General features: G+C 46.9%; 42 protein-coding genes, 10 tRNA genes, 6 rRNA genes and 1 riboswitch (2 of these 59 only partly in view). Of the genes, 43 read left to right on the top strand and 15 right to left on the bottom strand.

Annotated elements, in window-relative coordinates; all coding sequences use genetic code 11:
* A protein-coding gene (gene nfuA / locus INR79_RS17210) for a Fe-S biogenesis protein NfuA (RefSeq protein WP_004404517.1) crosses the window boundary here: on the bottom strand, positions 1-514 show its 5' portion. 74 nt of this gene lie to the left of the window's left edge; the window shows 514 of its 588 coding nt (coding positions 1-514); its start codon is at positions 512-514; its stop codon lies beyond the left edge, outside the window.
* 90 nt (positions 515-604) lie between these two features.
* Complete coding sequence (locus tag INR79_RS17205; protein ID WP_223095256.1) at positions 605-1,315, bottom strand: ComF family protein; 711 nt, start codon at positions 1,313-1,315, stop codon at positions 605-607.
* 76 nt (positions 1,316-1,391) lie between these two features.
* On the opposite strand from INR79_RS17205, the gene bioH reads away from it, so the two are divergent.
* Both bioH and INR79_RS17195 read left to right on the top strand, forming a co-directional pair.
* On the top strand, positions 1,392-2,156 hold the full coding sequence (gene bioH / locus INR79_RS17200) for a pimeloyl-ACP methyl ester esterase BioH (protein ID WP_223095254.1): 765 nt from the start codon (positions 1,392-1,394) through the stop codon (positions 2,154-2,156).
* 140 nt (positions 2,157-2,296) lie between these two features.
* Positions 2,297-2,761, top strand: a complete 465-nt coding sequence (locus tag INR79_RS17195; protein WP_004404522.1) for a hypothetical protein — start codon at positions 2,297-2,299, stop codon at positions 2,759-2,761.
* Positions 2,762-2,817: 56 nt separating this feature from the next.
* On the opposite strand, the gene plsB is transcribed toward INR79_RS17195, so the two are convergent.
* Positions 2,818-5,241, bottom strand: coding sequence for a glycerol-3-phosphate 1-O-acyltransferase PlsB (gene plsB, locus INR79_RS17190; RefSeq protein ID WP_223095253.1), 2,424 nt, complete (start codon positions 5,239-5,241; stop codon positions 2,818-2,820).
* Between the two features lie 329 nt (positions 5,242-5,570).
* Here plsB and lexA point away from each other — a divergent pair, with 329 nt between their 5' ends.
* The 3 genes from lexA to dinF all read left to right on the top strand — a co-directional run bounded on the left by lexA (position 5,571) and on the right by dinF (position 8,466).
* Positions 5,571-6,188, top strand: a complete 618-nt coding sequence (gene lexA, locus INR79_RS17185; protein WP_004404532.1) for a transcriptional repressor LexA — start codon at positions 5,571-5,573, stop codon at positions 6,186-6,188.
* Between the two features lie 63 nt (positions 6,189-6,251).
* Positions 6,252-7,067, top strand: coding sequence for a class I SAM-dependent methyltransferase (locus INR79_RS17180; RefSeq protein ID WP_223095251.1), 816 nt, complete (start codon positions 6,252-6,254; stop codon positions 7,065-7,067).
* A gap of 43 nt (positions 7,068-7,110) precedes the next feature.
* Positions 7,111-8,466, top strand: a complete 1,356-nt coding sequence (gene dinF / locus INR79_RS17175; protein ID WP_223095249.1) for an MATE family efflux transporter DinF — start codon at positions 7,111-7,113, stop codon at positions 8,464-8,466.
* A gap of 45 nt (positions 8,467-8,511) precedes the next feature.
* Here the strand turns inward: dinF and sthA are convergent, their stop codons facing one another.
* Positions 8,512-9,909 (bottom strand): Si-specific NAD(P)(+) transhydrogenase, encoded by a 1,398-nt coding sequence (sthA, locus tag INR79_RS17170; protein ID WP_004404537.1) that lies wholly within the window; start codon positions 9,907-9,909, stop codon positions 8,512-8,514.
* A 298-nt stretch (positions 9,910-10,207) separates the two neighbouring features.
* On the opposite strand from sthA, the gene fabR reads away from it, so the two are divergent.
* Both fabR and INR79_RS17160 read left to right on the top strand, forming a co-directional pair.
* Positions 10,208-10,834 (top strand): HTH-type transcriptional repressor FabR, encoded by a 627-nt coding sequence (gene fabR, locus INR79_RS17165; RefSeq protein ID WP_022551820.1) that lies wholly within the window; start codon positions 10,208-10,210, stop codon positions 10,832-10,834.
* 4 nt (positions 10,835-10,838) lie between these two features.
* Positions 10,839-11,210, top strand: a complete 372-nt coding sequence (locus INR79_RS17160; RefSeq protein WP_004404541.1) for a YijD family membrane protein — start codon at positions 10,839-10,841, stop codon at positions 11,208-11,210.
* Positions 11,211-11,256: 46 nt separating this feature from the next.
* Here the strand turns inward: INR79_RS17160 and trmA are convergent, their stop codons facing one another.
* On the bottom strand, positions 11,257-12,366 hold the full coding sequence (gene trmA / locus INR79_RS17155) for a tRNA (uridine(54)-C5)-methyltransferase TrmA (protein WP_223095247.1): 1,110 nt from the start codon (positions 12,364-12,366) through the stop codon (positions 11,257-11,259).
* A gap of 202 nt (positions 12,367-12,568) precedes the next feature.
* Positions 12,569-12,776: riboswitch (cobalamin riboswitch) on the top strand.
* Between the two features lie 65 nt (positions 12,777-12,841).
* Between trmA and btuB the strand changes: the two genes are divergently transcribed.
* Genes btuB through murI form a run of 3 tightly spaced genes read left to right on the top strand, consistent with a single transcriptional unit; the run spans position 12,842 to position 16,240 of the window.
* Complete coding sequence (gene btuB / locus INR79_RS17150) at positions 12,842-14,680, top strand: TonB-dependent vitamin B12 receptor (RefSeq protein WP_022603181.1); 1,839 nt, start codon at positions 12,842-12,844, stop codon at positions 14,678-14,680.
* A 34-nt stretch (positions 14,681-14,714) separates the two neighbouring features.
* Entirely contained in the window at positions 14,715-15,401 is a 687-nt protein-coding gene (locus INR79_RS17145) for an adenine nucleotide alpha hydrolase (RefSeq protein WP_223095245.1), read from the top strand.
* A gap of 41 nt (positions 15,402-15,442) precedes the next feature.
* Positions 15,443-16,240, top strand: coding sequence for a glutamate racemase (gene murI / locus INR79_RS17140; RefSeq protein WP_410482887.1), 798 nt, complete (start codon positions 15,443-15,445; stop codon positions 16,238-16,240).
* Here the strand turns inward: murI and INR79_RS17135 are convergent.
* Positions 16,212-16,655, bottom strand: a complete 444-nt coding sequence (locus tag INR79_RS17135) for an RNA recognition motif domain-containing protein (protein ID WP_223095243.1) — start codon at positions 16,653-16,655, stop codon at positions 16,212-16,214. The two genes, murI and INR79_RS17135, sit on opposite strands and share 29 nt — an antisense overlap.
* 608 nt (positions 16,656-17,263) lie before the next feature.
* Between INR79_RS17135 and INR79_RS17130 the strand changes: the two genes are divergently transcribed.
* The 12 genes from INR79_RS17130 to INR79_RS17075 all read left to right on the top strand — a co-directional run bounded on the left by INR79_RS17130 (position 17,264) and on the right by INR79_RS17075 (position 28,313).
* A 16S ribosomal RNA gene (locus INR79_RS17130) occupies positions 17,264-18,815 on the top strand.
* 88 nt (positions 18,816-18,903) lie between these two features.
* A tRNA-Glu gene (locus tag INR79_RS17125) sits at positions 18,904-18,979 on the top strand.
* A 326-nt stretch (positions 18,980-19,305) separates the two neighbouring features.
* A 23S ribosomal RNA gene (locus INR79_RS17120) occupies positions 19,306-22,191 on the top strand.
* Positions 22,192-22,284: 93 nt separating this feature from the next.
* Positions 22,285-22,400, top strand: a 5S ribosomal RNA gene (gene rrf / locus INR79_RS17115).
* Positions 22,401-22,714: 314 nt separating this feature from the next.
* Positions 22,715-24,266: ribosomal RNA gene (locus INR79_RS17110) — 16S ribosomal RNA — on the top strand.
* 88 nt (positions 24,267-24,354) lie between these two features.
* Positions 24,355-24,430, top strand: a tRNA-Glu gene (locus tag INR79_RS17105).
* A 2-nt stretch (positions 24,431-24,432) separates the two neighbouring features.
* Positions 24,433-24,508, top strand: a tRNA-Lys gene (locus tag INR79_RS17100).
* A gap of 30 nt (positions 24,509-24,538) precedes the next feature.
* Positions 24,539-24,614: transfer RNA gene (locus INR79_RS17095), tRNA-Ala, on the top strand.
* Between the two features lie 34 nt (positions 24,615-24,648).
* Positions 24,649-24,724: transfer RNA gene (locus INR79_RS17090), tRNA-Val, on the top strand.
* A 327-nt stretch (positions 24,725-25,051) separates the two neighbouring features.
* Positions 25,052-27,937 (top strand): 23S ribosomal RNA (locus INR79_RS17085).
* A gap of 94 nt (positions 27,938-28,031) precedes the next feature.
* Positions 28,032-28,147: ribosomal RNA gene (gene rrf, locus INR79_RS17080) — 5S ribosomal RNA — on the top strand.
* Together the 16S, 23S and 5S rRNA genes with 6 tRNA genes alongside form the textbook arrangement of a ribosomal RNA operon.
* A 75-nt stretch (positions 28,148-28,222) precedes the next feature.
* A tRNA-Ser gene (locus tag INR79_RS17075) sits at positions 28,223-28,313 on the top strand.
* Between the two features lie 158 nt (positions 28,314-28,471).
* On the opposite strand, the gene pssA is transcribed toward INR79_RS17075, so the two are convergent.
* The gene (gene pssA / locus INR79_RS17070; protein WP_004402129.1) at positions 28,472-29,812 is read right to left on the bottom strand and encodes a CDP-diacylglycerol--serine O-phosphatidyltransferase; all 1,341 of its coding nucleotides are present in this window, start codon (positions 29,810-29,812) and stop codon (positions 28,472-28,474) included.
* A 101-nt stretch (positions 29,813-29,913) separates the two neighbouring features.
* Positions 29,914-30,339: a GNAT family N-acetyltransferase gene (locus INR79_RS17065; protein WP_223095241.1), complete on the bottom strand. Its 426-nt coding sequence runs from the start codon at positions 30,337-30,339 to the stop codon at positions 29,914-29,916.
* Between the two features lie 66 nt (positions 30,340-30,405).
* Here INR79_RS17065 and murB point away from each other — a divergent pair, with 66 nt between their 5' ends.
* Together murB and birA are read left to right on the top strand one after the other, a co-directional pair.
* Positions 30,406-31,458, top strand: coding sequence for a UDP-N-acetylmuramate dehydrogenase (murB, locus tag INR79_RS17060; RefSeq protein ID WP_223097050.1), 1,053 nt, complete (start codon positions 30,406-30,408; stop codon positions 31,456-31,458).
* Positions 31,448-32,410: a bifunctional biotin--[acetyl-CoA-carboxylase] ligase/biotin operon repressor BirA gene (gene birA / locus INR79_RS17055; RefSeq protein WP_022592381.1), complete on the top strand. Its 963-nt coding sequence runs from the start codon at positions 31,448-31,450 to the stop codon at positions 32,408-32,410. Before murB ends, birA begins: the two co-directional genes overlap by 11 nt.
* Before the next feature lies 1 nt (position 32,411).
* Here birA and coaA read toward each other — a convergent pair whose 3' ends face one another.
* On the bottom strand, positions 32,412-33,335 hold the full coding sequence (coaA, locus tag INR79_RS17050) for a type I pantothenate kinase (protein ID WP_223095240.1): 924 nt from the start codon (positions 33,333-33,335) through the stop codon (positions 32,412-32,414).
* A 211-nt stretch (positions 33,336-33,546) separates the two neighbouring features.
* Between coaA and INR79_RS17045 the strand changes: the two genes are divergently transcribed.
* From INR79_RS17045 to rpoC, 13 genes are all read left to right on the top strand, one after another.
* Positions 33,547-33,622: transfer RNA gene (locus INR79_RS17045), tRNA-Thr, on the top strand.
* 43 nt (positions 33,623-33,665) lie between these two features.
* Positions 33,666-33,750, top strand: a tRNA-Tyr gene (locus tag INR79_RS17040).
* Between the two features lie 35 nt (positions 33,751-33,785).
* Positions 33,786-33,860 (top strand) — tRNA-Gly (locus INR79_RS17035).
* Between the two features lie 13 nt (positions 33,861-33,873).
* Positions 33,874-33,949 (top strand) — tRNA-Thr (locus INR79_RS17030).
* A gap of 94 nt (positions 33,950-34,043) precedes the next feature.
* Complete coding sequence (gene tuf / locus INR79_RS17025) at positions 34,044-35,228, top strand: elongation factor Tu (RefSeq protein WP_022551812.1); 1,185 nt, start codon at positions 34,044-34,046, stop codon at positions 35,226-35,228.
* 224 nt (positions 35,229-35,452) lie between these two features.
* Positions 35,453-35,854, top strand: coding sequence for a preprotein translocase subunit SecE (gene secE, locus INR79_RS17020; protein WP_004402071.1), 402 nt, complete (start codon positions 35,453-35,455; stop codon positions 35,852-35,854).
* Between the two features lie 12 nt (positions 35,855-35,866).
* Entirely contained in the window at positions 35,867-36,415 is a 549-nt protein-coding gene (nusG, locus tag INR79_RS17015) for a transcription termination/antitermination protein NusG (protein WP_004402070.1), read from the top strand.
* A 142-nt stretch (positions 36,416-36,557) separates the two neighbouring features.
* Entirely contained in the window at positions 36,558-36,986 is a 429-nt protein-coding gene (gene rplK / locus INR79_RS17010) for a 50S ribosomal protein L11 (RefSeq protein ID WP_004402069.1), read from the top strand.
* 4 nt (positions 36,987-36,990) lie between these two features.
* Positions 36,991-37,695 (top strand): 50S ribosomal protein L1, encoded by a 705-nt coding sequence (rplA, locus tag INR79_RS17005; protein ID WP_004402068.1) that lies wholly within the window; start codon positions 36,991-36,993, stop codon positions 37,693-37,695.
* A gap of 268 nt (positions 37,696-37,963) precedes the next feature.
* A complete protein-coding gene (rplJ, locus tag INR79_RS17000; RefSeq protein ID WP_004402067.1) occupies positions 37,964-38,455 on the top strand; it encodes a 50S ribosomal protein L10 in 492 nt (163 codons plus the stop codon).
* Positions 38,456-38,512: 57 nt separating this feature from the next.
* Entirely contained in the window at positions 38,513-38,881 is a 369-nt protein-coding gene (gene rplL / locus INR79_RS16995; RefSeq protein WP_004402066.1) for a 50S ribosomal protein L7/L12, read from the top strand.
* A gap of 249 nt (positions 38,882-39,130) precedes the next feature.
* Positions 39,131-43,159, top strand: coding sequence for a DNA-directed RNA polymerase subunit beta (rpoB, locus tag INR79_RS16990; RefSeq protein ID WP_004402065.1), 4,029 nt, complete (start codon positions 39,131-39,133; stop codon positions 43,157-43,159).
* Positions 43,160-43,232: 73 nt separating this feature from the next.
* Positions 43,233-47,429 (top strand): DNA-directed RNA polymerase subunit beta', encoded by a 4,197-nt coding sequence (gene rpoC, locus INR79_RS16985; protein WP_022551811.1) that lies wholly within the window; start codon positions 43,233-43,235, stop codon positions 47,427-47,429.
* 240 nt (positions 47,430-47,669) lie between these two features.
* On the opposite strand, the gene INR79_RS16980 is transcribed toward rpoC, so the two are convergent.
* Complete coding sequence (locus INR79_RS16980) at positions 47,670-48,161, bottom strand: Rsd/AlgQ family anti-sigma factor (RefSeq protein WP_038142123.1); 492 nt, start codon at positions 48,159-48,161, stop codon at positions 47,670-47,672.
* A 182-nt stretch (positions 48,162-48,343) separates the two neighbouring features.
* On the opposite strand from INR79_RS16980, the gene nudC reads away from it, so the two are divergent.
* Both nudC and hemE read left to right on the top strand, forming a co-directional pair.
* Positions 48,344-49,099 carry an NAD(+) diphosphatase gene (gene nudC, locus INR79_RS16975; protein WP_200766505.1) on the top strand — a complete coding sequence of 252 codons (756 nt, stop codon included), beginning with the start codon at positions 48,344-48,346 and terminating at the stop codon, positions 49,097-49,099.
* A 261-nt stretch (positions 49,100-49,360) separates the two neighbouring features.
* Positions 49,361-50,428 carry a uroporphyrinogen decarboxylase gene (gene hemE / locus INR79_RS16970; protein WP_200766506.1) on the top strand — a complete coding sequence of 356 codons (1,068 nt, stop codon included), beginning with the start codon at positions 49,361-49,363 and terminating at the stop codon, positions 50,426-50,428.
* Positions 50,429-50,638: 210 nt separating this feature from the next.
* On the opposite strand, the gene INR79_RS16965 is transcribed toward hemE, so the two are convergent.
* A complete protein-coding gene (locus tag INR79_RS16965) occupies positions 50,639-51,217 on the bottom strand; it encodes a uracil-DNA glycosylase family protein (RefSeq protein WP_223095238.1) in 579 nt (192 codons plus the stop codon).
* Complete coding sequence (locus INR79_RS16960; RefSeq protein ID WP_223095236.1) at positions 51,217-52,143, bottom strand: D-2-hydroxyacid dehydrogenase; 927 nt, start codon at positions 52,141-52,143, stop codon at positions 51,217-51,219. The genes INR79_RS16965 and INR79_RS16960 overlap by 1 nt, the downstream gene beginning before the upstream one ends.
* A gap of 70 nt (positions 52,144-52,213) precedes the next feature.
* Between INR79_RS16960 and INR79_RS16955 the strand changes: the two genes are divergently transcribed.
* Entirely contained in the window at positions 52,214-52,801 is a 588-nt protein-coding gene (locus INR79_RS16955; protein WP_223095234.1) for a YjaG family protein, read from the top strand.
* A gap of 50 nt (positions 52,802-52,851) precedes the next feature.
* On the opposite strand, the gene INR79_RS16950 is transcribed toward INR79_RS16955, so the two are convergent.
* Complete coding sequence (locus INR79_RS16950; RefSeq protein WP_004402056.1) at positions 52,852-53,178, bottom strand: hypothetical protein; 327 nt, start codon at positions 53,176-53,178, stop codon at positions 52,852-52,854.
* 127 nt (positions 53,179-53,305) lie between these two features.
* Between INR79_RS16950 and INR79_RS16945 the strand changes: the two genes are divergently transcribed.
* The gene (locus INR79_RS16945) at positions 53,306-54,196 is read left to right on the top strand and encodes a LysR family transcriptional regulator (RefSeq protein WP_223095232.1); all 891 of its coding nucleotides are present in this window, start codon (positions 53,306-53,308) and stop codon (positions 54,194-54,196) included.
* 27 nt (positions 54,197-54,223) lie between these two features.
* Here the strand turns inward: INR79_RS16945 and INR79_RS16940 are convergent, their stop codons facing one another.
* Positions 54,224-55,315 carry a CNNM domain-containing protein gene (locus INR79_RS16940; protein WP_022590803.1) on the bottom strand — a complete coding sequence of 364 codons (1,092 nt, stop codon included), beginning with the start codon at positions 55,313-55,315 and terminating at the stop codon, positions 54,224-54,226.
* A gap of 262 nt (positions 55,316-55,577) precedes the next feature.
* On the opposite strand from INR79_RS16940, the gene hupA reads away from it, so the two are divergent.
* Positions 55,578-55,850 (top strand): nucleoid-associated protein HU-alpha, encoded by a 273-nt coding sequence (hupA, locus tag INR79_RS16935; protein ID WP_004402053.1) that lies wholly within the window; start codon positions 55,578-55,580, stop codon positions 55,848-55,850.
* 39 nt (positions 55,851-55,889) lie between these two features.
* Entirely contained in the window at positions 55,890-56,588 is a 699-nt protein-coding gene (locus INR79_RS16930) for a DUF1481 domain-containing protein (RefSeq protein WP_022590802.1), read from the top strand.
* 63 nt (positions 56,589-56,651) lie between these two features.
* Here the strand turns inward: INR79_RS16930 and purD are convergent, their stop codons facing one another.
* Positions 56,652-57,671, bottom strand: partial view of a phosphoribosylamine--glycine ligase gene (purD, locus tag INR79_RS16925; RefSeq protein ID WP_022597897.1) — the 3' portion only. The gene runs 270 nt beyond the window's last position; the window shows 1,020 of its 1,290 coding nt (coding positions 271-1,290); its start codon lies beyond the right edge, outside the window; the stop codon is at positions 56,652-56,654.

Genomic DNA, 57,671 nt, shown 5'->3' with positions numbered 1-57,671 from the left:
CCAGAAGCTCTTTCTCGATACCTTCCTTAAGCGTTACGTCGACCATTGAACAGCCGTTACAACCGCCACCAAACTGAACCAATGCAATACCATCGTCAGTAATTTCAATTAGGCTGACGTGACCACCGTGACCAGCAAGCTGAGGGTTAACCTGAGTTTGAATCGCGTATTCAACACGCTCCATCAGAGGGGCATCATCAGACACTTTACGCATTTTTGCGTTAGGTGCTTTCAGAGTCAGTTGCGAGCCCATTTTATCAGTGACAAAGTCGATTTCTGCATCTTCAAGGAAAGGCATACTCAGCTCGTCGACAAACGCAGAGAAATATTCATATTCCAGCTCAGTGTCGCTGGCTTCTACGGCTTCTGGTGGGCAATAAGACACGCCACATTCTGCGTTTTGAGTGCCTGGGTTGACCACGAAAACACGAATGTTCGTACCTTCTGGCTGCTGTTCCAGCAATTTCGCAAAGTGAGACTGTGCATTTTCTGTAATAGTAATTGTATTCGACACGACCAATACCCAAGTAATTTAGTAAACTATTTGACCATTTTACCCCCGTGAGTAAATCGATCCAGCTTTTTAAGTCATAACTTATTTTAGCTATTTCGGCTCAGGGGTTCGGCATATGCAGTAAATATCGATGGTTTCTACGCCAACATCAAGCAGTAAATTACACATTTGTCGGATAGTGCTGCCCGTTGTCACCACATCGTCGACGATTGCTACGCGCTTTGCAGCTGGAGGCGCAATTAACCGAAAAGCACCATAAAGGTTTCTATGCCTCGCCTTTTTATCCTGACCGAGTTGAGGTGCAGTATATTTCACCCGCTTGAACAGATTCGGATTAAATCGTTCGGGCATATTAAGATGCTGACACAATGCTCTTGCCAGATGGTCACTCTGGTTGTAGCCGCGTATCAGTTCTCTGCGCCAGTGAAGCGGGACAGAAGTAATCACATCGGCAGGCTCTGCAATTTTCTGCGCAAGTAAGTAGCTGAGGTCAGGGGCTAGACGAAACTGATGCTGAAATTTCAGGCTGTGGATATAATGCGAAAGCGGTGGACGATAGTCGTTTACACAATACAGACGGCGCCAGGGAGGCGGGTTGCTTAAGCACTCACCACAGAATTCAACAGGTTCCAAAGTCGGTAGCCCGCAGCATTGGCAACGGCAAGGATCGCTCATGCTGTTCAGGCAATGTCTGCACCATCGTGTTTCTGGTGTGGGCTCTTCAATGTTCAGACCACATAGCGGGCATTGCAGATTAAAATAACGGTGTAATTTGAGCTTTAGCCAGCTGGAAATCACCATAACGTATTCAAATAGTTAAAGTTAATGGGCATGGTATCCCATTAAATGTTCGAAAAACGGTTTAAGAGAGAAAAGCATGACGACGTCGTTGTATTGGCAGTCTTTCGGGCAAGGACCCGACTTGGTTTTGTTACATGGATGGGGAATGAACGGCGCTGTCTGGCAGCAAACGGCTGAAAACCTGTCTGAACATTTTTCTGTACATGTGGTTGATTTACCCGGATACGGGCACAGCAATGCGGTATCAGCGTTGAATTTAGAATCTATAGTTGAAGAAGTGCTGAAAGACGCGCCGAAACAAGCGATTTGGCTCGGATGGTCATTAGGTGGCTTGGTTGCAACTCACGCTGCTCTGAATCACAAAGAACGCGTATCTAAGTTAGTGACCGTTGCAAGTTCACCAAAGTTTGCGGCAGCAAAACCCTGGCGTGGCATACAGCCAAATGTGTTAACCATGTTTACACAGCAGTTGGTAGAAGATTTCCAGTTAACGGTAGAACGTTTTATGGCGCTTCAGGCAATGGGCAGCCCCTCTGCTCGTCAGGATGTAAAACAGCTAAAACACGCTGTTTTGTCGCGCCCGTTACCGAATCAAGAAGTGTTGCTTGCTGGCTTAGACATTCTTGCTGACGTGGATTTGAGGGAGCAGCTTACAAACATCGATATCCCCTTTCTGCGAGTTTATGGTCGCCTGGACGGACTGGTACCAATCAAGGTTTCGAAAGACATGGCACACTGGTCTCCCGCTAGTATTTCTCATACGTTCGAGCAGTCATCGCACGCTCCATTTATGACAGAGCTCGATGAGTTTTGCGAAAAGATCACCGAGTTCTGTAAATAAATTGAGCAACCTGCCGTTAAAGTGATTAGCAGGCTAAACTGTATACAGTTTAGTCTTGTGATTGCCCGTATGGGCGGAACGCCACAACACCATGACTTTATGGTAGTTGTGGCAATCATTACCTTTGTGGGAGGTTTGTTATGTTAGTCAACCCGACCAGTGCCAGCGTTCCGCTGATTGCCCCGTCGGTCAATATACAAACCGAACAAGTTGCACGCGACAACAAGGTCAGGGAACCCGTGGCTCCGCCAGCGGAACTGAACAAGTCGAGTGCGGAACGAAGGGCAACGCTAGAGGAGAAGCGTCGAAGACGTGCGGCTTGGAATGCGGAAGACCACCCAGACTATGAGCTGGATTCTGACGCAGAGACCGAGTATCACGAAGAGCCAGTCGACAAGCTTGAGCGGTTGTTTGATTTGATCGCACTGCAAACATACAGTGCCCGACAAGGAAAGGGATACACCATTCGTTTCCGGCTGCCAGCCAGCGTGCTGAACGCAGCGATTAATGAAGGGAAAATGGCCAAGCGCCGTACCATCATTAAATACCATTATGGGCACTCCGTAGCGCCTCATACGCCATCGGAAGTGATTGCGGTGACTTAAATCGCTAACAAAAAAAGACCACCCTTGGGTGGTCTTTTTCTATCTGAGAAATGCCATTAACCTTCTGACTGACGGCTTTCCTGAATGGTCAGTTTGACTTCGGTTGGCAGCAACTTCGACAAGGTGCAAGCCAGCTCCTTTGTTTTGGACAGGTCGCACTGACCATCTAAATCCAGATATTCCTGATCTTTTAGGGTACTGAATAGTGCCGCAAACACCCCTTTATCAAAAAACTCAGGCGCATTGATACCATGCAGTCGACCAAGGCGCTGAGCGACTTGCTGGCTGCGTTGCTCCAGCTCTGCTCTGCCTAACTCAGGGGCATCTGCCAGTTGAGTAATGGCAATGGAGTAGCGCTGCAACGTTTCCTGAATTGTACGAGCGTACAAAATCAGTGACTGAATGCGCTTCTGGCTAATGGACACAGTATCGCCATCCAGATACACAATCTCCTGTCTCGCGAACTCAGCAACGGTTTTTTCCACAACGTCAGCGATGTCGTCTTCACCGTAATGTAAGAAAAGCTCTTTCTTTAAGAACGGATATAAGGTCGTGACGATTTCCGTCAATTTGGACACCGACAAGCTTTCGTGCTGAACCACCGACTGAGCGATCAGTGATGGAATGGCGAACAGGTGAATGATGTTATTGCGGTAATAGGTCATCAAAATTGATTGCTGGCGATCCAGCGACACGATATCGCCCATGGTATCGGGCTCTATCACAAACTTGTCCAGCCCGACGGCATGCTTCACTAGCGCTTCAGCATCCGTATCGGGTGTGGTGCTAGTGCTGGAATAAGGCACCTGTCGCAGAAGTGCTAAATAGCTGTCTATCTGCAGAACAAGTGTGTCGTGTGACAGTGCACGCTGGCGAGAAGCCAGCAAAGCCAGAGCACACAGAGTCAAAGCATTGGTCGCTGCTGCATCGTTGATGTGCGTCATCATCTTTTCAGCCAGCTGATTCACGACTGGTGTCATCCACTGAGGTTTCGGACTATCTACCGGGTCGATGTCGTTTGTCCATTCAGGCACGTGCTCATTCAGATACTGATTGAGCGGAATGGGTTCACCAAAATTCACATAACCCCGACCAAAATTGCGAAGCTTACGCAGAGTTTTAAGAACCAGACCCGCATTCTCTTTCTCTTTGCGTTTACCTCGAAGCTCTTTGGCATAGGTCGAGACTTCCATTACGTGCTCATAACCGATGTATACAGGAACCAGAGTCACAGGGCGGTTCAAACCTCGGAGCATAGCTTGAATAGTCATTGCCAGCATGCCGGTTTTCGCCTGAAGTAAGCGACCGGTACGAGAGCGACCACCTTCACTGAAATATTCCACTGAGTAACCTTTGGCAAACAGTTCTGCCAGATATTCACGGAAGATAGTGGAGTAAAGCTTATTGCCTTTAAAGCTGCGACGAATAAAGAACGCACCACCACGACGGAAAATCGGTCCTGCAGGGAAGAAATTCAGATTGATGCCAGCGGCAATATGAGGTGGCACCATTCCTTCCTGATAAAGAACATAAGACAGCAACAGATAGTCCATATGGCTGCGGTGACAGGGCACGTAAACAATCTCGTGACCATCCTGGGCGAGTTTTCGCACCGTTGATGCATTGTTGATGTTCAAGCCTTGATAAAGCTTATTCCACAACCACCCCAAAAAGCGATCACCTTTCTTTATTAAGGAGTAAGAGAAGTCCGCAGCCACTTCATCCATGATGGTTCTGGCTTCTTTTTCAGCCTTCTCAATGGTGATGCCTTTGCTCTTGGCTTCATCCTCGACGGCTTTCTTTATCGCTTCTGAGCGCAACAACCGTTGAAACAGAGCCTGACGCTCAGGCAAGTTTGGTCCTGAAGCAGCGAGTTTCTGACGAGAAAAGTGAATGCGGGCAACGCGCGTTAATTTATGCGCAATTTCTTTGTCGGTGCCGTGACTGTCTGCCATGAATCGAAGAGACACAACGGGGCTGAATCGGACTAGACAATCGCGACCAGAAAGCAAAAGTGCTTTTGCTTTCTGTGGGCCATTCATACTTTCCAGATAAGGCTTCTGACGGTCTTCTTTACCGGGTTTTCTTCCCCACATCACACTGACAGGAATTACCTGAACATCCAAATCGCTGTCATCGGTGTGCAGTTTTAGCAGTTCCGTAAACAGGTCAACCGACTCTGATGGCGCGTCATGATCATCCTGAATCAAGGTTGGGCGTGATGAGGTAAACACAAACCGACCAAATGGCTGACCATTTATCTCCAGCGCAGATAGCGGATCTGGGAGTCCGAGTTCAATGGCGTATCGCTGAAATGTCAGCAAGTCGACGTTGGAGCGAAATGGGAGTGCGTAAACAATGGGCTTAGTGATATCAATGCCCAAATCTTCCACTGGATTTGATGGGATGGTCGTGCCTTTCACCAATACGGAAAGCGGCAGTTTCATCAAAGTTCGAGAAAGCGTTTGTCCAGAAGACATAGTGAATGTTTGCCTCAGCATGTGTGTGACGGTGGTTATGTGTTTAAAACATGACCACCTGAATAATTGCGCAGCAAGGATAGCAGAAACTGGTCTAACCTTTTATCCCATTTTTGTAATATCTCATCTGCATAACGGTGGATCCCGCTTTTAATACCCATTGCACAAGTGGTGATTGTAAAGATGCCAATTCAGAAAAGTGTAGTGGATAAAATGGCATGAGAAGTGAAGGTAAAAAGACAAATCCGTTAAAAAATAAACAATTGTCTTTGAAATCGTTCAGTTACTGGATATACTCACAGTTAACTGTATAAAAAGACAGGTGAGACATGAAGCCACTAACGCCGCGCCAACAACAAGTCTTCGATCTGATTAAAGATAAGATTGATGCATCAGGTATGCCCCCGACTCGTGCTGAAATCGCACGTGAACTGGGGTTTCGTTCTGCAAATGCCGCTGAAGAACACCTTAAAGCGCTTGCCAGAAAAGAAGCCATCGAGATCATTCCCGGCGCTTCACGAGGCATCCGAATTCTGCTTGAAGATGATCCGGAAGAAGAAGGTTTGCCTTTGATCGGTCAGGTTGCGGCAGGTGAGCCTATCCTGGCACAAGAGCACGTAGAAACGCATTACCAGGTCGACCCTGCGATGTTTAAGCCTCAAGCGGATTTCTTACTTCGTGTTAACGGGATGAGTATGAAGGACATCGGCATCATGGATGGCGATTTGCTGGCTGTTCATAAAACTCAAGATGTACGCGATGGTCAGGTTGTCGTGGCTCGTGTCGATGAAGACGTAACGGTGAAACGCCTTGAACGTAAAGGATCAACCGTTCTTCTGCACGCTGAGAATGAAGAGTTTGAACCGATCAAAGTGGATCTGACTGCTCAGCACCTGGCAATAGAAGGAATTGCTGTTGGCGTCATCAGAAATGCAGATTGGATGTAATTAAATTTTGCATTATTAAATGATAGTCATTATCATCTAGCTATTATTGTAGGGAAGATGATAATGACTCAGCCACATTTCAAGCGACCTAAATCGCACTATCGCATACCAGCGAATCTGCTTCAGCCAATGTGGCTGCGAAGCAGAGAGAGCTTAGTTGACGATGGTTTGGTTTATGATCCTATTGCTGCCAGTGCATGCCAGCGATGTGAGCTTGCGCCTGAATGTTTGGCTGGAGATGTCGATCAGAAGCAGTTACTAAACGCAACACTCACACAGTTGTGTGATGAACGAGTGAAAAACTTCTTAATCGACAACCCAGAAGCGTGGGTACTGAACGTAGGTGCTGGCTTGGATACCCGCTTTTATCGTTTAGACAACGGTCGATGCCACTGGCTTGAGCTGGACATCAGTGAAAACCTGTTATGGCGTCAAAAACTCTTTCACCCTAGCGAACGTTATCAACTGAGATGCGGCAGTGTTGTTGATACCAATTGGTTAGGCGATTTACCTGTCCCCGATTCCTCTCCTGTATTGATTGTTTGTGAGCACGCTTTGCTTGATTGCGAAGAAGAGCAAGTCGCTAAGTTTTTTCAAACCTTAGGTCGACGTTTTATACATGCCCAAGCGTGTATTGTTGTGGCGGGCGATCTTGCCAACTCACATTGGGGGAAAAAGCTGGGCGGTGGTGGCTACAAGCACGCCATAAGACAGCCGAAGGAAAAACTCTTGAGCTGGCTCCCTTGGTATCAATGGGCAACCGTTCATTCTCCAATGGATAAAAACTGTAGCCGCTGGAAACGCTGGCAGCGTTTGTTGTCAAAAATGTCCTTCTTCAAACACCGAATGACACCGGTCTTACTCCACATGCGATGGTGATTGATTAATCAACCACTAACCGCTAACCTCGTCGGCATAAACGATGAGGTCATCTGTGTTTAAATCCCAACTTTCATTCTTATCTAATTGGTCACTGCACAGACAAGTGCTCTGGCTTGCTATTCCAATGGTGCTCTCCAACATCACTATCCCATTATTAGGGCTGGTGGATGCGGCGGTGATCGGTCACCTCGAACACGCCTGGTATTTAGGTGGCGTCGCACTAGGTAGCACGATGATCAGTGTTGCTTTCTGGTTGCTTGGCTTTTTGCGAATGGCGACTACCGGGTTAACCGCCCAGGCGAGTGGAGCGAAAAACGGGGAAGAGCTTTGCCGAGTGCTGATGCAGGGGCTGACGATGGCAGGGCTGTTTGCATTTGGCTTTCTGCTCCTGTATCCGTGGATTTCTGATTGGGTATTTACTTTCAGTGATGCCAGCGAACAAGTGAAGCATTACGGTCAGCAGTATTTTGCGATCCGTGCTTGGAGTGCGCCTGCTGCCTTGGCTAACTTCGTTATCCTAGGCTGGCTTTTGGGAACGCAAAATGCCAAGGCACCAATGTGGATAGTGATCGTTTCCAATCTGACCAATATCATTCTGGATGTGATATTTGTGATTGGTTTAGGCTGGAAAGTCGAAGGGGCGGCATTGGCGTCTGTATTAGCCGATTACTCTGGTATGACACTGGGGTTGTTTTTTGTTTTCAAAACCTGGTCTCGCCTTACATTGCCATCCCCCTTGTCTCAGCTTCCATTCTTAAAGCATGGGATGGGCAAATTTGTCCGCCTAAATCGTGATATATTTCTGCGATCTTTATGTTTGCAAGCCACATTCAGCTTTATGACCTTCCAAGGGGCAAGCTTTGGCGATGACGTAGTCGCAGCTAATGCCGTTCTGATGAGCTTTCTTATGATGATTTCCTATGGCATGGACGGTTTTGCGTATGCGATGGAAGCGATGGTCGGTAAGGCAATTGGTGCAAAAGACGAAAGACAGCTCAAACAATCCTTGGTAGGCACATTTTTCTGGAGCCTGATCATCTGTATCTGTCTAACGTTTGCTTTTGCGTTGGCGGGATCAGGGTTGATCAGTCTGATCACAGATATTCCAATTGTTCGGCAGCACGCTAATATTTATCTGCCCTGGCTGATAGCCATGCCATTGGTCTCCATGTGGTGTTTTCTACTCGACGGCATATTTATTGGTGCTACGAAAGGAAAAGAGATGCGCAACAGTATGTTTGTCGCAACGTGCAGCTTTTTCCTGGTGTTCTACGCGTTTGCTGGTTTTGGAAACCATGCGCTCTGGATGGCCATGTTGAGTTTTATGGGGATGCGTGGACTTGGGCTCGCCGTCGTTTTCGCGTGGCAGTGGCGCAGAAATGCATTCCTTGCCTAAAAGAAAGGGTCAGCAAGTAGCTGACCCTTATCGATTTAAATCCAATTAAAATAAACGGTTAAGACCATTTAATGCTGCCACACGATACGCTTCCGCCATCGTTGGGTAGTTAAAGGTCGTATTCACGAAGTATTCAATTGTATTGGCTTCACCTTTCTGTTCCATGATGGCTTGCCCGATATGAATGATTTCAGCAGCGCGCTCTCCAAAGCAGTGGATACCGAGGATTTCTTTGGTTTCGCGGTGGAAGAGAATCTTCAGTGAGCCAATGTCCTTGCCTGCTATCTGTGCGCGAGCCAGGTGCTTGAAGGAGGAACGTCCCACTTCGTAAGGTATTTTTGCCGCCGTCAGCTCTTGCTCTGTTTTTCCTACAGAACTGATTTCCGGAATGGTGTAAATGCCTGTTGGGATGTCTTCAATCAGGTGGTTGTCGGCTTGCCCTTTGGTAATGGCTTGTGCAACAAATCGTCCCTGGTCATAAGCCGCACTGGCAAGACTTGGGTAACCAATGACATCGCCGACGGCATAGATATTCTCTACCGAAGTCTGGTAATTGGAGTTAACGGCAAGTTGACCACGTGAGTCGGGCTTCAGACCAACAGCTTCGAGGTTTAGCTTATCTGTGTTACCTGTTCGACCATTGGCATAAAGCAAGCAGTCAGCACGCATCTTTTTACCGGACTCAAGGTGAATGATCACACCTTCGTCTGTACCCTCAATTCGCTCATAAGTTTCGTCATTGCGAATAATGACGCCACTGTTCCAGAAGTGATAAGAAAGCGCATCAGAAGTTTCATTATCCAGAAAAGAAAGTAAGCGATCTCGAGTGTTGATTAGGTCTGTTTTTACGCCTAACCCACGGAAGATAGACGCGTACTCACAACCTATGACGCCTGCACCATAGATGATGATATGACGGGGGTCGTGCTCCAGTGACAATATAGAATCGCTGTCATAGATACGATCGTGACCAAAGTCGACATCTGCTGGACGGTAAGGCCTGGAACCTGTGGCAATCACGAATTTGTCTGCAGTGTAGTGCTCGACGGTGCCATCCGGTTGGGTGACAGCGACGGTGTTGCCGTCTGTAAATGTCGCTTCGCCGAAAATAAGGGAGCATTCGTTACGGTCGTAAAAGCCTTGTCTCAAACGAGTTTGCTTGTCGATAACGGTTTTTGCATGCCCTAAGATATTGGAAAATGTAGAGTGTAGGCTGGAATTATTGTGGCAAAAGAGAGGGTTACTGTTGAATTCGATTATACGGCTTACCGCATGTCTCAAAGCTTTGGACGGGATAGTACCCCAGTGAGTACAACCGCCGCCAACACTGCTCTCTCGCTCAATGATTGCAACATTTAACCCCGCCTTTGTTAAGCCCATTGCTGCCCCTTCACCACCAGGACCGCTGCCTATTACTATTGCATCAAAGTGCGTTGAGGTCATATATTTGCCTTTTGTTATGATTGTTAACATTGCTATAGCGATATTTTAACGCTTTCATTTTACAGGTAAATGCTCTGACCAATAGACAGTGGAGAGGATCACGTTGTGTTTCACTCTGAAACTGTGAACTGATTAGTAACTTCGAGTAGCGAGCAAGCAATTCACTTAAAAATCCGTAAAGTAACAACCTTTGTCTCATAGACTATGCTGGCATTCGAGGTATAGTAAGGCTTGCCTTTTCGGTCAGTGTCTTTATTAAGCGTAGTTAAGAATGACAAACGAGAAAAATAAAAAGAGCATGGGTGTCCGTGCTCAACAAAAAGAGAAAACCCGGCGCTCATTGATAGATGCGGCTTTTAGCCAGTTGAGTGCCGATCGCAGTTTTTCTAATCTAAGCTTACGTGAAGTGGCGAGAGAGGCGGGCATTGCGCCAACGTCTTTTTACCGTCATTTTAAAGATATGGATGAACTGGGTTTAACCATGGTTGATGAAGGCGGATTGCTGCTTCGTCAACTGATGCGTCAGGCAAGACAGCGCATTGCCAAAGAAGGCAGTGTGATTAAAACCTCGGTCGATACTTTTATGGAATTTATCGAGAGCAGCCCAAACGTATTTCGTTTGTTGTTGCGTGAACGCTCTGGCACGTCATCTGAATTTCGTGCAGCAGTTGCCAGAGAAATCCAGCATTTTGTTGCTGAGCTGACGGAATATCTGGTGGGTAATGGTGTCACAAGAGAAGAAGCCTTTACTCAGGCAGAGGCGTCGGTAACCCTGGTATTCAGTTCTGGAGCAGAAGCTTTGGATCTGGAAGGGGATGAACGCGATGAGTTGGCCAATCGTCTGATTACCCAGCTCCGCATGATTGCAAAAGGTGCCCATGTGTACCGTAAAGAACGTGAACTAAAAAAGAATAAGGCAGGATAAAGCAATGTCTACTGAAGCTCCAACGGCCGATAAAGGCTCAGAAAAGAAAACGCTCATTTTGGCTCTGATTGCTGGTATGTGTGGTAACGCTTTGCTATCAGCTCTAACGGTTAGCGAAGTCGCTTTCTCTATTTTCCCAGTGATCGCACTGGTGCTTGCTGTACAAAACCTATACCAAGAATATTTACGTCATCCAGTGTCTGAAGACATCCCGCTCGTGGCGCTGGCGTGTTTCTTTGTGGGAGCATTTGGCTATTCAGCTTTTGTTGGTGCTCAGCACCCCGAAGCTGGTTCCAATTTCTTCTCTATCATGGTGACCTTAATACTCATGGTCTGGGTAGGGAAGAAGCTAGGCTACATTGCCAAGCCTCAATAAATCGACCAGATATAAAAAACCGCTCAGCTGAGCGGTTTTTTTTGCATTAAGCTTTTCTTTCCAGGAAAACACCCGCTTCCATATGGTGTGTATATGGGAACTGATCAAACAAGGCAAAGCGAGTGATATTATGTGTTTCACTCAGGATATCCAGATTCTCTTTAAGCGTATCTGGGTTGCAAGAGATGTACATAATTCGCTCGTACCCCTGAACCATTTTACAAGTGTCTACGTCCATGCCTGCGCGTGGAGGATCAACAAATATGGTGTTGCAGTTGTAGCTTTTCAGGTCAACGTTTTGCTGTTTCAGGCGGCGGAATTCTCGCTTACCTTCCATGGCTTCAGTAAACTCTTCGGCAGACATGCGAACGATTTGTACGTTGTCGATCTTATTGGTGGCAATATTGTATTGCGCTGATTCAACTGACGGCTTGGCCAGTTCGGTCGCCAGTACTCGCTCAAAATTCTGAGCAAGTGCTAATGAGAAATTGCCGTTTCCGCAATACAGTTCCAACAAATCGCCAGTGCTCTCTTGTGTACAGTCGACTGCCCACTCCAGCATCTTCTGCGCAACGATACCATTGGGCTGAGTAAAGCTATTTTCGACTTGCTGGTAAATGTAGGTGTCACCATTCACATTGAGCTTCTCAACGACGTAGTCTTGGTCGAGCACGATTTTCATTTTACGGGCACGTCCAATTAGGTTCAGATTAAACCCTTCATCATTCAGTCGTTGTTTGAGCGCTTTTGCCTCTTCAACCCATGCTTCATCTAACTGACGATGGTAAAGCAAAGACACCAGAATCTCGCCACTCAAAGTAGAAAGGAAGTCCACTTGGAATAGTTTACGGCGCAAGGTGTCGTTGTGTTTCATTGCATCGACAAGCAAAGGCATCAAGTCATTGATCAATCGGCTGGCAGCAGGAAATTGGTCGACGCGGTATTTCTCGCGCGTTTCCTGATTAAACATGATGTAGTAAAGCTCTTCACCTTCATGCCAAACGCGAAACTCTGCGCGCATTCGATAGTGTTGCTCTGGCGATTCAAACACCTCAAGTTCAGGGGCGTTAAACGGAGCAAACATCTCAGTCAGGCGCTGAGTCTTTTCTTCCAGTTGCGCTTGGTAGTGCTCTGGGTTTACATCAAGTGTCGCCATGAAGTCATGCCTTTTTTTGCTAGAAACAGGGAGCGCAGATTTTATTCAATCCACTTTATTTGTCCAGCACAGAGTTGTAAGTCGTCTGTCGGACCCATTCAGAATGCAGCTATTAGCTCTCTTGTGGTGGAAAAGTGTCCTAGTGATGAACTGCATAATAGCTTAGATGAAATACGTCTAGACATCTATTTGAAAGCAAACTAGTATCCTCGACCATGCTGGTGGTTGATATTTCAACTGAAAAGGGAATCTGGTGAAAATCCAGAACTGACGCGCAGCGGTAACAGAGAACGAACGCCCCGGAGAAATCCAAACACTGTTTTTCACCTAAAAACGGGAAGTGGGGCGCTAGGTACCCAATTGAGGTGTGCTCTTGAGTCCGAATACCTGCCAGCAGTAAGAACCAAGTGGATAAGCAGTGTGTATAAACATGAAGCTTGGTCTTAGAAGGATTCTCGCGATTTAGGAAATGACAATGAAAAAAACTCTTCTAGCAACCACAGTAGCGTCGCTGCTTACTCACGCCTCCATTTCTGTCGCTCAAGAAGCAGCAGAAACCGAAACTCTTGTTGTAACAGCTAACCGTTTTGAGCAAAGTACCCAATCAGTACTTGCTCCAGTAAATGTAGTGACTCGACAAGAGATCATTCAGACTCAGGCTAAAAGCCTTCCTGAAGTGTTGCGAAAGCTTCCTGGTGTAGAGATTGCCCAAAACGGTGGGCGAGGTCAGCTTGCGAGTGTGTACGTACGTGGTACTGGCTCAGATCAGGTGCTTGTGCTAATCGATGGCGTGCGTATGGCTAAATCTTCAACAGGAAGTGTGGACTTTAACCAAGTGCCTGTTTCACAAATAGAGCGAATTGAATACGTCCGTGGTGCTCGTGCTGCAATGTATGGCTCTGAAGCGATTGGTGGTGTCATAAATATCATCACTTATTCGAATACTAAGAACCAAGCTATATCTAACTTATCTGTTGGTGTCGGTAGTCGCAGCCAAGAGGCAAACTTTGATTCAGTTATTTCTACGTCTGAATCTGGCAAGCTTGCAGTAACTGCGGGCTATGAAAAAGATGAAGGCTATAATGTAAAACCAGTACCAGGTGTGAACGATGGTGAAAAGCATGGCTTTTCTTCCATCAATGGTTCATTAGGTTACAGGCATAATTTCAATGATGTTATAGAAGCATCTGTTTTTGCGCGTGTTTACGATAATACGTATCAATATGACAACAATAGCTCTAGCTCTCGTAAAACATCTGAGTCACATGTTTCAAGTCAAGTAATTGGCGGCTCTATTGGTTATACAAAAGATCAGCTTGCATCTACATTTTCGTACTCGAATGAGTTTGGACGTTCTAATACATCAAATCCATATGATCTAAGTGCTAGTGATCAATATCGAAATGTTTATAAGCAAGATAATGTCAGTTGGATCTCTAGCTATGAAATTAATGAGTCAACTCAGGTCTCAGGTGGTTTGGATTGGAGAAAAGACTTTTATAAAGACGATAAAGCAGATTCTACACAAGATCGTTCAAACACAGGTGTGTTTGGTGTGCTATCGACCAAACAAGAAATTGTGACAGTCGAACTATCTATTCGTAGTGATGACAACCAAGATTACGGTAGAAATACCACATATAATGCAGGATTAGGTTTCGACATTACTGAAAGTATTCAAGTCTTTGGTTCTTATGGCACGGCTTTTAAAGCCCCAACGTTATCACAACAAAATGGTTCTGCTTGGGTCGGGGAAAATAAAAGTTTAAAACCTGAATCTTCGAAAAACATAGATATTGGTGTTAAAGGAACGGTCAAGGATATTGATTGGGCTGTAACGGGATACGATATCAAGATTGATGACTTGATTGATTATGACGGTAATAAGCGACAATACGTAAATGTTGAAGGACAAACCCGAATCAAAGGTGTTGAATTAGAAGCTGCCTTTGAAACAGGTTCGATATTCCATGCGTTCTCTATTGACTTGAAAGATCCAAAAAATGATGAAGGCGAAATGTTGGCTCGTCGCTCAAAGGGCGCATTTAAATGGAATGTGAGTACTTCGTTTGACGATGTAGATCTATCATTGAGCTATCAGTATTACACAAAACGAAGAAATAGTGATTATGACGCAACTCCGATTTATCTGAAGCCGTATGATTTGCTAGATGCAGCAGCGACTTATTGGGTTGAGCCTAATGTTGCGATTCGTGGGCGTGTTGATAATCTACTAAATGAAAAGTACGAGACTGCTAACGGGTATCCGGCACCAGAACGTACTATCTACTTAAGCATCGCTTACCAATTCTAATTAATAGCCGCCTTCGGGCGGCTTTTTAATACCTATGAAGAAACAACCCAAAAAAGTCGTCATCAGTTGGTCGTCAGGCAAGGACTCAACGTTAACCTTAATACGTCTGCTTGAAGATCCTAATTATGAAGTTGTGGGGCTTTACACAACCTATGTCGGTGAAGAAGTCCCATTTCAAGTCACACCTATTGAAGTCGTTAAAATGCAGGCTGAATTGGCAAATTTGCCATTGGTACTGATTCAACTGCCTGAAGTTTTTCCTCCCAACGACATATATCAAAATGCCATTGTTCAGGGATTAGAAGAATCAGACTTAGAAATCGATGCTGTTGCATTTGGCGATATGTTTTGCAACGGCATTATTGAGTATCGCAAAAGCTATATAGAAAAAGCGGGATGGGAATGTGTTTTTCCTTTGATGGAAACACCAAGCATAGATCTAGCCAATGAGATACTTGCTCGGAGCATTAAAACCATAACCGTAACGATTGATGGTCACCGATTGCCTAAAGCATTATGTGGAAAATGGTACAACACAGAGTTCATTGATAACTTACCTGAGGGGATAGACCCTTGTGGAGAAAATGGAGAATTTCACACATTGGTGACATCGGCTTCATGTTTCAAAGGTAGTTTGTCGATTAAAGCTGAACAAATAGAAAGTGACGAACGCTTTCATCATTTAAGATATAAAGCGAAGATTGGCGAGCGTACACTTTAACAGTAAGATACGCTCAACTTATTGGTAGAGTGCAATCTGTTGTGGACATGAAATCAGAGAAAACAGTCTTAATTTTTGATTCAGGGGTAGGAGGTCTTTCTGTATACCAAGAACTTCAAACCCTACTTCCTCAATTAGACTACCTCTATTTGTTTGATAACGCCGCATACCCATATGGAGAGCTCGATGGCGACGTATTGATTCAAAGGGTTCAATCATTAATCTCTGAATATTGCCAACGGTATCGCATCGACTTAATCGTCATCGCCTGTAATACGGCAAGCACACTTGTTCTTCCTCACCTTCGTGCAAAACTAGCCATACCCGTTGTCGGAGTGGTTCCTGCAATCAAACCTGCCTCTCTGATTTCTGAAAAAGGAGTCGGGCTCATTGCAACACCAGCGACAGTCAGTCGCCGATACACGCAAGAACTCATCAAAGATTTTGCAAACGGTAAAGAAGTGAAGTTGCTAGGCTCAACAAAATTAGTAGATATGGCGGAAAGAAAGCTAAGAGGTATCCCTGTCGATTCAAAAGAGCTGGCTCAGGTATTGGCTCCAATCAATGGGGAAGTAGATACCGCTGTACTTGGGTGTACGCATTTCCCTCTGCTAAAAGAAGAAATCCAAGTCATTATGCCAGAAGTGACGTTGATAGATTCAGGGCAAGCGATAGCAAAACGAGTGTCTTATCTTTTACAGGAAGAGTCTGGTGAGGGAAGTGACAGGAAACATCGAATTTTTTGCAGTGCACCTCCTTTTGAAAGAGATGCACTGAACGAAACATTAAACCAACTCGGTTTCTCTGATCTTATTGTTCAGCCGAGTCAGGATGTTTAGGGTCATTAGCAACCCTAACTTTAAGCGTTCTCTCCATATAATCTTGCTCATTCAAGCCTTGAATAACTTTGTCGGCATCCTCACGGGATACCACTACAAAACCAAAGCCTCTTCTTTTTCCTGTCCTTTTATCCTTCATTAACCTTACAGCGAACACTTGACCATGTTTTGAAAACAGTTGGCGGACATGTGTTTCATTTGCTTTATAAGGAAGGTTTCCCACATATAGAGTGGTTGTTGCGGATTTGTCGTCACTTGACTGCTCTGAAGATGGGTTAGAAAGGGAAAGGAGAAGCGCGCAAGTAAAAACACCAATAATAAAAGCGGTAGCGGGAGGGACTGCAATTTGTGAAAAGGCTGCAGCACCCAAAACTGCCAGTGCAATAACTAATAAATAAGATTTTTTTGAGTTCATATCTGAATACTACATTGAAATTGTGAAGTAATAAGATGCAATGCGCTATTAACAAAATAGACACACGGATCTTACGTTTAAGCATGATGAAATTCCAACCAATTGCTGTGATAGCCTTCAAATGTTGAAATTTTATTCGATAAACAGGCTTTTGGATGAAAAGTAGTCGCTTGGAAAATAAATTTCAAAAAAGACTTGTCATCGAAACACATCTCCCTATAATGCCGCCTCACCGACACGGAGTGAGACGAACATCACAAACCGAGCCGGGTAGAGAGGAAAAGAAAATTTCAAAAAAATCTTGACTCTCAAAATTCGGAGCGTAATATACGCACCCCTAACTGCAAGACGCAGAGCGGCTTAGTCAGTTAGAAAAAGCTCTTTAAAAATATAGACCTATCAATCTGTGTGGGCACTCGTTGATGATAATCCAAATAGATACTTCGGTATCAATTTAGGTTTCAATGAACTGAGTGACCATTCGAATTGGGAAGCAGCCTTGAGCTGTTTTGTTTTACTTTTTCAAAAGTGAAAACCAATAAGAGCACAGTCAATTCAAAACATTACTATGTAATGTAATCAGTATTCATTGAGCCGACCAAAATCTTAAATTGAAGAGTTTGATCATGGCTCAGATTGAACGCTGGCGGCAGGCCTAACACATGCAAGTCGAGCGGAAACGAGTTGTCTGACCCTTCGGGGAACGATAACGGCGTCGAGCGGCGGACGGGTGAGTAATGCCTGGGAAATTGCCCTGATGTGGGGGATAACCATTGGAAACGATGGCTAATACCGCATAATAGCTTCGGCTCAAAGAGGGGGACCTTCGGGCCTCTCGCGTCAGGATATGCCCAGGTGGGATTAGCTAGTTGGTGAGGTAAAGGCTCACCAAGGCGACGATCCCTAGCTGGTCTGAGAGGATGATCAGCCACACTGGAACTGAGACACGGTCCAGACTCCTACGGGAGGCAGCAGTGGGGAATATTGCACAATGGGCGCAAGCCTGATGCAGCCATGCCGCGTGTGTGAAGAAGGCCTTCGGGTTGTAAAGCACTTTCAGCAGTGAGGAAGGGTGTGTATTTAATAGATGCGCATTTTGACGTTAGCTGCAGAAGAAGCACCGGCTAACTCCGTGCCAGCAGCCGCGGTAATACGGAGGGTGCGAGCGTTAATCGGAATTACTGGGCGTAAAGCGCATGCAGGTGGTTTGTTAAGTCAGATGTGAAAGCCCGGGGCTCAACCTCGGAACTGCATTTGAAACTGGCAGGCTAGAGTACTGTAGAGGGGGGTAGAATTTCAGGTGTAGCGGTGAAATGCGTAGAGATCTGAAGGAATACCGGTGGCGAAGGCGGCCCCCTGGACAGATACTGACACTCAGATGCGAAAGCGTGGGGAGCAAACAGGATTAGATACCCTGGTAGTCCACGCCGTAAACGATGTCTACTTGGAGGTTGTGGCCTTGAGCCGTGGCTTTCGGAGCTAACGCGTTAAGTAGACCGCCTGGGGAGTACGGTCGCAAGATTAAAACTCAAATGAATTGACGGGGGCCCGCACAAGCGGTGGAGCATGTGGTTTAATTCGATGCAACGCGAAGAACCTTACCTACTCTTGACATCCATAGAACTTAGCAGAGATGCTTTGGTGCCTTCGGGAACTATGAGACAGGTGCTGCATGGCTGTCGTCAGCTCGTGTTGTGAAATGTTGGGTTAAGTCCCGCAACGAGCGCAACCCTTATCCTTGTTTGCCAGCACTTCGGGTGGGAACTCCAGGGAGACTGCCGGTGATAAACCGGAGGAAGGTGGGGACGACGTCAAGTCATCATGGCCCTTACGAGTAGGGCTACACACGTGCTACAATGGCGCATACAGAGGGCGGCCAACTTGCGAGAGTGAGCGAATCCCAAAAAGTGCGTCGTAGTCCGGATTGGAGTCTGCAACTCGACTCCATGAAGTCGGAATCGCTAGTAATCGTGGATCAGAATGCCACGGTGAATACGTTCCCGGGCCTTGTACACACCGCCCGTCACACCATGGGAGTGGGCTGCAAAAGAAGCAGGTAGTTTAACCTTCGGGAGGACGCTTGCCACTTTGTGGTTCATGACTGGGGTGAAGTCGTAACAAGGTAGCCCTAGGGGAACCTGGGGCTGGATCACCTCCTTATACGATGATTATTGCGATGAGTGTTCACACAGATTGGTACGGTTTATAACGTAAGAGAGCAGAGTGTTCCCAAACACTCACAACTAGTGTCCCGTTCGTCTAGAGGCCTAGGACACCGCCCTTTCACGGCGGTAACAGGGGTTCGACTCCCCTACGGGATACCATCTTTAAGCGCATTTCTTTTGAAACAGAAAGTCTTAAGTGCCTTTAAAAATGGTTACTTCCTTACGAAGTGATTCGCTCTTTAACAATTTGGAAAGCTGACGAATAACAACAATCCCCTTATCTATGGATAAGCGTTGTTATTCAATTAAAAGTTCTCAAATCCTAAAACTTTGTTTTAGGTACCAACACACATTCAAGTGTTCTTGGAAACATCCTTGTGATGTTTATATTTGAGTCCGGCAAAATCGAATGTCTCTCGCTCATTCAATAATGAGAGACACAAACCTTGGTTGTTTGAACATACAGAAACCTCTTGGGGTTGTATGGTTAAGTGACTAAGCGTACACGGTGGATGCCTTGGCAGTCAGAGGCGATGAAGGACGTACTAACTTGCGATAAGCCCAGATAAGACAGTAAGAGTCATTTGAGTCTGGGATTTCCGAATGGGGAAACCCACTTACATAAGTAAGTATTGCTGAGTGAATACATAGCTCAGTGAAGCGAACTCGGGGAACTGAAACATCTAAGTACCCGAAGGAAGAGAAATCAACCGAGATTCCGAAAGTAGCGGCGAGCGAAATTGGATTAGCCCTTAAGCTTTTTATGCGTCAGGTGAAGCTTCTGGAAAGGAGCGCGATACAGGGTGATAGCCCCGTAACCGACAGCGCATTTCAAGTGAAATCGAGTAAGGCGGGACACGTGATATCCTGTCTGAATATGGGGGGACCATCCTCCAAGGCTAAATACTACTGACTGACCGATAGTGAACCAGTACCGTGAGGGAAAGGCGAAAAGAACCCCTGTGAGGGGAGTGAAATAGAACCTGAAACCGTGTACGTACAAGCAGTAGGAGCCCTTCGGGGTGACTGCGTACCTTTTGTATAATGGGTCAGCGACTTATATTCAGTGGCAAGGTTAACCATCTAGGGGAGCCGTAGGGAAACCGAGTCTTAACTGGGCGCTCAGTCTCTGGATATAGACCCGAAACCAGGTGATCTAGCCATGGGCAGGTTGAAGGTTGAGTAACATCAACTGGAGGACCGAACCGACTAATGTTGAAAAATTAGCGGATGACTTGTGGCTAGGGGTGAAAGGCCAATCAAACCTGGAGATAGCTGGTTCTCCCCGAAAGCTATTTAGGTAGCGCCTCGGACGAATACTACTGGGGGTAGAGCACTGTTAAGGCTAGGGGGTCATCCCGACTTACCAACCCTTTGCAAACTCCGAATACCAGTAAGTACTATCCGGGAGACACACGGCGGGTGCTAACGTCCGTCGTGGAGAGGGAAACAACCCAGACCGCCAGCTAAGGTCCCAAAGTATTGCTAAGTGGGAAACGATGTGGGAAGGCTCAGACAGCCAGGATGTTGGCTTAGAAGCAGCCATCATTTAAAGAAAGCGTAATAGCTCACTGGTCGAGTCGGCCTGCGCGGAAGATGTAACGGGGCTAAGCAATACACCGAAGCTGCGGCTGCATACTTTGTATGCGGGGTAGGGGAGCGTTCTGTAAGCCGTTGAAGGTGGTCTGTAAGGGCTGCTGGAGGTATCAGAAGTGCGAATGCTGACATGAGTAACGATAAAGGGAGTGAAAAACTCCCTCGCCGGAAGACCAAGGGTTCCTGTCCAACGTTAATCGGGGCAGGGTAAGTCGACCCCTAAGGCGAGGCTGAAAAGCGTAGTCGATGGGAAACGGGTTAATATTCCCGTACTTCTTACAATTGCGATGGGGGGACGGAGAAGGCTAGGTGGGCCTGGCGACGGTTGTCCAGGTTCAAGTGCGTAGGCTTGAGAGTTAGGTAAATCCGGCTCTCTTTAAGGCTGAGACACGATGTCGAGTCACTACGGTGATGAAGTCATTGATGCCATGCTTCCAGGAAAAGCCTCTAAGCTTCAGATTGTAAGGAATCGTACCCCAAACCGACACAGGTGGTCGGGTAGAGAATACCAAGGCGCTTGAGAGAACTCGGGTGAAGGAACTAGGCAAAATGGTACCGTAACTTCGGGAGAAGGTACGCTCTTATCGGTGAAGTCCCTTGCGGATGGAGCTGACGAGAGTCGCAGATACCAGGTGGCTGCAACTGTTTATTAAAAACACAGCACTGTGCAAAATCGTAAGATGACGTATACGGTGTGACGCCTGCCCGGTGCCGGAAGGTTAATTGATGGGGTTAGTCTTTGGACGAAGCTCTTGATCGAAGCCCCGGTAAACGGCGGCCGTAACTATAACGGTCCTAAGGTAGCGAAATTCCTTGTCGGGTAAGTTCCGACCTGCACGAATGGCGTAATGATGGCCACGCTGTCTCCACCCGAGACTCAGTGAAATTGAAATCGCTGTGAAGATGCAGTGTACCCGCGGCTAGACGGAAAGACCCCGTGAACCTTTACTACAGCTTGGCACTGAACATTGAACCTACATGTGTAGGATAGGTGGGAGGCTTTGAAACGCAGTCGCCAGATTGCGTGGAGCCGTCCTTGAAATACCACCCTTGTAGCTTTGATGTTCTAACTTGGCTCCCTTATCGGGAGTGAGGACAGTGCCTGGTGGGTAGTTTGACTGGGGCGGTCTCCTCCCAAAGAGTAACGGAGGAGCACGAAGGTGGGCTAAACACGGTTGGACATCGTGTGGTTAGTGCAATGGCATAAGCCCGCTTGACTGCGAGAATGACAATTCGAGCAGGTGCGAAAGCAGGTCATAGTGATCCGGTGGTTCTGAATGGAAGGGCCATCGCTCAACGGATAAAAGGTACTCCGGGGATAACAGGCTGATACCGCCCAAGAGTTCATATCGACGGCGGTGTTTGGCACCTCGATGTCGGCTCATCACATCCTGGGGCTGAAGTCGGTCCCAAGGGTATGGCTGTTCGCCATTTAAAGTGGTACGCGAGCTGGGTTTAGAACGTCGTGAGACAGTTCGGTCCCTATCTGCCGTGGGCGTTGGAAGATTGAAGGGGGCTGCTCCTAGTACGAGAGGACCGGAGTGGACGAACCTCTGGTGTTCGGGTTGTCATGCCAATGGCATTGCCCGGTAGCTAAGTTCGGAATCGATAACCGCTGAAAGCATCTAAGCGGGAAGCGAGCCCTGAGATGAGTCTTCCCTGATACTTTAAGTATCCTAAAGGGTTGTTCGAGACCAGAACGTTGATAGGCAGGGTGTGTAAGCGTTGTGAGGCGTTGAGCTAACCTGTACTAATTGCCCGTGAGGCTTAACCATACAACACCCAAGGGGTTTTGTGGGCTCAGATAAGAATATTGAATGTGTAAGAATCAGAACTAAAAAAAACAGCTTTCCAGATTAAAGAATTTGCTTGGCGACCATAGCGTTGTGGACCCACCTGATTCCATGCCGAACTCAGAAGTGAAACGCAATAGCGCCGATGGTAGTGTGGGGTTTCCCCATGTGAGAGTAGGACATCGCCAGGTTTTGATTCTGATTGAACTCGACAGAGTTCAGTCACCATAAGGTTTTAAACAAAAGTTTAGAATTTTATGTTGACTTACAGAGTCAATCGCGTATTATACGCGTCCTGCCTAAGTGCTAACGCACTGAAAGCAAAGCTCTTTAACAATATAGACCTATCAATCTGTGTGGGCACTCGTTGATGATAATCCAATGAGAAACTTTGGTTTCAAATTAGGTTTCAATGAACTGAGTGACCAATCGGTAGCAATACCGGCACAGTCAATTCAACATTACTATGTAATGTAATCAGTATTCATTGAGCCGACCAAATCTTAAATTGAAGAGTTTGATCATGGCTCAGATTGAACGCTGGCGGCAGGCCTAACACATGCAAGTCGAGCGGAAACGAGTTGTCTGACTCTTCGGGGAACGATAACGGCGTCGAGCGGCGGACGGGTGAGTAATGCCTGGGAAATTGCCCTGATGTGGGGGATAACCATTGGAAACGATGGCTAATACCGCATAATAGCTTCGGCTCAAAGAGGGGGACCTTCGGGCCTCTCGCGTCAGGATATGCCCAGGTGGGATTAGCTAGTTGGTGAGGTAAAGGCTCACCAAGGCGACGATCCCTAGCTGGTCTGAGAGGATGATCAGCCACACTGGAACTGAGACACGGTCCAGACTCCTACGGGAGGCAGCAGTGGGGAATATTGCACAATGGGCGCAAGCCTGATGCAGCCATGCCGCGTGTGTGAAGAAGGCCTTCGGGTTGTAAAGCACTTTCAGCAGTGAGGAAGGGTGTGTATTTAATAGATGCGCATTTTGACGTTAGCTGCAGAAGAAGCACCGGCTAACTCCGTGCCAGCAGCCGCGGTAATACGGAGGGTGCGAGCGTTAATCGGAATTACTGGGCGTAAAGCGCATGCAGGTGGTTTGTTAAGTCAGATGTGAAAGCCCGGGGCTCAACCTCGGAACTGCATTTGAAACTGGCAGGCTAGAGTACTGTAGAGGGGGGTAGAATTTCAGGTGTAGCGGTGAAATGCGTAGAGATCTGAAGGAATACCGGTGGCGAAGGCGGCCCCCTGGACAGATACTGACACTCAGATGCGAAAGCGTGGGGAGCAAACAGGATTAGATACCCTGGTAGTCCACGCCGTAAACGATGTCTACTTGGAGGTTGTGGCCTTGAGCCGTGGCTTTCGGAGCTAACGCGTTAAGTAGACCGCCTGGGGAGTACGGTCGCAAGATTAAAACTCAAATGAATTGACGGGGGCCCGCACAAGCGGTGGAGCATGTGGTTTAATTCGATGCAACGCGAAGAACCTTACCTACTCTTGACATCCATAGAACTTAGCAGAGATGCTTTGGTGCCTTCGGGAACTATGAGACAGGTGCTGCATGGCTGTCGTCAGCTCGTGTTGTGAAATGTTGGGTTAAGTCCCGCAACGAGCGCAACCCTTATCCTTGTTTGCCAGCACTTCGGGTGGGAACTCCAGGGAGACTGCCGGTGATAAACCGGAGGAAGGTGGGGACGACGTCAAGTCATCATGGCCCTTACGAGTAGGGCTACACACGTGCTACAATGGCGCATACAGAGGGCGGCCAACTTGCGAGAGTGAGCGAATCCCAAAAAGTGCGTCGTAGTCCGGATTGGAGTCTGCAACTCGACTCCATGAAGTCGGAATCGCTAGTAATCGTGGATCAGAATGCCACGGTGAATACGTTCCCGGGCCTTGTACACACCGCCCGTCACACCATGGGAGTGGGCTGCAAAAGAAGCAGGTAGTTTAACCTTCGGGAGGACGCTTGCCACTTTGTGGTTCATGACTGGGGTGAAGTCGTAACAAGGTAGCCCTAGGGGAACCTGGGGCTGGATCACCTCCTTATACGATGATTATTGCGATGAGTGTTCACACAGATTGGTACGGTTTATAACGTAAGAGAGTAGAGTGTTCCCAAACACTCACAACTAGTGTCCCGTTCGTCTAGAGGCCTAGGACACCGCCCTTTCACGGCGGTAACAGGGGTTCGACTCCCCTACGGGATACCATTGGGTCGTTAGCTCAGTTGGTAGAGCAGTTGACTTTTAATCAATTGGTCGCAGGTTCGAATCCTGCACGACCCACCATTCTTTATCTAAAGAATAACTCTCAAGTATGGGGCTATAGCTCAGCTGGGAGAGCGCCTGCCTTGCACGCAGGAGGTCAGCAGTTCGATCCTGCTTAGCTCCACCATCTTGACGTCTACCACTAGACGTAAAACTAATGTGGGCGATTAGCTCAGTTGGGAGAGCACCTGCCTTACAAGCAGGGGGTCACTGGTTCGAGCCCGGTATCGCCCACCATCTTTAAGTGCATTTCTTTTGAAACAGAAAGTCTTAAGTGCCTTTAAAAATGGTTACTTCCTTAAGAAGTGATTAGCTCTTTAACAATTTGGAAAGCTGACGAATAACAACAATCCCCTTATCTTTGGATAAGCGTTGTTATTCAAATTAAAAGTTCTCAAATCCTAAAACTGTGTTTTAGGTACCAACACACATTCAAGTGTTCTTGGAAACATCCATAGGATGTTTATATTTGAGTCCGGCAAAATCGAATGTCTCTCGCTCATTCAATAATGAGAGACACAAACCTTGGTTGTTTGAACATACAGAAACCTCTTGGGGTTGTATGGTTAAGTGACTAAGCGTACACGGTGGATGCCTTGGCAGTCAGAGGCGATGAAGGACGTACTAACTTGCGATAAGCCCAGATAAGACAGTAAGAGTCATTTGAGTCTGGGATTTCCGAATGGGGAAACCCACTTACATAAGTAAGTATTGCTGAGTGAATACATAGCTCAGTGAAGCGAACTCGGGGAACTGAAACATCTAAGTACCCGAAGGAAGAGAAATCAACCGAGATTCCGAAAGTAGCGGCGAGCGAAATTGGATTAGCCCTTAAGCTTTTTATGCGTCAGGTGAAGCTTCTGGAAAGGAGCGCGATACAGGGTGATAGCCCCGTAACCGACAGCGCATTTCAAGTGAAATCGAGTAAGGCGGGACACGTGATATCCTGTCTGAATATGGGGGGACCATCCTCCAAGGCTAAATACTACTGACTGACCGATAGTGAACCAGTACCGTGAGGGAAAGGCGAAAAGAACCCCTGTGAGGGGAGTGAAATAGAACCTGAAACCGTGTACGTACAAGCAGTAGGAGCCCTTCGGGGTGACTGCGTACCTTTTGTATAATGGGTCAGCGACTTATATTCAGTGGCAAGGTTAACCATCTAGGGGAGCCGTAGGGAAACCGAGTCTTAACTGGGCGCTCAGTCTCTGGATATAGACCCGAAACCAGGTGATCTAGCCATGGGCAGGTTGAAGGTTGAGTAACATCAACTGGAGGACCGAACCGACTAATGTTGAAAAATTAGCGGATGACTTGTGGCTAGGGGTGAAAGGCCAATCAAACCTGGAGATAGCTGGTTCTCCCCGAAAGCTATTTAGGTAGCGCCTCGGACGAATACTACTGGGGGTAGAGCACTGTTAAGGCTAGGGGGTCATCCCGACTTACCAACCCTTTGCAAACTCCGAATACCAGTAAGTACTATCCGGGAGACACACGGCGGGTGCTAACGTCCGTCGTGGAGAGGGAAACAACCCAGACCGCCAGCTAAGGTCCCAAAGTATTGCTAAGTGGGAAACGATGTGGGAAGGCTCAGACAGCCAGGATGTTGGCTTAGAAGCAGCCATCATTTAAAGAAAGCGTAATAGCTCACTGGTCGAGTCGGCCTGCGCGGAAGATGTAACGGGGCTAAGCAATACACCGAAGCTGCGGCTGCATACTTTGTATGCGGGGTAGGGGAGCGTTCTGTAAGCCGTTGAAGGTGGTCTGTAAGGGCTGCTGGAGGTATCAGAAGTGCGAATGCTGACATGAGTAACGATAAAGGGAGTGAAAAACTCCCTCGCCGGAAGACCAAGGGTTCCTGTCCAACGTTAATCGGGGCAGGGTAAGTCGACCCCTAAGGCGAGGCTGAAAAGCGTAGTCGATGGGAAACGGGTTAATATTCCCGTACTTCTTACAATTGCGATGGGGGGACGGAGAAGGCTAGGTGGGCCTGGCGACGGTTGTCCAGGTTCAAGTGCGTAGGCTTGAGAGTTAGGTAAATCCGGCTCTCTTTAAGGCTGAGACACGATGTCGAGTCACTACGGTGATGAAGTCATTGATGCCATGCTTCCAGGAAAAGCCTCTAAGCTTCAGATTGTAAGGAATCGTACCCCAAACCGACACAGGTGGTCGGGTAGAGAATACCAAGGCGCTTGAGAGAACTCGGGTGAAGGAACTAGGCAAAATGGTACCGTAACTTCGGGAGAAGGTACGCTCTTATCGGTGAAGTCCCTCGCGGATGGAGCTGACGAGAGTCGCAGATACCAGGTGGCTGCAACTGTTTATTAAAAACACAGCACTGTGCAAAATCGTAAGATGACGTATACGGTGTGACGCCTGCCCGGTGCCGGAAGGTTAATTGATGGGGTTAGTCTTTGGACGAAGCTCTTGATCGAAGCCCCGGTAAACGGCGGCCGTAACTATAACGGTCCTAAGGTAGCGAAATTCCTTGTCGGGTAAGTTCCGACCTGCACGAATGGCGTAATGATGGCCACGCTGTCTCCACCCGAGACTCAGTGAAATTGAAATCGCTGTGAAGATGCAGTGTACCCGCGGCTAGACGGAAAGACCCCGTGAACCTTTACTACAGCTTGGCACTGAACATTGAACCTACATGTGTAGGATAGGTGGGAGGCTTTGAAACGCAGTCGCCAGATTGCGTGGAGCCGTCCTTGAAATACCACCCTTGTAGCTTTGATGTTCTAACTTGGCTCCCTTATCGGGAGTGAGGACAGTGCCTGGTGGGTAGTTTGACTGGGGCGGTCTCCTCCCAAAGAGTAACGGAGGAGCACGAAGGTGGGCTAAACACGGTTGGACATCGTGTGGTTAGTGCAATGGCATAAGCCCGCTTGACTGCGAGAATGACAATTCGAGCAGGTGCGAAAGCAGGTCATAGTGATCCGGTGGTTCTGAATGGAAGGGCCATCGCTCAACGGATAAAAGGTACTCCGGGGATAACAGGCTGATACCGCCCAAGAGTTCATATCGACGGCGGTGTTTGGCACCTCGATGTCGGCTCATCACATCCTGGGGCTGAAGTCGGTCCCAAGGGTATGGCTGTTCGCCATTTAAAGTGGTACGCGAGCTGGGTTTAGAACGTCGTGAGACAGTTCGGTCCCTATCTGCCGTGGGCGTTGGAAGATTGAAGGGGGCTGCTCCTAGTACGAGAGGACCGGAGTGGACGAACCTCTGGTGTTCGGGTTGTCATGCCAATGGCATTGCCCGGTAGCTAAGTTCGGAATCGATAACCGCTGAAAGCATCTAAGCGGGAAGCGAGCCCTGAGATGAGTCTTCCCTGATACTTTAAGTATCCTAAAGGGTTGTTCGAGACCAGAACGTTGATAGGCAGGGTGTGTAAGCGTTGTGAGGCGTTGAGCTAACCTGTACTAATTGCCCGTGAGGCTTAACCATACAACACCCAAGGGGTTTTGATGGACTCAGATAAGAACATTGAATGTGTAAGAACTAGAACTTAAAAAAACAGCTTTCCGAATTAAAGAATTTGCTTGGCGACCATAGCGTTGTGGACCCACCTGATTCCATGCCGAACTCAGAAGTGAAACGCAATAGCGCCGATGGTAGTGTGGGGTTTCCCCATGTGAGAGTAGGACATCGCCAGGCTTTGATTTTTTGCCTTAGAAGGCAAAACTAAAAATTAGCATCGTAATATAAGACTAAGTTTTAGTAACAATTTGTGGAGAGATGGCTGAGTGGTTGAAAGCACCGGTCTTGAAAACCGGCATACGTTAATAGCGTATCTAGGGTTCAAATCCCTATCTCTCCGCCACTATTAAGAAGCCCGCTGATTTCAGCGGGCTTTCTTGTTTATGTAAGTCTAAATTATCTCTTTTGATACCTTTCAAGGCCTCTGTAATGACTGAGAGTTGTTGAAGCCCAGATAGGTTCAGGTATAAAAAAGCCCAGCTTCACGCTGGGCTTTTTTTATTAAAGGATCTGTTTGAGTATCTTATCTGCACTAACTCTCGTGATCTTACGAATAAGCTTCTGCACTTCGGAAGGGTAATTTTCTATCTTGTCCAATTGACGATAAGTACAAATCAGTTCCGTATGCTCAAGAATGTTTTCTACTTCCTGATCAAATTTAGCGGTTAGGTGGCTAAAGTGATCCTGAATCAAAATGGCATTCTCTAGATCCAGTTTCCAAGCTCTCGGGTTTAAGTTGTTACCTGTGATAAGCATGTAGCGCTTGTCTACCCAGATGCCTTTCAAGTGGTAGCTGTTGGAATCGTGTTTCCAAACCCGAATGTTTAGCTTTCGGCTTGCTATGTGCGCTTCGTTTACCTTAGCAAAGCGGCGCAAGTTCATTTCATAAAGGTAAGGAAGACCTGCTATGGTCTTAAACTCTTCTTCCGGCGGAATATAGAAATCATTTGCTGTCTTATCACCAACAACTATAGTGACCTTTACTCCACGCTTAATCGCTTTCTTTATCTGCCTTGCTAGGCTTTTAGGGAAGTTAAAGTAAGGAGTACAAATAAAGACTTCATCTTTCGCCTGAGCGACCAGATGGTTAATACACTGGTTGAGTTTGTTACGACGCTTACCCACTCCGACTAGCGGCGTCACAGCAACATGTTCAGAGTCAACATTTTGGTGACTGAACTCGTACTGGCTCTGTGCAAGAGATGAACGCAGTTGACGAATGGCTGGCTTTATATCTTTCGTTGTTGGCTTTTGAGTACAAGCCAGGTTGTTGACGGCTGGGTGTTGAATCATCGAATTTTCGATGTAGCTCGCCATACAGTTTGCTAGATATTCGTTATTGAGGACATGGTAGCGGTCAAACCGGTATCTGTCTTTAAAGTTGAGATAGATATTGTTGAGGCTAGCTCCGCTGTAGATGACAGAGTTATCTATGATGAATCCTTTCAGGTGAAGGACACCGAAGACTTCTCTACCGCGAACAGGGACTCCGTATACAGGAATGGTTTCTTCGAATTGTTCCGCAAACTTTTTATAAAGGGCGGCGTTGCCTTCAGAGGCTTCGGCACCAATAAGCCCTCTTTGAGCGCGGTGCCAGTCAACGCATATTTTGACGTCTAGCTCAGGGTTCTTTTGTTTAGCTTTATATAAAGCCGTCAGAATTTCTCTACCCGCGTCATCATCTTCTAGGTAGAGAGCGACAATATAGATACGCTGCGTCGCTTGTTCAATCGCACTTAACAGGTGTTCACGAAACGCTTTTGCTGAATACAGAACATCAAAAGAATCTGGATCTTGCGCAATGGTTGGAAGTGTCTTAATTAGATTCCTAGTTGCGATCATGTGAGAGGTATTACCTTCTGTAAATGATTGATGGCTAATCGTCCATTTTACCAAAAGTCGGACCACCTTGACCAGACAACCTGGTGATCTGGTAAATAATGTTACACGTTATATTTCATAGCTTTGAGTTTTTTACCGTTATTACGATAACGAGTAAACAAACTTTTTAGTGAACCGGGAAGTGCTTCTGTTGAAACCGTAACGAATCCGTGACTTTGGTAGAAGTTTTCCAAATGCTCGTAAGCAAAGCAGTAGTCACTTGGTTCCAATACATTATTTCTACAATGTTCCATGAGCATACTACCGAAGCCCTTCTTGCGATGCTCTGTGGCGATGACCATTCCAGTTAATAACCGAAAATCCTCGATGGTTCTAAACCGAACAGCCGCTATCATATTTCCACTTAAGTACCCGACTAGCGTGAGTTCGTCGGATTTAGGCTTAGCTGAAGAATAATGTTGCTTGTATAGGCGCTTAACCAAAGGTAATTGAATCGGGTCCAGAATTTTGACTTCTAGCTCACTCATTCGTCACTGCGCTCTCTGAATAGTTAAGGTAAAATGCGAAACAGCCGAATTTTACCTCTAAATACTATGCAGATATACCAAAACCAAAGCCTTAAACCGTTTCATACTTTTGGTCTGGAAGTACATTGCCAGCATATGGTCAAAATTACTTCTGTTAGCGATCTTCGAAACTCGCTTAACCACCCGGAATTGAAACCATTATCAAAGTTAATGCTGGGCAAAGGCAGCAATGTTTTGTTTACCGAAGATTTCAGCGGTGTTGTTCTTCTTAACCAGCTAATGGGGAAATCTGTTACTGAAAGTGAAGAGTACTTTCATCTACATGTCAGTGGTGGAGAAGATTGGCCACAATTTGTCGAGTGGACGCTGGAGCAAGGCTATTCAGGTTTAGAAAATCTGGCGTTGATCCCCGGTTGCGTTGGTTCTGCGCCTATTCAAAACATAGGTGCTTATGGTGTCGAATTGAAAGATGTCTGCGAGTATGTGGATTACTACTGTCAAGAGTCTGATTCGGTTATCCGGCTCAGTAACGAAGAATGTCAGTTTGGTTATCGGGATTCCGTGTTTAAGAAAAACTTGAAAGATAAAGCGACGGTGGTTGCTGTAGGGTTTCTCTTAAAAAAGGACTGGAAACCTAATGTGGAATACGGTCCTTTGAAAGCGCTTGATACCGGAAGTAGAACAGCAAGAAAGATATTTGAACGAGTGTGCGATATTCGTCGTTCCAAATTGCCAGACCCTGCTGTGCTGGGCAATGCCGGGAGCTTCTTTAAAAACCCTGTAATCTCTAAAGATCAGTTTGATCAGCTGCAAGCACTGTACCCAGAGATGGTGGGGTATAACGTCGGTGAACAAGTAAAAGTAGCGGCTGGCTGGTTAATCGATCATGCCGGGTTAAAGGGAACTGAGGTTGGTGGAGCTCTAGTTCACCCAGATCAAGCGTTGGTATTGGTCAACACCAATAACGCCACACCCGTTGATATTCTTAAGCTCGCCGCTTTGGTTAGAGACAAAGTTCAAGAGAAGTATCAAATTCGTCTGGAGCATGAAGTCCGATTTATCGGTAGTCATAAAGAAACCAACTTAACAGAGTGTCTGGAGAAGCTGCATGAAAGTTGATTCCGTGAAATACAACATCATTAAACAATTGGCTGATGGCGAGTTTCATTCTGGTGAAGCACTGGGCGAGAAGTTTGGTATTTCAAGAGCGGCGATAAGTAAACATATCAAGAGCATCCAAGAACTTGGGTTAGACGTTTATAGCGTTCAGAGGAAAGGCTATCGGCTGCCTTCACCTCTATCACTACTGGATGAAGCATTGCTCAGCAGTGGTTCCCAGCGCTCGCTGAAAGTATTCCCTGTTATTGGCTCGACAAACCAATATCTGCTTGAACGAACACATGAACTTAATAGTGGTGATGCTTGTCTGGCTGAATATCAAAGTCAGGGGAGAGGTCGAAGAGGTCGCCAGTGGGTCTCTCCTTTTGGCAGTAACCTTTATGTCTCTATGTTCTGGCGGCTGGAAGCGGGCATGGCTGCAGCCATGGGGCTGAGCTTAGTGGTTGGCGTTTCTGTGGTGGAAGCTTTTGAGTCATTGGGTATTCATGGCGTGAAGCTCAAGTGGCCGAATGATCTTTACTATCAGGACAAAAAGCTTGCGGGTATTCTGGTCGAAATTTCGGGTCAGGCTGGTGCCGCCGCAAACCTGGTGATTGGCATGGGGCTTAATATTGCAATGCCAGATTCTACAGAAAATATCACTCAACCGTGGACCTCTCTTGGTCAGATTCTCCCGAATGACCACATAGATAGGAATGCTCTCGCATCGGCTATTCTTACCGCCTGGGAGCGATCGCTCAATGACTATGAAGTGAATGGGATGAGAGGCTTTGTTGAACGATGGAACCGGTTAGATAACTTTCTGGATCGTCCGGTTAAACTGATAATGGGGCCAAAAGAGTTAAAAGGTATCGCCAAAGGTATTGATGAACAAGGTGGCATTCTTATCGAAACTGAAAACGGTGTAGAAACTTTTATTGGCGGAGAAATCTCATTGAGAGGTGCAGAGTAAGCTATTTTCGAAGCAGAACTTTTTCCACCATGTGATTTTTGCCTTTTTGCAAAATGAGCTGGGCACGTTCACGGGTAGGTAAAATATTCTGCTCTAGGTTTTTACCATTGATGGTTTGCCAGATACTCTTGGCTTTATCAAGAGCTTCATCTTGAGACAACTTGGTGTAGTGTCCGAAGTAAGATCCAGGCTTGGTGAAAGCACCCTGGCGAAATTTCATAAAGCGCTCAACATACCAGGTCTGAATCATCTCAGGTGTAGCATCTACAAATAGAGAAAAATCCAAAAAGTCTGAGATAAACACTCGATGAGGGTCGTGAGGGTAATCCATGCCGCTTTGCAGCACGTTAAGCCCTTCAATGATCAACACGTCGGGTAGGTCGACTACTTTCTCTTCTTTCGTAATGTCATAAGTGAGGTGTGAATATACCGGTGCTTTAACATTGCGCTTGCAAGCTTTTACATCAGAAACAAACTGAACCAGCTTCTTCATATCATAAGATTCTGGAAACCCTTTCTTCTGCATTAAACCACTTTCACTTAACACCTTATTTGGGTAAAGAAACCCATCAGTGGTGATCAGCTCAACTTTAGGGTGGTTTTCCCAACGAGAGAGAAGTGCTTTGAGAAGTCTGGCTGTGGTGCTTTTCCCTACCGCAACACTCCCAGCAATACCAATGACAAATGGTGGCGCGTGCTCTTTTTGATGGAGAAAGCGATGCAATACTGAGTTGCGGCTTTGTCTTGCCTCAACATAAAGATTCAGCAAGCGAGACAGGGGTAAGTAGATTTCTACCGCCTCTTTCATTGTCAGGCTTTCATTAATACCCTGAAGCTCCTTCAAATCTTCTTCTGACAACGTCATTGGCACAGAGTTGCGCAACTCTGACCATTGTTGACGATTAAAAGACATGTAAGGGCTCATAACGTATTCAGAATCCATAAAAATCTGGGAGAGTGACAATACACTATGCTAGGCGAGATGCAAACGATTTGGATGCCAATAATTGAGCGTCAGTCATGAAAATCTGACGAATTTGTGCGCAATTAACCTCAAGTTAAGGGAAATTTGCATTTTTTTTCAATTTTCTATTGCAAGGTACAAAATCATTCAATAGAATTCGCTCCACTCGTGTGCCGACTTAGCTCAGTAGGTAGAGCAACTGACTTGTAATCAGTAGGTCACCAGTTCGATTCCGGTAGTCGGCACCACTTTCTACCTCTTGATTAGAGCGAGAGAAAGTTTTAAAAATTTGGAGGGGTTCCCGAGTGGCCAAAGGGAGCAGACTGTAAATCTGCCGGCACTGCCTTCGATGGTTCGAATCCGTCCCCCTCCACCATATTCCTAAGGAAATAGCTCACAGAGTTACGTGTTGCGGGCATCGTATAATGGCTATTACCTCAGCCTTCCAAGCTGATGATGCGGGTTCGATTCCCGCTGCCCGCTCCAACTCATACAAAGTGCTGATATAGCTCAGTCGGTAGAGCGCACCCTTGGTAAGGGTGAGGTCGGCGGTTCAAATCCGCCTATCAGCACCAGCTCTTGAAGCCATTTCCTTTTGTAATACAATCACCATTATTTTGGTTGCGTGGTCATCAAAGCCACCTAAATCCGTACCTTGAGGGACACTCCATGTCTAAAGAAAAATTTGAACGTACGAAACCGCACGTAAACGTTGGTACTATCGGCCACGTTGACCACGGTAAAACAACTCTAACTGCTGCAATCTGTACTACTCTAGCTAAAGTGTACGGCGGTGAAGCGAAAGACTTCGCATCTATCGATAACGCTCCAGAAGAGCGTGAGCGTGGTATCACAATCGCAACGTCTCACGTTGAGTACGACACTCCATCACGTCACTACGCACACGTAGACTGCCCAGGACACGCTGACTATGTTAAAAACATGATCACAGGTGCTGCGCAAATGGACGGTGGTATCCTAGTTGTAGCTGCGACTGATGGCCCAATGCCTCAAACTCGTGAGCACATCCTACTAGGCCGTCAGGTTGGTATCCCATACATCATCGTATTCATGAACAAGTGTGACATGGTTGATGATGAAGAGCTTCTAGAGCTAGTAGAAATGGAAGTTCGTGAACTTCTTTCTGAGTACGAATTCCCAGGTGATGACCTACCAGTAATCCAAGGTTCAGCTCTTGGCGCTCTAAACGGCGAAAAGCAGTGGGAAGACAAGATTGTTGAGCTTGCAGAAGCACTAGATTCTTACATCCCAGAGCCAGAGCGTGCTGTAGACCAGCCGTTCCTATTACCGATTGAAGACGTATTCTCAATCCAGGGTCGTGGTACAGTAGTAACTGGTCGTATCGAGCGTGGTATCCTAACAGTAGGTGACGACGTAGAGATCGTAGGTATCAAAGAAACGACAACTACTACATGTACTGGTGTAGAGATGTTCCGTAAGCTTCTAGACGAAGGCCGTGCGGGTGAGAACGTTGGTGCACTTCTACGTGGTACTAAGCGTGACGAAGTAGAGCGTGGTCAAGTACTGGCTGCACCTGGTTCAATCAACCCACACACTAAGTTCGAATCAGAAGTATACGTACTGTCTAAAGATGAAGGTGGTCGTCACACTCCATTCTTCAAAGGTTACCGTCCACAGTTCTACTTCCGTACAACTGACGTAACTGGTGACATCCAGCTTCCAGAAGGCGTTGAAATGGTAATGCCTGGCGACAACGTACAAATGACTGTTACTCTAATCGCTCCAATCGCGATGGACGAAGGTCTACGTTTCGCAATCCGTGAAGGTGGCCGTACAGTAGGTGCTGGTGTTGTTGCGAAAATCTTTGATTAAGATTTGACGAACCACTAGTAAAAAGGGCATCATTTGATGCCCTTTTTCTGCGCTAAAAAAAGAGATGAATGACAAGGCTTGTCATTCATTGCTCAAAGCAAAGAATTTTGTGAAGAAGATCTCATCTTTTTCCTTGTATGCGTTGGGTTCCAATGCGATGGAATGTGCCCTGCAACAGCGGGGTTGTTGTCGTCTATATTTAAGACTTGTCACAGGTTGGTTTTATGAAAGCAAACGCTGAAACTCCTGATAGCTCCAATGCAGCAGATACATTTAAGTGGATTGTCGCTGTTATTCTGCTTGCCGCTGCTGTTGTAGGAAATGCTGTTCTGGGTGGTGGTAAAGAGTTCACAGTTTATGAGCTAAACGTAGTGTTCCGTGCAGCAGGTGCCATTGTGCTTGTGGGTGCTGCACTGGCAATTGCCGCTACTACAGGTAAAGGTAAAGCAGCAATCACTTTTGCAAATGAAGCAAAAGTAGAAGTTCGCAAGGTAGTTTGGCCTACTCGCCAAGAGACCATGCAAACAACATTGATTGTGTTAGCAGTTAGTATAGTTATGGCTCTAGCGCTTTGGGGTATCGACGGCATTATGGTTCGTCTGGTTGCTCTAGCGACTGGGGTGTGAGGGTTTTAATACATGAGTGAAGCTCCTAAAAAACGCTGGTATGTGGTTCAAGCCTTCTCTGGATTTGAAGGTCGTGTGGCTCAGTCTCTTCGTGAGCACATCAAAATGCACGACATGGAAGAACTTTTTGGTGAAGTTCTTGTTCCAACAGAAGAAGTTGTTGAAATGCGTGCAGGTCAACGCCGCAAGAGCGAGCGTAAATTCTTCCCAGGCTATGTTCTGGTTCAGATGATCATGAACGATGAATCATGGCACCTAGTGCGCAGTGTGCCGCGTGTCATGGGCTTCATTGGTGGTACCTCTGATCGTCCTGCTCCGATTTCTGACAAAGAAGCGGATGCAATTCTTAACCGTCTAGAGAAAGCGAGCGAAGCTCCACGTCCTAAGACAATGTTTGAAGCGGGTGAAGTGGTTCGTGTTAACGAAGGACCATTTGCTGACTTCAACGGTACGGTTGAGGAAGTGGACTACGAGAAGAGCCGTATAAAAGTGTCTGTATCGATCTTTGGTCGTGCAACACCGGTTGAACTCGAGTTCGGTCAAGTGGATAAGCTTGATTAAAAAAACACCTTATCTAGGGTTGTGAAAGGCGCGAATTATGATTATAATTTCGCGCCTTTTTACTTCTATGAAGTGAAAAGTTTGTATCTAACGGGGAGCTTACCAGCAGGTTGGCGTTTGTACCCAAAACTTAGGAAATATCATGGCTAAGAAAGTTGAAGCTTATATCAAGCTGCAAGTTGCAGCGGGTATGGCAAACCCAAGTCCACCAGTTGGTCCTGCTCTAGGTCAACACGGTGTGAACATCATGGAATTCTGTAAAGCGTTCAACGCGAAAACAGAATCTGTAGAAAAAGGTCTACCGATCCCAGTTGTTATCACAGTATACAACGACCGTTCTTTCACTTTTGAAACTAAGACTCCGCCAGCAGCAGTTCTTCTTAAGAAGGCAGCAGGTGTTAAGTCTGGTTCTGGTCGTCCAAACACTGAAAAAGTGGGTACTGTTACTGACGCTCAGCTGCAAGAGATCGCAGAAACTAAAGCTGCAGACATGACTGGCGCTGACATCGAAGCGATGAAGCGTTCTATCGCAGGTACTGCTCGTTCAATGGGCCTAGTGGTAGAGGGTTAATATCATGGCAAAACTTACTAAGCGTATGCGCGTAATCCGCGAAAAAGTTGACGTAACTAAAGAATACGAAATCAACGAAGCTGTTGCTCTTCTTCAAGAACTAGCGACTGCTAAATTCGTTGAGTCTGTAGATGTTGCTGTTAACCTAGGCATCGATGCTCGTAAATCTGACCAGAACGTACGTGGTGCAACTGTACTACCTCACGGCACTGGCCGCGAAATCCGCGTTGCAGTGTTCACTCAAGGTGCAAACGCTGAAGCAGCTAAAGAAGCTGGCGCAGACATCGTAGGTATGGAAGATCTTGCTGAGCAAGTTAAGAAAGGCGAAATGAACTTCGACGTAGTTGTTGCTTCTCCAGATGCAATGCGTGTTGTTGGTCAACTAGGTACTATCCTAGGTCCTCGTGGTCTTATGCCAAACCCGAAAGTTGGTACTGTAACTCCTAACGTTGCTGAAGCAGTTAAGAACGCTAAAGCTGGTCAGGTTCGTTACCGTAACGACAAGAACGGTATCATCCACACTACTATCGGCAAAGCTAACTTCTCTGCTGAGCAAATCAAAGAGAACCTAGAGTCTCTTCTAATTGCTCTTAAGAAAGCTAAGCCATCTTCAGCGAAAGGTACTTTCCTGAAGAAAGTAAGCATCTCTACTACAATGGGTGCTGGTGTTTCTGTTGATCAGGCTAGCCTGAACACTCAAACAGCATAATAAATTTGATTAGGCGTGAAATTTGTGTATAATTTCGCGCCTAATATTTGTGGTTGGGACTAAGTTTCTCCTTTCGAGAAGAGACTCAGTCTCCGTCCAAGACCGTAGGCGTCTGCATTAGCAGACTTAATGAAACCTACGTAGACGGTGTCCGAACCTAAAGAAAGCTGACTTATTAATAGATAGCCTTTCTTCTGGAACTGCACCGTTTTAACTCTCACATTATTTTAGTGTGAGTGGTGTAACGACAACCAGGAGTTAATCCAAGATGGCTTTAAATCTTCAAGACAAAAAAGCAATTGTTGCTGAAGTCAACGAAGCTGCCAGTGGTGCACTTTCTGCAGTTGTAGCTGATTCTCGTGGCGTTAATGTTGGCGCGATGACTTCTCTACGTAAACAAGCTCGTGAAGCTGGCGTTTACATGAAAGTCGTGCGTAACACACTAGCACGCCGTGCGGTTCAGGGTACTGATTACGAGTGTCTAACTGACACTTTCACTGGTCCTACTCTGATCGCGTTCTCTAACGAGCACCCAGGTGCTGCAGCGCGTCTTTTCAAAGACTTCGCTAAAGAGAACGACAACTTCGAGATCAAAGCTGCTGCATTTGAAGGCGCAGTAACTGACGCTGAAGTACTAGCAACACTACCAACTTACGACGAAGCAATTGCACGCCTAATGATGTGCATGAAAGAAGCTTCTGCTGGCAAGCTGGTACGTACTATCGCTGCTATCCGCGATCAAAAAGAAGAAGCAGCTTAAGGCTTGCTTTTTACTGGTTGCAAAATAAACTTATTGTTGACTTAAAAGAGAATTGTTATGTCTATTACTAACGAGCAAATCCTAGACGCAGTTGCAGAAATGTCTGTAATGCAAGTTGTTGAGCTTATCGAAGCTATGGAAGAAAAATTCGGCGTATCTGCTGCAGCTGCTGTTGTAGCTGGCGGTGCTGCTGGTGGCGAAGCTGCTGCTGAGCAAACTGAATTTGACGTAATCCTAACTGCTGCTGGCGGTAACAAAGTTGCTGTAATCAAAGCAGTACGTGGCGCTACAGGTCTAGGTCTGAAAGAAGCTAAAGCTCTAGTTGACGGCGCTCCAGCACCTCTGAAAGAAGGTATCGAGAAAGACGAAGCTGAAGCTCTTAAAGCTCAACTAGAAGAAGCTGGTGCTTCTGTTGAAGTTAAGTAATTATTACTTAATTTCTTAGCCGACAGGCTAATGGCTGGTGGTTTAATAACCACCGGCCTTTTTGCGCTGTAGGGTATAGGCGAATTTTCCTGCTGTTTAAGCGCCTCTATCCATGCAAAAAAACGAATCAGCAACCTTGCTGCTTCGTTCTACAGTAAACAGTTGTTTAGTCACTGTCCCTTACCCCTCCTTAAGTAACTAGGAACGGGCGGACAGTTTGGGTCACTTATCAGCGAGCTGAGGAACCCCATGGTTTACTCTTATACCGAGAAAAAGCGCATCCGTAAGGACTTTGGTACTCGTCCACAAGTTTTGGACATTCCATACCTGCTGTCGATCCAGCTCGATTCGTTCGACAAATTCATCGAACAGGATCCGGAAGGGCAATACGGTCTTGAAGCGGCTTTTCGTTCTGTATTTCCTATTCAGAGCTACAACGGCAACTCTGAGCTGCAATACGTTAGCTACCGTCTTGGTGAGCCAGTTTTTGACGTTAAAGAATGTCAAATCCGCGGTGTCACATACTCAAAACCTCTACGCGTAAAACTGCGCCTGGTTGTTTTTGATAAAGACGCACCGGCAGGTACTGTAAAAGACATTAAAGAACAAGAAGTCTACATGGGTGAAATTCCACTCATGACAGACAATGGTACCTTCGTAATTAATGGTACCGAGAGGGTTATCGTATCCCAGCTGCACCGAAGCCCAGGCGTGTTCTTCGACAGCGATAAGGGTAAGACCCACTCATCAGGTAAAGTTTTATACAACGCACGTGTTATTCCTTACCGTGGCTCATGGCTAGACTTTGAGTTCGACCCTAAGGATAACCTGTACGTACGTATCGACCGTCGTCGTAAGCTACCTGCTTCAATCATCCTTCGTGCACTGAACAAAACGACGGAAGAAATCCTAGATCTCTTCTTCGAGAAAGTGAACTTCGAAGTGAAAGATCAGACTCTACTTATGGAGCTGGTTCCAGATCGTCTGCGTGGTGAAACTGCGTCATTCGACATTGAAGCGAACGGTAAGACTTACGTTGAAACTGGTCGCCGTGTGACTGCACGTCACATCCGTCAACTTGAAAAAGACGGCGTTGAATTCATCGAAGTGCCAATCGAATACATCGTAGGCAAAGTTTCTTCGAAAGATTACATCAACGAAGCTACTGGCGAAATCATCGTTGGTGCTAACCAGGAAATCAGCCTGGAAGCACTGGCTAACCTGTCTCAAGCTGGTCATAAGAAGCTTGAAGTGCTGTTTACGAACGACCTGGATCACGGTCCGTTCATGTCTGATACTTTGCGTATCGACAGCACTACTGACCGTATCTCTGCGCTAGTAGAAATCTACCGCATGATGCGCCCAGGTGAGCCACCAACAAAAGAAGCGGCAGAAGCACTATTCGAAAGCCTATTCTTCGCTGAAGAACGTTACGACTTATCAACAGTTGGTCGTATGAAGTTCAACAGTTCTATCGAGCGCGAAGACGCTCTAGAGCAAGGCACACTTGATGAACTAGACATCATCGAAGTGATGAAGAAGCTTATCGCGATCCGTAACGGTAAAGGCGAAGTGGACGATATCGACCACCTTGGCAACCGTCGTATCCGTAGCGTAGGCGAAATGGCAGAAAACCAATTCCGTGTTGGTCTGGTACGTGTTGAGCGTGCGGTTAAAGAGCGCCTAAGCCTTGGCGACCTTGACGCAATCATGCCTCAAGACCTAATCAACGCGAAGCCAATTTCTGCAGCGGTTAAAGAATTCTTTGGTTCTTCACAGCTTTCACAATTCATGGACCAGAACAACCCACTTTCAGAAGTTACGCACAAGCGTCGTATTTCTGCATTGGGTCCAGGTGGTCTGACTCGTGAACGTGCTGGCTTCGAAGTACGAGACGTACACGTAACGCACTACGGTCGTCTATGTCCTATCGAAACGCCTGAAGGTCCAAACATCGGTCTGATCAACTCCCTGTCTGCGTTTGCGCGTTGTAACGAGTACGGTTTCCTAGAAACTCCGTACCGTCGCGTAGTAGATGGTGTTGTTACTGACGAAGTTGATTACCTATCTGCTATTCAAGAAGGTCAGTTCATCATCGCTCAGGCTAACTCTGGTCTAACAGAGGAAGGCACGTTCGTAGAAGAACTGGTTACTGCTCGTCAGAAAGGTGAATCTGGTCTGCACCCACGTGATCAAGTTGATTACATGGACGTTGCAACGAACCAGGTTGTATCTGTGGCAGCATCGCTTATCCCATTCCTAGAGCACGATGATGCGAACCGTGCATTGATGGGTGCGAACATGCAACGTCAGGCAGTTCCGACTCTGCGTGCTGACAAGCCTCTTGTCGGTACTGGTATCGAGCGTAACGTTGCAGTTGACTCCGGTGTAACAGCGGTTGCTAAACGCGGCGGTGTTATCCAGTCTGTTGACGCATCACGTATCGTTGTAAAAGTAAATGAAGATGAGCTGGTTCCAGGTGAAGCAGGTATCGACATTTACAACCTGACTAAGTACACGCGTTCTAACCAGAACACATGTATTAACCAGCGTCCAACTGTACTACCTGGTGAGCCAGTAGCACGTGGTGACGTTCTTGCTGATGGTCCTTCAACCGACCTTGGTGAGCTGGCGCTTGGTCAGAACATGCGTATCGCATTCATGCCTTGGAACGGTTACAACTTTGAGGATTCCATCCTTGTTTCTGAGCGTGTTGTTCAGGAAGACCGTTTCACGACTATCCACATCCAAGAGCTTTCTTGTGTGGCGCGTGACACTAAGCTGGGCTCTGAAGAGATCACAGCGGATATTCCAAACGTAGGTGAGTCTGCTCTGTCTAAACTGGACGAGTCAGGTATCGTTTACATCGGTGCTGAAGTGAAGGGTGGCGACATCCTAGTTGGTAAAGTAACGCCTAAGGGTGAAACTCAGCTAACGCCTGAAGAGAAGCTACTACGCGCTATCTTCGGTGAAAAAGCATCAGATGTTAAAGATACATCACTGCGTGTACCAAACTCTGTTTCAGGTACCATCATCGACGTTCAAGTCTTCACTCGCGATGGCGTAGAGAAAGACAAACGTGCGCTTGAAATCGAGCAAATGCAGCTGAAAGAAGCGAAGAAAGACCTGACTGAAGAATTCCAGATTCTGGAAGGCGGTCTACTTGCTCGTGTGAAAGCGGTATTGATTTCAGGTGGTTACTCTGAAGCGAAACTAGACACTATCGATCGTAAGAAGTGGCTAGAACAGTCTCTTGACGATGAGTCTCTACAAGGGCAGCTAGAGCAGCTAGCTGAGCAGTGGGACGAGCTGAAAGCAGACTTCGATAAGAAGTTTGAAACTAAGCGTCGTAAGATCACTCAAGGCGATGACCTTGCACCAGGTGTTCTGAAGATCGTTAAGGTTTACCTAGCAGTTAAGCGTCGCATCCAGCCTGGTGATAAGATGGCGGGTCGTCACGGTAACAAGGGTGTAATCTCTAAGATCAACCCTGTTGAAGACATGCCATACGATGAGAAGGGTGAACCTGTCGACATCGTACTTAACCCACTGGGTGTACCATCACGTATGAACATCGGTCAGATCCTGGAAGTACACATGGGTCTGGCAGCGAAAGGTGTGGGTGACAAGATCAACCAGATGCTGAAAGAACAGCAAGAGCTGCACAAGTTCCGTAACTTCCTACAAGAAGTGTACGATCTGGGTGACACCCGTCAGAAAGTTGATGTTGCAGCACTGAGCGATGAAGAAGTTCGCACTTTGGTACAAAACCTACGTGGTGGTCTACCAATCGCGACACCTATCTTCGACGGTGCGCCAGAATCTTCCATCAAGGCTCTATTGAAACTAGGCGACCTACCAGAATCTGGTCAGCTACGTCTGTTTGATGGCCGTACTGGTGACGAGTTTGAGCGTCCTGTAACTGTAGGTTACATGTACATGCTGAAACTGAACCACCTAGTTGATGACAAGATGCACGCACGTTCAACCGGTTCTTACAGCCTGGTAACTCAGCAGCCACTTGGTGGTAAAGCTCAGTTCGGTGGTCAGCGTTTCGGTGAGATGGAAGTATGGGCACTGGAAGCATACGGTGCCGCTTACACTCTACAAGAAATGCTAACGGTGAAATCGGATGACGTGAACGGTCGTACTAAGATGTATAAGAACATCGTGGACGGCAACCACAGCATGGAACCTGGCATGCCAGAATCCTTCAACGTATTGTTGAAAGAGATCCGCTCGCTAGGTATCAACATCGAGCTAGAAGACGAAGAGTAATCCCACGGGATTATTGGTAGAAGGTGCTCACTTTTGCGGGTGAGCCCCTTTTAACTCCTTACAGGAGCTGATTGTGAAAGACTTATTAAACTTTCTAAAAGCACAGCATAAGACCGAAGAATTTGATGCAATCAAAATCGGTCTATCTTCACCAGACATGATCCGTTCATGGTCTTTTGGTGAAGTGAAAAAACCTGAAACTATCAACTATCGTACGTTCAAACCTGAGCGCGATGGTCTGTTCTGTGCGCGTATTTTTGGTCCAGTTAAAGACTACGAATGTCTTTGTGGCAAATACAAGCGCCTGAAGCACCGTGGTGTAATCTGTGAGAAGTGTGGCGTTGAAGTTACACAAACTAAAGTTCGTCGTGATCGCATGGGTCACATTGAGCTGGCTTCTCCAGTTGCTCACATCTGGTTCCTAAAATCTCTACCGTCTCGTATCGGTCTGTTGATGGATATCCCACTGCGTGATATCGAACGCGTACTTTACTTTGAAATGTACGTTGTTACAGAGCCAGGCATGACAGACCTAGAAAAAGGTCAAATGCTGACGGAAGAAGAGTACCTAGACCGCTTGGAAGAGTGGGGCGACGAATTCACAGCGAAGATGGGTGCAGAAGCGATCAAAGATCTGCTAAGCACTATGGATCTTCAGCGTGAAGCGGAGCAAATGCGCGAAGAGCTAGAAACCACTAACTCTGAAACTAAGCGTAAGAAGGTAACTAAGCGTCTGAAAATCGTTGAAGCGTTCATTCAATCTGGTAACAACCCAGAGTGGATGATCCTGACGGTTCTTCCAGTCCTTCCACCAGATCTACGTCCTCTGGTTCCACTAGATGGCGGTCGTTTTGCGACTTCTGATCTGAACGACCTATACCGTCGTGTGATCAACCGTAACAACCGTTTGAAGCGTCTACTAGAGCTTGCTGCTCCGGACATCATCGTACGTAACGAAAAGCGTATGTTGCAAGAGTCTGTTGATGCGCTTCTTGATAACGGTCGTCGTGGTCGTGCGATCACAGGTTCGAACAAGCGTCCTCTGAAATCTCTTGCTGATATGATCAAGGGTAAACAAGGTCGTTTCCGTCAGAACCTTCTAGGTAAACGTGTAGACTACTCTGGTCGTTCTGTAATCACAGTAGGTCCATACCTTCGTCTGCACCAGTGTGGTCTTCCTAAGAAGATGGCACTTGAGCTATTCAAACCATTCATCTACAGCAAGCTAGAAACTCGTGGCATGGCGACGACAATCAAAGCTGCTAAGAAGATGGTAGAGCGTGAAGAAGCGATCGTTTGGGATATCCTGGACGAAGTTATCCGCGAACACCCAGTACTGCTTAACCGTGCACCAACACTTCACCGTCTTGGTATCCAGGCGTTTGAACCAGTACTTATCGAAGGTAAAGCGATTCAGCTACACCCACTAGTGTGTGCGGCGTACAACGCCGACTTCGATGGTGACCAAATGGCGGTACACGTGCCTCTAACTCTAGAAGCACAGCTTGAAGCTCGTACTCTGATGATGTCGACAAACAATATTCTGTCGCCAGCATCAGGTGATCCGATCATCGTACCTTCTCAGGACGTTGTATTGGGTCTTTACTACATGACTCGTGACAAGATCAACGCCAAAGGCGAAGGCATGTACCTATCTGGTCCTGCTGAAGCTGAGAAAGCGTACCGCACTCAGTCTGTAGAGCTTCACACTCGCGTTAAAGTTCGTATTACTGAAACTGTTGTTGATGAAGACGGCAACAGCGTGACGGAAACTAAGCTGGTTGATACGACTATCGGTCGTGCAATGCTATGGCAAATCGTGCCATCAGGTCTTCCGTTTAGCCTGGTAAACCAGAAACTTGGTAAGAAGCAAATTTCTACGCTTCTTAACGAGGCTTACCGTAAGCTTGGCTTGAAAGACACAGTAATCTTCGCTGACCAAATCATGTACACAGGTTTTGCTTACGCGGCAATGTCTGGTGTATCTGTTGGTATCGACGACATGGTTGTGCCAGACGCGAAGTACACTGAAATCGCGGAAGCAGAAGAAGAAGTACGTGAAATCCAGGAGCAGTTCCAGTCTGGTCTTGTTACTGCTGGTGAGCGTTATAACAAAGTTATCGATATCTGGGCGTCTACCAACGACCGTGTTGCGAAAGCAATGATGGATAACCTGTCTTCTGAAGCTGTTATCAACCGTGACGGTGAAGAAGAACAGCAAGAGTCGTTCAACAGCATCTACATGATGGCCGACTCCGGTGCTCGTGGTTCTGCAGCTCAGATTCGTCAGCTAGCAGGTATGCGTGGTCTTATGGCTCGTCCGGATGGTTCGATCATCGAAACGCCGATCACCGCGAACTTTAAAGAAGGTCTGAACGTACTTCAGTACTTTATCTCAACCCACGGTGCTCGTAAGGGTCTTGCGGATACCGCACTTAAGACAGCGAACTCCGGTTACCTAACTCGTCGTCTAGTAGACGTTGCTCAGGACGTAGTAGTCCACGAGCACGACTGTGGCACGCACGATGGTATCGATATGATGCCTCATATCGAAGGTGGTGATGTTAAAGTAGCACTGACTGAGCTTGCTCTTGGTCGTGTGGTTGCAGAAGACATTCTTAAGCCAGGTACTGAAGACGTACTGATTCCACGTAACACACTTATCGACGAGAAATGGTGTCAGATCATCGACGAAAACTCTGTTGATAAGATGAAAGTACGTTCGGTTGTAACCTGTGACTCTGACTTCGGTTGTTGTGCGCAATGTTACGGTCGTGACCTAGCTCGTGGTCACCTAGTGAACCAAGGTGAAGCAGTAGGTGTAATCGCTGCTCAGTCTATCGGTGAGCCGGGTACACAGCTTACGATGCGTACGTTCCACATCGGTGGTGCGGCATCGACAGCAGCGGCTGAGAACAGCATTCAAGCGAAGAACACAGGTTCTGTGAAGCTTCACAATGCTAAGTTCGTAACCAACAAAGACGGTAAGCTTGTTATCACTTCTCGTGCATCTGAACTGACCATCATCGATGAGTTCGGTCGTACGAAAGAGAAACACAAACTGCCTTACGGTTCTATCCTGAGCAAAGGTGACAACGACGCAGTTGAAGCTGGTGAAACAGTGGCTAACTGGGAAGCGCACACCATGCCAATCATCACTGAAGTGGCAGGTCGCATCCAATTCGTTGACATGATCGACGGCGTAACAGTTTCTCGCCAGACAGATGACCTAACTGGTCTGTCTTCAAGCGAAGTAACTGATGCAGCGGCTCGTCCTTCAGCAGGTAAAGACATGCGTCCAGCGGTTAAGCTGATTGACGCAGCGGGTAACGATGTAATGATTCCTGGTACAGATATGCCAGCTCACTACTTCCTGCCTGGTAAAGCAATCGTACAGCTAGAAGACGGCGCGGAAGTAGGTGTGGGTGACACGCTTGCACGTATTCCTCAGAAGTCTGGTGGTAACAAAGATATCACCGGTGGTCTTCCACGAGTTGCTGACTTGTTCGAAGCACGTAAACCAAAAGAGCCTGCTATCCTAGCTGAGCACACTGGTACAGTGAGCTTCGGTAAAGAGACGAAAGGTAAGCGTCGCCTGGTAATCACTCGCGAGGGTGGTGAGACTTATGAAGAAATGATTCCTAAGCATCGCCAGCTAAACGTGTTTGAAGGTGAGAAGATCGAACGTGGTGACGTTATCGCTGACGGTCCAGAAGCACCGCACGATATCCTACGTCTGCGTGGCATCCGTGCAGTAACGGAATACATCTCGAACGAGGTTCAGGAAGTATACCGTCTGCAAGGCGTAAAGATTAACGATAAGCACATCGAAACTATCGTTCGTCAAATGCTACGTAAGTGTACGATCACTCACGCTGGTGACTCTGAGTTCCTACCTGGTGAGCAGGTGGAATACTCTCAGGTTAAGATTGCTAACCGTCAACTAGAAGCTGAAGGCAAAGAGCTTGTACGCTTTGAGCGCGAGCTTCTAGGTATCACGAAGGCATCTCTAGCGACAGAATCGTTCATCTCTGCGGCATCGTTCCAGGAGACAACACGCGTACTAACAGAAGCTGCGGTTTCTGGTAAACGTGATGACCTGCGTGGTCTGAAAGAGAACGTAATCGTTGGTCGTCTAATCCCGGCTGGTACAGGTTTCGCCTACCACCAGGATCGTCAAAAGCAACGCGAAGAACAAGGTCCTTCTGCAGAGCAAGCGACAGACAACCTGGCAGCGCTTCTGAACGCAGGTTTCTCTACTGAAGAGTAATCGACGTTAAGATGTTAAAAAGGCACCGAAAGGTGCCTTTTTTGTGTCTGTTGATCGCTAAACTGATTTGGTATAGCAAATTGTGCGTATTCGAAGGGATCCGATACCTTGATACTTTGATACTTTGATACTTTGATACTTTGAGTGCAGAAAAGTAAGCCGAGTGTTCTGGAGAAACGTTTTTTTAGATGTGATAAAGCAGGAGTGCGATTAACACCCCTGCAAGAGTGTAGCAGTAAGTTAAGCGCCCGGTGGAACGGCTAAACTGTCTGCTATCAACCTGATGAGCTGGTCTTCCACTTCGAATCGAGTTTCCAAGATTTCACCAATCAATGACAGCTCGCTTTCAAGTTTGCTCAGCGGATCTTCTTCGTCGATGGTGGCGTACTTATCGGTAAAGTTCAGCAATGGATCGGTTGTGAGTACGATCTTTCCATAAGTGTCATTGATTTCATCGGTTGGTGAGTAGCCAGTCGATTTCCAGCGATCCATCACCATATCGTAGATTTTGAAGTGACCTTCAGAGATGTAATCAACGAGATGTTGGCAGAAGCGTTGTAGTTCTTGGGGAGAGGGCAGACCTGAAACGGCAGCCGCTTTAACGGTTTGTGGTTTTGCAAGCTCACAATATTCCACAACCAGCGATTGACGTGTATCGAGCCAATGATCGATGACTTCGCTGGAGCCACCCCACTGTTCTTGTACTTGTTTGAATTTATTCAGCATGACCATGTCCTCATGATCTGATTACTAGCCAATCAGCAATCTAAGCCTCTGAAACCAGAGGAGTCCATTTAAAATGCAATCTCTTGCTCTATATAGAATTTATAGATCGGATCTTACTGAGCTACAAACTCTGGTAAGAAATTAGATTGCCAGTAAAATGGTTGAACTTCAAGCAAAGAGGGTATGGCATGTTCAAAAATGAAGAGCCAGTTTATTGGTGTGTTGTCGAGGGAAGCGAAGTTTGGATCGAGAACGGCTCACTACCACTAGGAAGTGCCAGCTCTTTGAATTTAAACGCAGAAAATGCGCAGGTCATTGGCAACTACCAAAGTAAGAAAGTGGTGTGGCTGAATCATGTGGAAGTGGAGCAAGTCTTACCTATGACTCCTCTTCGCAGCTTGTTGCATTACCCGGAAGAATTATTTTTGGTGATCAGTCGTGCCATTCAATTTGGGCACATGAGCCAAACACTGCGCTTTTGCCCTCAATGCGGTGGAAGAAACCATCTCAACTTCAATCAACTGGCTATGCAGTGTGGTGACTGTCGTACGCTCCATTATCCTAGAATCTTCCCCTGTATCATCGTCGCTATTCGTAAAGAGAATCAGATCTTACTGGCGCAGCACAACCGCCATCGTGGTGGCATGTATACGGTGATTGCAGGGTTTGTTGAAGTGGGGGAAACACTGGAACAATGCGTCGCTCGGGAAGTGAAAGAAGAAACTGGGATAGAGGTTTCCAATATTACTTACTTTGGCAGTCAACCCTGGGCATTCCCTTCCAGTTTGATGATGGGGTTTATTGCTGATTATCGTAGCGGTGACATTAAGCTAGACAAGACGGAGCTGGTGGATGCACAGTGGTTTGGTTTTGATGAATTACCAGAGGTTGCCCCAGAGGGTACAATTGCCCGAGCATTAATTCGGGAAGTGGCTAATAATTAATTGTAAGTTGAGCTTTTAAATAAAAAAAACCTCCGGTGAAACCGGAGGGGTAAGTAAGATGTCGTTATGAGATGCTGGGTATTCGTATACCCAGATATTATAGTTTTCGCTAGCGATCAAATTTGTAACATGCGCTTTCTAATGAATCAATTTCACATTGATTTTTATCGCTAATAACATGATCCAGGTTGCAAAGCCCAGATTTCCATAATGGAGATAAGTGGTAGAATAGCGACTTTACAATCGATTGAAGAAGCCAGAATGACTGAACTAAAGAACGATCGTTACCTAAGAGCTCTATTGAAAGAGCCAGTAGATTACACCCCAGTCTGGATGATGCGCCAGGCAGGTCGTTACCTGCCAGAGTATCGCGAAACCCGTGGGCAGGCAGGAGACTTCATGTCTCTATGTAAAAACGCAGAACTGGCTTCGGAAGTGACTCTTCAGCCGCTACGTCGTTTTCCTCTTGATGCTGCTATTCTGTTTTCAGATATTCTGACCATCCCAGATGCAATGGGGCTTGGTCTGTACTTCGAAACTGGCGAAGGTCCGAAATTTACCAACCCAGTCACCTGCAAAGCGGACGTTGATAAAATTGGCATTCCAGATCCTGAAGGCGAACTTCAGTACGTGATGAATGCGGTGCGTCAGATCCGTAAAGATCTGAATGGTGATGTTCCCCTGATTGGTTTCTCTGGCAGCCCGTGGACACTTGCGACTTACATGGTCGAGGGTGGAAGTTCAAAAGCCTTTACCAAAATCAAGAAGATGATGTATGCCGAGCCTCAAACGTTGCATGCGTTGTTGGATAAGCTTGCAGAAAGTGTAATCGAGTACCTGAATGCACAAATCAAAGCTGGTGCACAATCGGTAATGGTGTTTGATACTTGGGGTGGTGTATTAACCCCTCGTGATTACAACCTGTTCTCGTTGCAGTACATGCATAAGATTGTCGACGGCTTGATTCGTGAAAACGATGGTCGTCGCGTGCCAGTAACTCTGTTCACCAAAAATGGCGGCATGTGGCTGGAGCAAATCGCAGCAACAGGGTGTGATGCAGTAGGGCTCGACTGGACAATCAATATTGCAGATGCGAAGGCTCGTGTAGGCGATAAAGTTGCGCTGCAGGGCAATATGGACCCGTCTATGCTTTATGCACCTCATGATCGTATTCGTGAAGAAGTCGCCACCATTTTAGAAGGTTTTGGTGAAGGTGGAACGGGGCATGTCTTCAACTTGGGTCACGGCATCCATCTTGATGTGCCACCTGAGAACGCAGGCGTGTTCGTTGAAGCGGTACACGAGCTTTCTAAGCCTTATCACAAGTAACACTCTTAATGTCTTCTCAAAGCGCGCTTTGCATTGCAGGCGCGCTTTTTTGTGCAGGTCAAATAGTATTTGGATCATCATAGGCCAAATAGTGGTTTCGCTGTACAAAAGGGACGATGCTATAAATTTCAGATGGTTATTTTGGAAATGTCACCTAAAGTAAGTGGAGTGTACAGCTTTAGGTCTATTAAGATCATCATGATCCAAAAGCTATAAAACTCGAGAAACGATCCCCCGAATGTAAGGGACGGTCTCCGACTCAAACCAGGGGTTCTTTTTCAGCCAAAGTGCGTTCCTTGGAGAAGGGTGAGGTAATGGGAGAAACTCTGGTGCCCAACGCTGCCACTGCTCGACGGTTTGAGTCAGGGTCTTGGGGCGATTCTGAAGATAGTACTGCTGAGCATATTGACCAATCAGCAGTGTCATTTCGATATTGGGTAGCAAATCGAGAACCGATGCATGCCAAAGTGGCGCACATTCTTTTCTTGGTGGTAAATCGCCACTTTTTCCCTTTCCCGGATAGCATAAGCCCATCGGCATAATGGCGATCTTAGTTGGGTTGTAAAACACCTCTTTGTCGATATCCAGCCATGTTCGCAGGCGATCGCCGCTTGGGTCGTTCCAAGGGATAGAGGTTTTATGGACTCTGGTTCCGGGCGCTTGCCCGATGATCAGTAAACGCGCTTCCTCCGAAGCCTGAATCACAGGGTTAGCACCCAATGGCAATTCAGGTTCGCAAACTTTGCACTGGCGAATGTCCGCCAACAAAGAAGGCAGAGCCGACACCATCAATAACCTTTCTTGAAGTCGACGCGATTTTGCAATTTAAACCCGTCATACCATCTGAGGTAGTTTTCTTTGAACTGCTCAAAAACTTGGTGTGGAAAGCTCACTGCGGCAATGTGCGGGGTGACGGAAACCTTGTCATGCGACCAGAATGGAGACGATTTTGGCAAAGGTTCCTGTTCAAACACATCCAGAAAAGCATGAGCGATGTTGCCATTTTCGATGGCAGGGATCAGGTCGTCTTCAACCAGCACATCGCCGCGTCCGACACTGAACAATAACGCGTTGTCTGCATGAGCTAAGCGCGCGGCATTGAGATAGCCTCGGGTATCGGGCGTAGAAGGTAAAGTACTGACGATGATGTCTGCGTCTTTTACCGCTGATTTGAACTCCCCAATATGGAAAGTGTATTTGAATGGGGATGCTTTTGCCGGGATCCCCGTTCGGTTGACCCCGCCCGTTTTCATTCCAAGTGCATTGCAGACTTTGGCCACATGGCAGCCGATGTCGCCCGTACCGAGTACCAAAATCGATTTATCCGCTAAGGATTGATAAGGGTGAGGTTGCCACTGAGATTTAAGCTGTTGTTGCTGGTATGTCGAAAAGTGGCGAAAATACTCAATCGTGTTGCCAACCACGTATTCGGAAATCTGCTGACCAAATATGCCTTTTACATTGGTCAGTTCGTAGTCCTGACGAAGTCCACTGACGACCAGCGCATCCACACCTGCAAACGTTGACTGTAACCATTCCAGTTTAGGCAGGTTTGGGAGGTCGTTAACAATGAGTGGAGGATCGGCCAGAACGATGTTGGCAAGGCTTTTGTCCTGAGTGATGACCAAGTCTTCTAGCTGAGCATTGTTGATTAGTGATGCGTATTCCGCTTGGTCTTTCGAAGCGATATAGACTTTGTTGGTGAAATTATTCATAGGCTTGCTTTTTTCCCTCTGGCGAATCAAGTACACTTCCGCTGTCTTTTTCTACAACCGTTGGATCACCATGTTACAGAATCCTCTCCAAATTCGCCTCGAAAAGTTCGAGCCTTGGCAGCAAATAACGTTTATGGCGTCTCTTTGTGAGCGAATGTACCCCAACTATGCGGTTTTTTGCCAGAACACAGAGTTTGCAGAATCACGTGTCTACAAAGATATCTTAGACAGTGTTTGGGAGTTACTCACGGTTAAAAATGCGAAAGTAAACTTCGAGCGTCAGCTAGAAAAACTGGAAGAATTGATCCCTTCTGCGGATGATTTTGATTTCTATGGCGTTTACCCGGCGATTGACGCGTGCGTTGCGCTTTCCACTCTGCTGCATGGCTTGCTAGACAGAGACACTCTGTTTGAATCCATGCTGAAAATCAGCGAGCAGTCTGTCAATACGGTTGCGCACTTGGAAGAAGCGCAGTCTGGGGAAGAAGTGACCAACGACAACCAGAAAGAAAATGAAGCCGTGTGCGCTGAATGGGATGTGCAATGGGCGATTTTCCGACCTTTGAAAGACGCAGTCGAGCGCGATGTGGAACTGGTTAAAGAGCTGCGACAAGAGCTCCGTGATGACCCGGTCAGCAATATTGGGTTGGCAGTTTAATCGCACTAAGGCTCCTTTCGGAGCCTTTTTCTTGTCTAGGGCAACAGTTTTTAGTCAAAACTGATGGCAGAGGAAGCATGGATACAGCCATAAACTTGAATATCTACCGAATCAGGCTGAATCAGAGCGATCAACTTGGCGAACGAGGGCTTATCTGCCATTAGTTGATTGGAGTTATGTGCGTCTTCGGCGGTTTCCCAGTAATAGAGTTGTAGCCACTGTCCCGTCTCATTCACAGATAAGGTTTCATGAATAAAGCCAGGTAGGTTTTTTAAATCCAGTAACATGAGCTCCACGGCACTTTTCATCTCTTCTTCGCTCACGCCTTCATTTGCACGCCAGGTAACGGTCTCAATCACACTATTCGCATTTTTCATTGATGGTTGCTCCTTAAATTAAGCGTTATCTTCTCGAGTTTGTTAAGACTTACGCATTCTATTTGTTGTTAATTTGAAAATAATTACTGAAGATAGAAAGCATCAGTTTCCATTTTGGAATGAAAGGATGGCGAATTTTAAGCACGCATCGATATACAGGCAGGTGGTCGAATTTGGCTCAATGGCGGAGGCAGCAAAAGCGTTGGCAGTAACACCTTCTGTTATCAGTAAGAAAATTGCAGAATTGGAATCCAGCCTCGGAGTACAATTGCTGATTAGAACGACCAGAAAACTGGAAGTCACTGAAGCTGGTGAGTACTTCTATCAGACCTTTTGTCGGATAGATTCTGAATGGAATGAGCTCCTTTCCGAGGTTGCGCGCCTCAATGACAAACCCGCTGGCGTATTAACGATTGCTGCCCCAACCTTGGTAAATTCACGTGTGTTGATGAAAGATCTGGCGCGCTTTACGGAGCAGTACCCCGATATCGAGTTTGATTTACGCAGTGTCGATTACGACGCGATACCAGCAAGTTTTGCGGACATTTCATTAGCGCGGGACATTGAGTTGTTCAACTCGTCCATGTTTGTGCGAGTGCCTTTGTATCGCTATGTAAACCAGTTATTTGCATCACCTGCTTATCTCGAAAAACACGGCGTTCCAGATAGCATTGAAGCGCTTTCCCAGCACTCTTGCCTTGCTTATGGCAAACAGGTCACCAGAACCAGATGGGAATTTGCTGGTGGAGAACAGGTACAAGTTCAGCCGAAACTTTGGTCTGATAATACGGAGATTCTGATTCAGGCAGCATTGCAGGGGAGGGGGATTATTTACGTGCCTGCTCTGATCCTAACTAAGGAACTGGAAAACAACTTATTGGTGCCTGTTGATGTTACCAATACCCAAAGCCGGGAGTTTGAGTTTGTTGCGTATTACCGTAAACAGCAGTACTTACCGCGAAAGTGTCGGGTACTATTGGATTTCCTGAAAACCTGTGGACCGGAATTACCCCAATAAAAAGGCTCCTGTTAAGGAGCCTTAGATTCAGTCTTTCTTCGCGGTGTCTTCCGAAGGTTCTTCCTCGTCTTCATCACGGCTTTCAATTACGCCATGGGTTTCTTTCCACTTTTCCCAGCGCTTGTTTGCCAGGAACTGCATGTCACTGGCTTTATCCGCTTCATCGACAATCTCTTCACCAAGCAGGTATTCAAAGATGTCTTCCAGTGTCACGATACCCTGAATTGTGCCGTACTCATCCACAATCAGAGCTAGCTGCACACGCTGAGCCATCATCTGATCAAAGGCCTTTGGCAGCGCCATCTTGTTAAGGATGACATGAATGGGGCGCATGACGGCTCCAAGCTGCTTGCTGCCATGTCCAGACTGCTGAAGTTTAAACAGCTCTAAGCGATGGACGAATCCCAGAATATTGTCCGTCTGCTGGCTGTAGACCAGAGGTCTGGAGAATGGTGTGTCTTTATGCTCAGACAAAAACGCGTCAATCGTCATTTCTGCATCCACACGGAAAACAACTGGGCGAGGGGTCATTACCTGTGTTACTGGCACATCCTGAATGTTCAGCAAGTTATGCAAAATGCGCGACTCGCCTTCTGCGAATTCGCCTGACTCTTTTGCCAGTATAGCCATGGCTGATAGCTCATCACGCATTTTCGGTGCCTGATGACCGTGCGCAAGGCGCTTAGTGATTTGCTCTGAGAACCAGACGAACGGAGTTAGCGCCCATACCATCCACCGCAAAGTGGTTGCAGCCATTGGGGACAACTGACGCCAGTAAGTCGCACCGATGGTTTTAGGCACGATCTCAGAAAAGACTAAAATACCGAAAGTCAGCACCGCAGAGAACACACCAAGCCATTGGCTGCCAAACACCACAGTGGCTTGTGCACCGGCCGTTGCGGCACCAATAGTATGTGCAATGGTGTTCAACGTCAGGATAGAAGCAAGAGGTCGGTCGATGTCTTCTTTTAATTCCGACAGCTTTTGTGCTGATGGATGACCTTGCTGGCGAAGCTGAGCAATGTAACTTGGGGTAATACTCAACAACACCGCTTCCAGAACGGAGCAGATGAACGAGACTCCAATCGCGATGGAGACATAGAAAGCGAGCAGTAACATAGTTTCCTACAGTCAATAATTGTCGTTGATATCAATAGGCTCCCAATAGAGGCTAACTATCAACTAGCCTATAAATCGGTTCTGAAAGCCGGAAAAACAAGCTTAATAGTGAGAAAAGTCGTAACAAATTGTGAGGTAAAGCTCATAATCTGGTTAAAAACTCGGCAGAAGAGCGAAAGTGAGGCGACAAACCTTTGCCACAACAGGTATTTATGGATTACAGTGAATTAGATTTCGAAAAACATACAAGAAGGGAAACCTAATGAACAAGACCCAACTCATCGACTTCATCGCAGAAAAAGCTGATCTATCTAAAGCACAAGCAAAAGCAGCTCTTGAAGCGACTCTAGGCGGAGTGACTGAAGCTCTTAAAGAGGGTGACCAGGTTCAACTTATCGGTTTTGGTACATTCAAAGTAAACCATCGTGCAGCTCGCACTGGTCGCAACCCTAAGACTGGCGCCGAGATTCAAATCGCAGCAGCAAATGTTCCAGCATTTGTCGCTGGTAAAGCACTGAAAGAATCAGTGAACTAATCTATACTACGCCGAGTTTTTACTCGGCGTAGTTATTTTATGAAGCGATTTCTTTACGCACCTCTATTGCTAGCGGCGTTAGTCGGTTGTTCTTCCAGTTCCAACGTACCTCAAGCTAACCAGTATGCATACTATTCTGGCGGGCAATCTATTGGGGATTCTACAAGCTTTTATTGGTTTACCAAACGACTAGGCAGTGCCTATTCGGCGGCGGATTACGTGTCATCGGGAGACTATGGCTACTACCATACGGACTATGCGTGGCAAGGCGATACTCTGCGTGAGTTGATTCGAAAAGGTTACCGCACCAATGACGAGCTAGAGCTCGTGCCTTATCGTGTCCATTTACGTTTCAGTGCTTCTGGTGAGGCTGTCTATCAGCAATATCGGGTTGATGGAAAAGTACTTCCCGTGCCTGAAAAGCAAATTCAGCGCTATCAGGAAGAAGCGGCGTTTGTGGTAGAGACGACGGAGTCGCAGGAAAAAGATAGCCTTGAACTCATTCAGGGGTACTGGGATGGCGAAACATTCGAGACCTGTGATGACAGGGAATACGAAAAGCTTGCGTTTAACCAGACGCTTCCAAGCTTTGTGGTCAACCGCTTGTCATCGGTCGACAGTTATGTTGCGTTTATAGGTCGTAAGGACTTGAATACGCTATCCGTTAACGATCTGCTGATGTTGGCGGAAGACAGTCAGGATTGCATCAAGCGACCATCTTTTATCGAGCAAAACTGATTAAAAATATCGAATACAAAAAAGGCGCTCACTGAGCGCCTTTTTCACATCTGAGCCTTGAGATTATTTCTCTTGCTCACGAGCAATGGCACGGTAGCCAATGTCATTACGATGGAACATGCCTTCCCAGCTGATTTGCTTCGCCAGTTCGTACGCACGTTGCTGAGCTTCAGAAACCGTATTGCCAAGTGCTGTTGCACAAAGTACACGACCACCGTTAGTCACGATGTCGCCATCTTTGTTGTCTGTGCCTGCGTGGAATACTTTCTCTCCGTTCACTTCCTGTTGAGGAAGACCAGAGATGACATCGCCCTTGTTGTAAGACGCTGGGTAACCACCTGCTGCCAGAACAATACCGATTGACGCACGTGGATCCCATTTGGATTCCACTTGGTCCAGTTTCTCATCGATCGCTGCCAGACAAAGCTCAACCAGATCCGATTCCATGCGCATCATGATAGGTTGAGTTTCTGGATCACCGAAGCGGCAGTTGTATTCGATCACTTTCGGTGTGCCGTCTTTGTCGATCATCAAGCCCGCGTACAGGAAGCCTGTGTATGGGTGACCTTCAGAAGCCATGCCGTTCACGGTAGGGTAGATCACCTCTTCCATGATGCGGTTATGAATTTCTTGTGTTACGACAGGGGCCGGAGAGTAGGCACCCATGCCGCCGGTGTTAGGACCCGTGTCTTTATCGCCAACACGTTTGTGGTCCTGGCTGGTGGCCATTGGCAGAACGTTCTTGCCATCGACCATTACGATGAAGCTGGCTTCTTCGCCATCTAGGAATTCTTCAATCACCACACGGCTGCCTGCTTCGCCAAACGCGTTGCCTGCCAGCATATCTTTTATGGCGTCTTCTGCTTCCTGTAGTGTCATCGCAACGATAACGCCTTTACCCGCTGCAAGACCGTCAGCCTTAACAACGATTGGTGCGCCTTGTTCGCGAACGTAAGCCAATGCTGGCTCAATTTCCGTGAAGTTAGCGTAAGCCGCTGTAGGAATGTTGTGGCGAGCCAGGAAGTCTTTAGTGAAGGCTTTTGAGCCTTCTAGCTGCGCGGCAGCTTCGCTAGGACCAAAGAT

This window comes from Vibrio sp. SCSIO 43132 (assembly GCF_019904195.1).
GTDB classification, from domain to species: Bacteria; Pseudomonadota; Gammaproteobacteria; order Enterobacterales; family Vibrionaceae; genus Vibrio; species Vibrio nigripulchritudo.
Note: the sequence above shows the minus strand (reverse complement) of the source record. Positions and strands in the feature narration are given on the sequence as shown.

Excerpts from the sequence above, each read along its gene's own strand:
- INR79_RS17205 (WP_223095256.1), bottom strand. The coding sequence starts at position 1,315 with ATGGTGATTTCCAGCTGGCTAAAGCTCAAATTACACCGTTATTTTAAT.
- bioH (WP_223095254.1), top strand. The coding sequence starts at position 1,392 with ATGACGACGTCGTTGTATTGGCAGTCTTTCGGGCAAGGACCCGACTTG.
- INR79_RS17195 (WP_004404522.1), top strand. The coding sequence starts at position 2,297 with ATGTTAGTCAACCCGACCAGTGCCAGCGTTCCGCTGATTGCCCCGTCG.
- plsB (WP_223095253.1), bottom strand. The coding sequence starts at position 5,241 with ATGTCTTCTGGACAAACGCTTTCTCGAACTTTGATGAAACTGCCGCTT.
- lexA (WP_004404532.1), top strand. The coding sequence starts at position 5,571 with ATGAAGCCACTAACGCCGCGCCAACAACAAGTCTTCGATCTGATTAAA.
- INR79_RS17180 (WP_223095251.1), top strand. The coding sequence starts at position 6,252 with ATGACTCAGCCACATTTCAAGCGACCTAAATCGCACTATCGCATACCA.
- dinF (WP_223095249.1), top strand. The coding sequence starts at position 7,111 with ATGAGGTCATCTGTGTTTAAATCCCAACTTTCATTCTTATCTAATTGG.
- sthA (WP_004404537.1), bottom strand. The coding sequence starts at position 9,909 with ATGACCTCAACGCACTTTGATGCAATAGTAATAGGCAGCGGTCCTGGT.
- fabR (WP_022551820.1), top strand. The coding sequence starts at position 10,208 with ATGGGTGTCCGTGCTCAACAAAAAGAGAAAACCCGGCGCTCATTGATA.
- INR79_RS17160 (WP_004404541.1), top strand. The coding sequence starts at position 10,839 with ATGTCTACTGAAGCTCCAACGGCCGATAAAGGCTCAGAAAAGAAAACG.
- trmA (WP_223095247.1), bottom strand. The coding sequence starts at position 12,366 with ATGGCGACACTTGATGTAAACCCAGAGCACTACCAAGCGCAACTGGAA.
- btuB (WP_022603181.1), top strand. The coding sequence starts at position 12,842 with ATGAAAAAAACTCTTCTAGCAACCACAGTAGCGTCGCTGCTTACTCAC.
- INR79_RS17145 (WP_223095245.1), top strand. The coding sequence starts at position 14,715 with ATGAAGAAACAACCCAAAAAAGTCGTCATCAGTTGGTCGTCAGGCAAG.
- INR79_RS17135 (WP_223095243.1), bottom strand. The coding sequence starts at position 16,655 with ATGAACTCAAAAAAATCTTATTTATTAGTTATTGCACTGGCAGTTTTG.
- pssA (WP_004402129.1), bottom strand. The coding sequence starts at position 29,812 with ATGATCGCAACTAGGAATCTAATTAAGACACTTCCAACCATTGCGCAA.
- INR79_RS17065 (WP_223095241.1), bottom strand. The coding sequence starts at position 30,339 with ATGAGTGAGCTAGAAGTCAAAATTCTGGACCCGATTCAATTACCTTTG.
- murB (WP_223097050.1), top strand. The coding sequence starts at position 30,406 with ATGCAGATATACCAAAACCAAAGCCTTAAACCGTTTCATACTTTTGGT.
- birA (WP_022592381.1), top strand. The coding sequence starts at position 31,448 with ATGAAAGTTGATTCCGTGAAATACAACATCATTAAACAATTGGCTGAT.
- coaA (WP_223095240.1), bottom strand. The coding sequence starts at position 33,335 with ATGAGCCCTTACATGTCTTTTAATCGTCAACAATGGTCAGAGTTGCGC.
- tuf (WP_022551812.1), top strand. The coding sequence starts at position 34,044 with ATGTCTAAAGAAAAATTTGAACGTACGAAACCGCACGTAAACGTTGGT.
- secE (WP_004402071.1), top strand. The coding sequence starts at position 35,453 with ATGAAAGCAAACGCTGAAACTCCTGATAGCTCCAATGCAGCAGATACA.
- nusG (WP_004402070.1), top strand. The coding sequence starts at position 35,867 with ATGAGTGAAGCTCCTAAAAAACGCTGGTATGTGGTTCAAGCCTTCTCT.
- rplK (WP_004402069.1), top strand. The coding sequence starts at position 36,558 with ATGGCTAAGAAAGTTGAAGCTTATATCAAGCTGCAAGTTGCAGCGGGT.
- rplA (WP_004402068.1), top strand. The coding sequence starts at position 36,991 with ATGGCAAAACTTACTAAGCGTATGCGCGTAATCCGCGAAAAAGTTGAC.
- rplJ (WP_004402067.1), top strand. The coding sequence starts at position 37,964 with ATGGCTTTAAATCTTCAAGACAAAAAAGCAATTGTTGCTGAAGTCAAC.
- rplL (WP_004402066.1), top strand. The coding sequence starts at position 38,513 with ATGTCTATTACTAACGAGCAAATCCTAGACGCAGTTGCAGAAATGTCT.
- rpoB (WP_004402065.1), top strand. The coding sequence starts at position 39,131 with ATGGTTTACTCTTATACCGAGAAAAAGCGCATCCGTAAGGACTTTGGT.
- INR79_RS16980 (WP_038142123.1), bottom strand. The coding sequence starts at position 48,161 with ATGGTCATGCTGAATAAATTCAAACAAGTACAAGAACAGTGGGGTGGC.
- nudC (WP_200766505.1), top strand. The coding sequence starts at position 48,344 with ATGTTCAAAAATGAAGAGCCAGTTTATTGGTGTGTTGTCGAGGGAAGC.
- hemE (WP_200766506.1), top strand. The coding sequence starts at position 49,361 with ATGACTGAACTAAAGAACGATCGTTACCTAAGAGCTCTATTGAAAGAG.
- INR79_RS16965 (WP_223095238.1), bottom strand. The coding sequence starts at position 51,217 with ATGGTGTCGGCTCTGCCTTCTTTGTTGGCGGACATTCGCCAGTGCAAA.
- INR79_RS16960 (WP_223095236.1), bottom strand. The coding sequence starts at position 52,143 with ATGAATAATTTCACCAACAAAGTCTATATCGCTTCGAAAGACCAAGCG.
- INR79_RS16955 (WP_223095234.1), top strand. The coding sequence starts at position 52,214 with ATGTTACAGAATCCTCTCCAAATTCGCCTCGAAAAGTTCGAGCCTTGG.
- INR79_RS16950 (WP_004402056.1), bottom strand. The coding sequence starts at position 53,178 with ATGAAAAATGCGAATAGTGTGATTGAGACCGTTACCTGGCGTGCAAAT.
- INR79_RS16945 (WP_223095232.1), top strand. The coding sequence starts at position 53,306 with ATGGCGAATTTTAAGCACGCATCGATATACAGGCAGGTGGTCGAATTT.
- INR79_RS16940 (WP_022590803.1), bottom strand. The coding sequence starts at position 55,315 with ATGTTACTGCTCGCTTTCTATGTCTCCATCGCGATTGGAGTCTCGTTC.
- hupA (WP_004402053.1), top strand. The coding sequence starts at position 55,578 with ATGAACAAGACCCAACTCATCGACTTCATCGCAGAAAAAGCTGATCTA.
- INR79_RS16930 (WP_022590802.1), top strand. The coding sequence starts at position 55,890 with ATGAAGCGATTTCTTTACGCACCTCTATTGCTAGCGGCGTTAGTCGGT.